The 57,671-nt window shown below is 41.1% G+C and carries 51 protein-coding genes and 1 pseudogene (1 of these 52 running past the window's edge); 32 read left to right on the top strand and 20 right to left on the bottom strand.

The annotated features are described in order from the left end of the window. The 3 genes in view from CQ839_RS00275 to CQ839_RS00265 are tightly spaced (each overlapping or abutting the next) and all read right to left on the bottom strand, a layout consistent with a single transcriptional unit that may run on beyond the window. Positions 1-934: the 5' portion of an NHLP bacteriocin system secretion protein gene (locus tag CQ839_RS00275; RefSeq protein WP_103666289.1), read on the bottom strand. The gene continues 497 nt to the left of window position 1, outside the view; only the first 934 of its 1,431 coding nucleotides appear in the window; its start codon is at positions 932-934; the stop codon falls past the left edge of the window. Beyond that, positions 931-2,049: a cyclic nucleotide-binding protein gene (locus CQ839_RS00270; protein ID WP_103666288.1), complete on the bottom strand. Its 1,119-nt coding sequence runs from the start codon at positions 2,047-2,049 to the stop codon at positions 931-933. Before CQ839_RS00270 ends, CQ839_RS00275 begins: the two co-directional genes overlap by 4 nt. After that, entirely contained in the window at positions 2,046-3,281 is a 1,236-nt protein-coding gene (locus CQ839_RS00265; protein WP_103666287.1) for a DUF7005 family protein, read from the bottom strand. Before CQ839_RS00265 ends, CQ839_RS00270 begins: the two co-directional genes overlap by 4 nt. 234 nt (positions 3,282-3,515) lie before the next feature. On the opposite strand from CQ839_RS00265, the gene CQ839_RS00260 reads away from it, so the two are divergent. Together CQ839_RS00260 and CQ839_RS00255 are read left to right on the top strand one after the other, a co-directional pair. Further along, positions 3,516-5,051 (top strand): TolC family protein, encoded by a 1,536-nt coding sequence (locus CQ839_RS00260; protein ID WP_103666286.1) that lies wholly within the window; start codon positions 3,516-3,518, stop codon positions 5,049-5,051. Between the two features lie 122 nt (positions 5,052-5,173). Further along, positions 5,174-5,929 (top strand): MinD/ParA family protein, encoded by a 756-nt coding sequence (locus CQ839_RS00255; RefSeq protein WP_103666285.1) that lies wholly within the window; start codon positions 5,174-5,176, stop codon positions 5,927-5,929. Here the strand turns inward: CQ839_RS00255 and CQ839_RS00250 are convergent. Genes CQ839_RS00250 through CQ839_RS00240 form a run of 3 tightly spaced genes read right to left on the bottom strand, consistent with a single transcriptional unit; the run spans position 5,926 to position 9,700 of the window. Continuing rightward, the gene (locus CQ839_RS00250; RefSeq protein ID WP_103666284.1) at positions 5,926-7,152 is read right to left on the bottom strand and encodes a cupin domain-containing protein; all 1,227 of its coding nucleotides are present in this window, start codon (positions 7,150-7,152) and stop codon (positions 5,926-5,928) included. The genes CQ839_RS00255 and CQ839_RS00250 overlap by 4 nt on opposite strands. 9 nt (positions 7,153-7,161) lie before the next feature. Further along, a complete protein-coding gene (locus CQ839_RS00245; protein ID WP_103666283.1) occupies positions 7,162-8,610 on the bottom strand; it encodes an MBL fold metallo-hydrolase in 1,449 nt (482 codons plus the stop codon). Continuing rightward, entirely contained in the window at positions 8,600-9,700 is a 1,101-nt protein-coding gene (locus tag CQ839_RS00240; protein WP_219817698.1) for a zinc-binding alcohol dehydrogenase family protein, read from the bottom strand. Before CQ839_RS00240 ends, CQ839_RS00245 begins: the two co-directional genes overlap by 11 nt. A gap of 207 nt (positions 9,701-9,907) precedes the next feature. Between CQ839_RS00240 and CQ839_RS00235 the strand changes: the two genes are divergently transcribed. The 7 genes from CQ839_RS00235 (at position 9,908) to CQ839_RS00205 (ending at position 20,177) form a co-directional block, all read left to right on the top strand. After that, entirely contained in the window at positions 9,908-13,129 is a 3,222-nt protein-coding gene (locus CQ839_RS00235) for a type 2 lanthipeptide synthetase LanM family protein (protein ID WP_103666281.1), read from the top strand. Between the two features lie 262 nt (positions 13,130-13,391). Then, positions 13,392-13,730 (top strand): Nif11-like leader peptide family RiPP precursor, encoded by a 339-nt coding sequence (locus tag CQ839_RS00230; RefSeq protein ID WP_103666280.1) that lies wholly within the window; start codon positions 13,392-13,394, stop codon positions 13,728-13,730. A 100-nt stretch (positions 13,731-13,830) separates the two neighbouring features. Next, positions 13,831-15,288, top strand: a complete 1,458-nt coding sequence (locus CQ839_RS00225) for an MBL fold metallo-hydrolase (protein ID WP_103666279.1) — start codon at positions 13,831-13,833, stop codon at positions 15,286-15,288. Further along, positions 15,285-15,941: a 2OG-Fe(II) oxygenase gene (locus CQ839_RS00220; RefSeq protein ID WP_103666278.1), complete on the top strand. Its 657-nt coding sequence runs from the start codon at positions 15,285-15,287 to the stop codon at positions 15,939-15,941. The genes CQ839_RS00225 and CQ839_RS00220 overlap by 4 nt, the downstream gene beginning before the upstream one ends. Then, entirely contained in the window at positions 15,938-17,713 is a 1,776-nt protein-coding gene (locus CQ839_RS00215; RefSeq protein ID WP_181016036.1) for a 2OG-Fe(II) oxygenase, read from the top strand. Before CQ839_RS00220 ends, CQ839_RS00215 begins: the two co-directional genes overlap by 4 nt. Next, entirely contained in the window at positions 17,700-19,493 is a 1,794-nt protein-coding gene (locus CQ839_RS00210; protein WP_103666276.1) for a hypothetical protein, read from the top strand. The genes CQ839_RS00215 and CQ839_RS00210 overlap by 14 nt, the downstream gene beginning before the upstream one ends. Positions 19,494-19,601: 108 nt before the next feature. Then, entirely contained in the window at positions 19,602-20,177 is a 576-nt protein-coding gene (locus CQ839_RS00205) for an antibiotic biosynthesis monooxygenase (RefSeq protein WP_103666275.1), read from the top strand. A 182-nt stretch (positions 20,178-20,359) separates the two neighbouring features. Here the strand turns inward: CQ839_RS00205 and CQ839_RS00200 are convergent, their stop codons facing one another. From CQ839_RS00200 to CQ839_RS00180, 5 genes are all read right to left on the bottom strand, one after another. Further along, positions 20,360-22,312 carry an amylosucrase gene (locus CQ839_RS00200; RefSeq protein ID WP_103666274.1) on the bottom strand — a complete coding sequence of 651 codons (1,953 nt, stop codon included), beginning with the start codon at positions 22,310-22,312 and terminating at the stop codon, positions 20,360-20,362. 160 nt (positions 22,313-22,472) lie between these two features. Then, complete coding sequence (locus CQ839_RS00195; protein WP_103666273.1) at positions 22,473-23,819, bottom strand: ArsB/NhaD family transporter; 1,347 nt, start codon at positions 23,817-23,819, stop codon at positions 22,473-22,475. A gap of 249 nt (positions 23,820-24,068) precedes the next feature. After that, on the bottom strand, positions 24,069-24,911 hold the full coding sequence (locus CQ839_RS00190) for an HAD-IIB family hydrolase (protein ID WP_103666272.1): 843 nt from the start codon (positions 24,909-24,911) through the stop codon (positions 24,069-24,071). Positions 24,912-24,978: 67 nt separating this feature from the next. Next, positions 24,979-27,117: an HAD-IIB family hydrolase gene (locus tag CQ839_RS00185; RefSeq protein ID WP_103666271.1), complete on the bottom strand. Its 2,139-nt coding sequence runs from the start codon at positions 27,115-27,117 to the stop codon at positions 24,979-24,981. A 322-nt stretch (positions 27,118-27,439) separates the two neighbouring features. Then, entirely contained in the window at positions 27,440-27,763 is a 324-nt protein-coding gene (locus tag CQ839_RS00180; protein WP_103666270.1) for a hypothetical protein, read from the bottom strand. Positions 27,764-27,912: 149 nt separating this feature from the next. Between CQ839_RS00180 and CQ839_RS25930 the strand changes: the two genes are divergently transcribed. Then, on the top strand, positions 27,913-28,203 hold the full coding sequence (locus CQ839_RS25930) for an ISAs1 family transposase (protein ID WP_146048680.1): 291 nt from the start codon (positions 27,913-27,915) through the stop codon (positions 28,201-28,203). A gap of 62 nt (positions 28,204-28,265) precedes the next feature. Here the strand turns inward: CQ839_RS25930 and pgmB are convergent, their stop codons facing one another. Both pgmB and CQ839_RS00170 read right to left on the bottom strand, forming a co-directional pair. Next, positions 28,266-31,172 carry a beta-phosphoglucomutase gene (pgmB, locus tag CQ839_RS00175; protein ID WP_103666269.1) on the bottom strand — a complete coding sequence of 969 codons (2,907 nt, stop codon included), beginning with the start codon at positions 31,170-31,172 and terminating at the stop codon, positions 28,266-28,268. Between the two features lies 1 nt (position 31,173). Beyond that, entirely contained in the window at positions 31,174-33,609 is a 2,436-nt protein-coding gene (locus CQ839_RS00170) for a sucrose synthase (protein WP_103666268.1), read from the bottom strand. A gap of 570 nt (positions 33,610-34,179) precedes the next feature. On the opposite strand from CQ839_RS00170, the gene CQ839_RS00165 reads away from it, so the two are divergent. The 6 genes from CQ839_RS00165 to CQ839_RS00140 all read left to right on the top strand — a co-directional run bounded on the left by CQ839_RS00165 (position 34,180) and on the right by CQ839_RS00140 (position 37,173). Further along, a complete protein-coding gene (locus tag CQ839_RS00165) occupies positions 34,180-34,716 on the top strand; it encodes a Dps family protein (protein ID WP_103666267.1) in 537 nt (178 codons plus the stop codon). Positions 34,717-34,777: 61 nt separating this feature from the next. Continuing rightward, complete coding sequence (locus CQ839_RS00160) at positions 34,778-35,125, top strand: hypothetical protein (protein ID WP_103666266.1); 348 nt, start codon at positions 34,778-34,780, stop codon at positions 35,123-35,125. Positions 35,126-35,135: 10 nt separating this feature from the next. Beyond that, a complete protein-coding gene (locus CQ839_RS00155; protein WP_103666265.1) occupies positions 35,136-35,807 on the top strand; it encodes a glutathione S-transferase in 672 nt (223 codons plus the stop codon). Positions 35,808-35,956: 149 nt separating this feature from the next. Continuing rightward, positions 35,957-36,217, top strand: a complete 261-nt coding sequence (locus CQ839_RS00150; protein WP_103666264.1) for a DUF6335 family protein — start codon at positions 35,957-35,959, stop codon at positions 36,215-36,217. A gap of 201 nt (positions 36,218-36,418) precedes the next feature. Beyond that, complete coding sequence (locus CQ839_RS00145) at positions 36,419-36,904, top strand: hypothetical protein (RefSeq protein WP_103666263.1); 486 nt, start codon at positions 36,419-36,421, stop codon at positions 36,902-36,904. Further along, the gene (locus CQ839_RS00140; RefSeq protein ID WP_103666262.1) at positions 36,904-37,173 is read left to right on the top strand and encodes a hypothetical protein; all 270 of its coding nucleotides are present in this window, start codon (positions 36,904-36,906) and stop codon (positions 37,171-37,173) included. Before CQ839_RS00145 ends, CQ839_RS00140 begins: the two co-directional genes overlap by 1 nt. A gap of 27 nt (positions 37,174-37,200) precedes the next feature. On the opposite strand, the gene CQ839_RS00135 is transcribed toward CQ839_RS00140, so the two are convergent. After that, positions 37,201-38,529: an MFS transporter gene (locus CQ839_RS00135; RefSeq protein ID WP_103666261.1), complete on the bottom strand. Its 1,329-nt coding sequence runs from the start codon at positions 38,527-38,529 to the stop codon at positions 37,201-37,203. A 34-nt stretch (positions 38,530-38,563) separates the two neighbouring features. Between CQ839_RS00135 and CQ839_RS00130 the strand changes: the two genes are divergently transcribed. The 8 genes from CQ839_RS00130 to CQ839_RS00095 all read left to right on the top strand — a co-directional run bounded on the left by CQ839_RS00130 (position 38,564) and on the right by CQ839_RS00095 (position 43,787). Further along, complete coding sequence (locus tag CQ839_RS00130; RefSeq protein ID WP_103666260.1) at positions 38,564-39,265, top strand: DUF1345 domain-containing protein; 702 nt, start codon at positions 38,564-38,566, stop codon at positions 39,263-39,265. Between the two features lie 340 nt (positions 39,266-39,605). Next, the gene (locus tag CQ839_RS00125; protein WP_103666259.1) at positions 39,606-39,788 is read left to right on the top strand and encodes a CsbD family protein; all 183 of its coding nucleotides are present in this window, start codon (positions 39,606-39,608) and stop codon (positions 39,786-39,788) included. A 110-nt stretch (positions 39,789-39,898) separates the two neighbouring features. Next, positions 39,899-40,180 (top strand): 4a-hydroxytetrahydrobiopterin dehydratase, encoded by a 282-nt coding sequence (locus tag CQ839_RS00120; protein WP_103666258.1) that lies wholly within the window; start codon positions 39,899-39,901, stop codon positions 40,178-40,180. 50 nt (positions 40,181-40,230) lie between these two features. Continuing rightward, entirely contained in the window at positions 40,231-40,533 is a 303-nt protein-coding gene (locus CQ839_RS00115) for a hypothetical protein (RefSeq protein WP_103666257.1), read from the top strand. 16 nt (positions 40,534-40,549) lie between these two features. Continuing rightward, positions 40,550-41,095 carry a DUF1269 domain-containing protein gene (locus CQ839_RS00110; protein WP_103666256.1) on the top strand — a complete coding sequence of 182 codons (546 nt, stop codon included), beginning with the start codon at positions 40,550-40,552 and terminating at the stop codon, positions 41,093-41,095. 174 nt (positions 41,096-41,269) lie between these two features. Then, complete coding sequence (locus CQ839_RS00105; RefSeq protein ID WP_103666255.1) at positions 41,270-41,884, top strand: Uma2 family endonuclease; 615 nt, start codon at positions 41,270-41,272, stop codon at positions 41,882-41,884. 19 nt (positions 41,885-41,903) lie between these two features. Beyond that, entirely contained in the window at positions 41,904-42,560 is a 657-nt protein-coding gene (locus CQ839_RS00100; RefSeq protein WP_103666254.1) for a class I SAM-dependent methyltransferase, read from the top strand. A 528-nt stretch (positions 42,561-43,088) separates the two neighbouring features. Continuing rightward, positions 43,089-43,787, top strand: coding sequence for a hypothetical protein (locus CQ839_RS00095; RefSeq protein WP_103666253.1), 699 nt, complete (start codon positions 43,089-43,091; stop codon positions 43,785-43,787). Positions 43,788-44,110: 323 nt separating this feature from the next. Here CQ839_RS00095 and CQ839_RS00090 read toward each other — a convergent pair whose 3' ends face one another. Next, entirely contained in the window at positions 44,111-44,767 is a 657-nt protein-coding gene (locus tag CQ839_RS00090; protein WP_103666252.1) for an HAD family phosphatase, read from the bottom strand. Positions 44,768-45,041: 274 nt separating this feature from the next. On the opposite strand from CQ839_RS00090, the gene CQ839_RS00085 reads away from it, so the two are divergent. From CQ839_RS00085 to CQ839_RS00070, 4 genes are read left to right on the top strand one after another with little or no spacing between them, the layout of a single operon-like run. Further along, positions 45,042-45,863 (top strand): ATP-binding cassette domain-containing protein, encoded by an 822-nt coding sequence (locus tag CQ839_RS00085; RefSeq protein WP_374937721.1) that lies wholly within the window; start codon positions 45,042-45,044, stop codon positions 45,861-45,863. After that, positions 45,820-46,683, top strand: coding sequence for an ABC transporter permease (locus CQ839_RS00080; RefSeq protein ID WP_103666250.1), 864 nt, complete (start codon positions 45,820-45,822; stop codon positions 46,681-46,683). Before CQ839_RS00085 ends, CQ839_RS00080 begins: the two co-directional genes overlap by 44 nt. A gap of 53 nt (positions 46,684-46,736) precedes the next feature. Further along, positions 46,737-47,240, top strand: coding sequence for a MarR family winged helix-turn-helix transcriptional regulator (locus CQ839_RS00075; protein WP_103666249.1), 504 nt, complete (start codon positions 46,737-46,739; stop codon positions 47,238-47,240). Between the two features lie 35 nt (positions 47,241-47,275). Next, entirely contained in the window at positions 47,276-48,604 is a 1,329-nt protein-coding gene (locus tag CQ839_RS00070; RefSeq protein ID WP_103666248.1) for an MFS transporter, read from the top strand. Between the two features lie 94 nt (positions 48,605-48,698). Here CQ839_RS00070 and CQ839_RS00060 read toward each other — a convergent pair whose 3' ends face one another. After that, positions 48,699-49,331 carry an IS630 family transposase gene (locus CQ839_RS00060; RefSeq protein WP_258040572.1) on the bottom strand — a complete coding sequence of 211 codons (633 nt, stop codon included), beginning with the start codon at positions 49,329-49,331 and terminating at the stop codon, positions 48,699-48,701. 15 nt (positions 49,332-49,346) lie between these two features. Continuing rightward, positions 49,347-50,343, bottom strand: a protein-coding gene (locus tag CQ839_RS00055) for an IS1 family transposase (protein WP_103666246.1) whose coding sequence is annotated in 2 segments (ribosomal slippage) — positions 49,347-49,979 and positions 49,981-50,343 — 996 coding nt in all. Because the reading frame shifts where the segments join, the coding sequence is not laid out codon by codon here. A 234-nt stretch (positions 50,344-50,577) separates the two neighbouring features. Here CQ839_RS00055 and CQ839_RS00050 point away from each other — a divergent pair. Next, positions 50,578-51,009, top strand: a complete 432-nt coding sequence (locus CQ839_RS00050) for a hypothetical protein (protein WP_103666245.1) — start codon at positions 50,578-50,580, stop codon at positions 51,007-51,009. A gap of 152 nt (positions 51,010-51,161) precedes the next feature. Here the strand turns inward: CQ839_RS00050 and CQ839_RS00045 are convergent. Then, positions 51,162-51,684: pseudogene (locus CQ839_RS00045) on the bottom strand (transposase); the annotation flags it as partial. A 704-nt stretch (positions 51,685-52,388) separates the two neighbouring features. On the opposite strand from CQ839_RS00045, the gene CQ839_RS00030 reads away from it, so the two are divergent. Beyond that, the gene (locus CQ839_RS00030; protein WP_103666243.1) at positions 52,389-53,081 is read left to right on the top strand and encodes a transposase; all 693 of its coding nucleotides are present in this window, start codon (positions 52,389-52,391) and stop codon (positions 53,079-53,081) included. Here CQ839_RS00030 and CQ839_RS00025 read toward each other — a convergent pair. Further along, a protein-coding gene (locus CQ839_RS00025) for an ISKra4 family transposase (RefSeq protein ID WP_103666242.1) occupies positions 52,998-54,085 on the bottom strand; the annotation gives its coding sequence in 2 pieces (ribosomal slippage) (positions 52,998-53,920 and positions 53,920-54,085; 1,089 coding nt in all). The genes CQ839_RS00030 and CQ839_RS00025 overlap by 84 nt on opposite strands. A gap of 168 nt (positions 54,086-54,253) precedes the next feature. Further along, positions 54,254-55,002 (bottom strand): IS1 family transposase gene (locus tag CQ839_RS00020; protein ID WP_103666241.1). Its coding sequence is split into 2 segments (ribosomal slippage): positions 54,254-54,423 and positions 54,423-55,002, totalling 750 coding nucleotides; the frame shifts between segments, so codons are not numbered across the junction. 491 nt (positions 55,003-55,493) lie between these two features. On the opposite strand from CQ839_RS00020, the gene CQ839_RS00015 reads away from it, so the two are divergent. Both CQ839_RS00015 and CQ839_RS00010 read left to right on the top strand, forming a co-directional pair. Next, complete coding sequence (locus tag CQ839_RS00015) at positions 55,494-56,477, top strand: CHAD domain-containing protein (RefSeq protein ID WP_103666240.1); 984 nt, start codon at positions 55,494-55,496, stop codon at positions 56,475-56,477. Positions 56,478-56,611: 134 nt separating this feature from the next. Continuing rightward, a complete protein-coding gene (locus tag CQ839_RS00010; protein ID WP_103666239.1) occupies positions 56,612-57,271 on the top strand; it encodes an NAD(P)H-dependent oxidoreductase in 660 nt (219 codons plus the stop codon). Positions 57,272-57,671 lie beyond the last annotated feature (400 nt).

Raw genomic sequence — 57,671 nt, 5'->3', positions numbered from 1 at the left:
CCTCATATTCACTCTTGACATTAGAGTTATCCTTAATCTGCTGATCTAGACGCGCGATTCGACTTCTGACCTGCTGAATCTGGTTGGAACGCCCAAAGGAACCATCTTGGACTTGCTGCCTTAATCGAGCTTCTTGACTATCTAAGTCTTTTAATTTTGACTCAAAATCATCAATAGAATTAAGGTTCTGGAGGTATTGTCTTTCGGCATCAGCTTCCTGTGAATCTAATTGCTTAAGCTGCGCTTTTAAATCAGCAATAGTAGAAAGATTTTGCAAGTACTCTTGTCTCGCCTGTAAAGCCTGATCTCCCGTTATAATTCCTCGATCTAATAAATTTTGGCGAGTCTTCAAGCGATCTTCTAGTGCAGGAGATAAGTTATTTAATTGGATCAGTCTTTCTCCTAATGCTTGACGCTGAAGGCGAATTGCAATTACTCCTTTTTCTCTTAATGTCGGGATCAGTGCATTAACTTCAGAAATATTTTTCCTGAGCGAGTTTCTTTGCTGTTGGATCGATTCGACCTGCAAGTCAGACTGACGATTTTGTAATTGGGTTGAGCTTTGATCTTGTCCCTCCAATTCTCTAAGCTGTTGCTTTTCGATTTGCAATTGCTTGATTAAATCTGGCTGAGATAAAGTTGCAACTATTTGACCTTTTTCCACCACGTCGCCAACCTTGATATTAATTGACGAAATTTGACCAGCTCCTACACTTTGCAGGGATACCACTCTTCTGGGGAATACAATAATCCCCTGACCAGAAACTGTAACTGGAATTTTCCCGAAAATGCTCCAAACTAGGGCAACTAAAGTAAGTCCACCCAAAGCTGATAGGGGAATCCAAGATTTAGCATCGGCAACATACATCAACTGATCTAAGCGTTCAGGCGAGGAAAGACGCTCTAATGATTCTTGTCGAAATAGTCTGCTCATACATTACCTCTTAGGGAAAGTCGTTTTAACATCCAATCAAATCTCGCACCTGCCAGCGTTAAATTATCTAAACTGCTATCGTCTAGTTCATCTTCATATAAGACATTAGCTTGTAATGACTGATTGCGATCGTATGACCGACGTTTACCGTAGCCCATACGCTCAATCAGAGCCTCAGTTCTGGAGGTAAGTAAAATGCTCAACATCCGATAAAAGCGAGAGGCAAAGCCTAGGTTTTTTTGTAACTCTAATTGTAAAGCCGCACAGGGAATAGCCAAGAAGACAGATTCTTGTAAGGTTCTGATGGCAACCGCAGAAATTGGATTGAGATTCACAAAGGCTGTTTCACCAGTTATCTCTCCTGTCGTTAGATGAATAATTTCTGCCCCGATCGCATCATCACCTTGACTACCTGATTCTAGAGAAGCAAAAATACGCGACATCTTACGGGGCTTGTCAAAGGCGGAAATAGCACAAACAGAGTTAAGCAAAACAAATAAAAATTCAACGGGACGACCAGCTTGGATAAATACTTGACCTTCAGGAATAACTTCAACCTTTCCATTCTTTAACAACCAATCCACATCCCCATCACTGAGTTCACCAAAAGCTGCTCCACCCGCCATCAATGACTGTACAAATCCTAACTTGCGAGACAAATACTGAGAAATAATTCGCTGGCAACGCTCGGCAGAATGTAAGGCAAGAGCATGGTAAAACCTTGCGCCAAACCCGATATCCTGCCCCATTCTTTCATAGAGAGCCTGATGCGATAATTTTAATACTTTAGATTTTGCAGTCGCTTTCACCGATACCGTAGATTTGGCAACACCAAGAAAGGCTGATTCTCCAAATATCACCCCATCTACTAGTTCTTCTAGCTTTTGGTCAACTGAGTTAACATTTTCTAGGGCTGCAAAGGCTCTGCCCATAATATTTCCACCTTCACTGGCGATCGTGGTGATTCCCCCTCCCTCCAATAAAACAAAAAAGTTAGTATTAACCTGACCCTGCTTAATCAATTGCGTATCAGACTCTATGTCTAGTTGCTGACCAGCGGAAATCATCCAGTCAATGTCACTATTGGTGAGTTCCTTCAATAAAAATTCAGTCATAAAAGATTTTCTCCAGAAATATGACTCTCTGTTCCAGTGAGAATAGGTGTAAATTGTTGAATTGACTGGTATAAAAGCTCAATTGCATTGGGTGAGGCTAACTCCTCTAAGGTAAGGTAGGTAAGCGCAATTAGCAATAAAAGTTGTTGATCATTTTGCTGTAATCCTTGGAGATCTTCATAGTCTAGCTTGTCAGAAGTTAGTCGGGCAAACTTTTCCAGATTCTCTGCGGCAGTTTTGATTAACTTCTGGACAATTTGGTAAGCCGAATCAGATAATGGAGGAGTTCCGCGATAATTTTCTAATCTAGCTCCTTCACGATAAATGGGAAATTTTTCTAGCCCCATAAAAGTCAGAAACCATTGGGCATGGAAAGTCCCTGTAGCTGCTACTATGCCTCGATAGTCAGCTATCAATTCATCAACCAAATTATTTCGCATAGAATTAAGAAGCCTTCTTGTACAGTAGTGAGTACATTCATGTTCTAAACGAATCAGGTGAGATAAATTAAGCCATTCTGTCTCTGTTAGCCCCAAATCTGAGGAGGGTACATTGCTATAAAATCCCTTACTTAATATGATGAATCGATCTTGATATAGAGATTTCTGGGGAATAATTTTTTTAAATTCTGTCTGCCAGTCGGATTCACTAGGTGGGGAAGATTGTTGATTAAGCCATTGATTACTCCATTTAGATCGATGATCATTAATCCGATCCCAGTTGTTATATCCTCCCACAATGCAAGCGCCCATGGAGTCAGGCACAGGTGAGGGTTCATTTTTTTTGGTAAGTGCTTGAATTAAGGTCACAAAATCTTGGCGATCGCCTACCAAAATTACGGGAATTAGTCCCACTAAACTCTCATGCAAAAACAATTGGACTTGATCAGGCTGTCTCAAATTTAGCCCTGTGGCTTCTGGCATATCCTCTGTGATCACCCCACGTTTTGTAGCCGAATGATAGTTCTCGACTTGGCTTATCCCCTGCTTGATTGGGAATTGCAACTGAACAAGCTTTTGCGCTAACACTGGGAATGCACCTGCGATCGAGGCAAGATCGCAATACTGTTGCCAAGTCTCGATATAGGCTTCAGGCACTTTAGCTGCGTGGATTGCCTCAACGAGGCTTTCGTGTTGAAACGTACTCTGACTATAATCGAGCAGTTCTTGTAGATTGGACTCTGTCGCGCCAAAATTTTTTAAGATTGCTAAGCGAAAAAGTTGTGTTTCCAAACAGTCTCCTCAAATCGCATTCCTAGCCGATTATGCTAGCAAAGTTTTTACAAAAAAATAACTGATTTACATTTACCGCAATGATAATTTAATATTGCCATTTAATACTGATATTTAATAATGTAAATACTGTTTGTAGAAAATATTTGTAAACAATATTGCATTTACAATATTTGCAACATTGTAAATGCAATATTGCAAAAGTGGCTAGACAATCGTGAATGAGGATGATAAATGTTGCAACGAATGATCTGGGCAGCTTTTGCTTTAGGGATTTGCACAAATTTATGGGGATCTTCTGCCTATTCTCAGGAAAAAACTGCTCCAAAACCCATAGATTCCAAACAAAATCTGTTACTGGGAAAAGATACTCAGGAAACACTCTTAGACAATCCCATAGATTTAATACGTCCTACTAAACCCAATGAGGTAGAGCCGAAAAACATAGTATCCTTCACGCTTCAAGAAGCTATTGACTTGCGACTTGCCAAAAACCGACAAGTTCAAGCCGCCAAACTGCGTGTCGAACAAGCAAAAGCAGCCCTCCGAGAAGCAGAGGCAACATTGCAACCAACAGCAGCTTTGCAGATCAGCCTTTCCCGTGACTTAAGTGCTTCTAATCAACTAGCAATAGAAACCACTCAAAGATCGGCTTTATTACAAGGTGCAGACCCAAATTCTATAGTATTTCAACAAATAAAAAACTATACAACGACTACACTTTCTCCTACTCTCAGTTTTAACTATGGGTTGTTCCAACCTCAGCGTAGTTCTCTAATCGATAGTGCTAATAAATCATTGCAGTTAAATGAATTAGAAGTTCAACGACTTTCCCAACAAATCCGCCTTGATATTACTAATGCTTATTACGCCATTCAGAGAGCTGATCAGCAAGTTTTGATTGAAGAAGCTTCGGTGCGCCAGTCCGAAATGAGTGTTTATAATGCTGAAGAACTTCTCAAGGGTCAACTTGGCACGCGCTTTGATGTTTTAACATCCCAAGTGCAGTTGGACGATGCCACGCAAAGACTAATCAGGGCAAAAAGTCAGCAACAAGCCGTCAGTCGGAGGTTCGTGAGATTACTCGATTTATCACCAACGGTTATTCCTAAAGCTTCTGAGCCAATTAAACGGGGCAATGCATGGGAGCTTTCGCTCGAAGATAGTATTTTGTTGGGGTTGCAGCAGCGAATTGATCTTACCCAACAGGAAATAAATCGTCAAATCAGCCTTAACAGAGCGGAGTTCGAGGAGGCATCGCTTCAGCCTCAAGTCAATCTTTTTGCAAATCTTAGTGGCTTGTCTTTAAGTACTGAAGATCCTAGAGATCCTAGTAATTTCTCCTATGGAACAGCGGCGGGTTACTCTATAGGCTTGACTTTACAATGGAGGCTTCTTGATGGTGGATCTGCTGCTGCCAAAGCTGATCAACAACGCATAAATGCTGCGATCGCTACCAATCAATTTGCTGACATTAAAGCTCAGGTACGCCTAGAAATAGAAGAAGCCTATTTTAGTTTGAAAGCAAATGAGAAAAATATTGTTATTGCTGAAAAAGCCCTAACTCGTGCTGAAAAAAACCTAGAACTTGCCCGTCTAAGATTTCAAGCTGGAGTAGGACTACAAACTGAGGTCAATATTGCCGAAACCAGCCTCACCCAAGCAAAAGGAAATGTTTTACAGGCTATTATTGGCTATAATCAAGACCTTGCAGCTCTTCAGCGCGCTGTGGGCAACAACAATACAGAACCTCAGAACAAAGCGCTGTAAGAAGTATAGAAAATAGGTTGTTATCAGAAATAAAACCTTTTCATTCGGTCTATTTTGATTAACTTCAAGCCAGAATCGACAAATTTTGTGTATAGTGACTTCAAGAAATTAGTACATGCCTTATGTCTAAAATTATTTCGATCCACTCTTATCGCGGTGGTACTGGCAAATCCAACTCTACGGCAAATCTGGCGGCTTCTCTTGCTTGTGCGGGAAACCGTGTGGGAATTGTTGATACTGATTTGCCATCCCCAGGAATTCATGTTTTATTTGGGTTTGATGAAAGCAAATTAAATAAGACACTAAATGACTTTTTATGGGGACGTTGTCCAGCCAAAGATGCGGCCTATGACGTTACCTCAATCTTGGGTAAAATGGCTACTCCTGAGAGCGCACTTTATCTGATTCCTGCCAGTGTTCGTATTAATGACATTTCCAAGATTTTAAGGGAAGGATATGATGTTGAGCTTTTAAATGATGGTTTTCAAGACCTACTTGAACACCTTAAACTTGATTACCTATTTATTGATACTCATCCAGGACTTAGTGAAGAAACTCTCCTTTCTTTGACTGTTTCTGATTTAGTGATTTTGATTTTGCGTCCTGATCAGCAGGATTTTCAAGGTACGGCGGTGACGATCGATGTAGCTCGTAAGCTTGATGTGCAGAAGCTACTATTGTTGGTGAATAAAGCCTTACCAGAGTTTAATTTTGATGAGCTTCAGAAAAAGATTGCAGATACTTTCCAGGTTCAAGTTGGAGGAGTGCTTCCTGAATCGTCAGATATTATTCGTTTGGCGAGTAGTGGTATCTTTTGTCTGAATTTTCCTGACCATCAAATTTCTAAAGTTTATCGTCATGTTGCTTCATTGATCTAGTGGGAAATTGTTCGCAGTAGCCCCCCCCGAATCAGTCGTTTTACCAATGTCACCTTACCGTCATCAGTTAATGTATTAGGCAATTCAGACACTTTAAATGCATGATCAGCATTAGCGATAAAGGTAAATGTGCTCTCTAGATGTGATTTACCTGAGATCGTGTTTCCAGGAAATTGAATACTGGCACTGTCTAGCCCTGTGCGAATAACGCGACAATGCAAACCCGATCGCTTGATCACCGTAGAGGTTAGATTTACCTCTTCCAGTTTATGAAGTTGGTAAAAATGTCCATCAGGCAAAGGTGTGGTCTGATGAATAAAGCGATCGCGGAGGATCTCTAATCCATCGCCTAAGGCGTGCGGATCGATCGCTACTGTATTCAGGATTTCTTGAAAGGTTTCCTGAAGCATGGTTACGGCTTCTCGATTGTCTAGATAGCCAATCGGGAGCGCCTTGCGTAATTGGGCATTGCGAAGAGCGATCGCCGTGATGGCACTGTTAACCAAATCAATCCATTGAGCAGGGTAAACCCCGATGGTGACATGAAGCGAAAAATCGTCAAAGGTGGTGGCATGGTGAATACATCCCCTTGGCACATAGAGTAGATCCCCTGGATTTAGTTGGATCGATAACTGTGGATTGCCAAGACGGGATTCAGGGATGACGGGTTGAAAGCTACCTAGCAAAGGTACATTGTCTAGGGATGGATCTGTGGATGGGTGAAGATACCACTGCTTGCTTCCTTCAATCTGCAAAACAAATACATCATGGGTATCATAGTGGGGCATCAAGCCTTTAGAGTTGGGAGGAGAAAGGTAGCAGTTTGCAACCACAGAATGATTGAGAAAATACTGCACATTTAAGCAGGCTTGGGCGAGGGGTTGCCAATATTGCTGGAGTCCATTAATTATCAGTGTATGACCTTCATGGTAAGCCTTGTAAAGCTGATTCAGATTGAGACTGCCATCGGGTTTGATGTAACGATCGGGTAGCAGTTCTTGTTGATTTGCCACTACTCGAATATCAGGCGGAGTCAGATGATGCCGAGCCAACAAAATATCCATCTCTTCGACAGATAGTAATGTTCGATAAAAATCGGCTGATCTTCCCGAAATATGAAGCGATTGGGCTTCCCAGTGTTTTTCGAGAAAATCTGCGATCGATATAGGGCTTAGTAATTTGGCGAAATCAAAATTATTATTATTTAAATTATTGTTTAACATAATTCATACTCAAGATATAGAATTTGACTGAGGCTTGCTGCGTAACTTGAAGAAGGTGTTAGCCAAGAGCATCATCCCTGTGTTTGGCAGAGGACTAGAATCTGATTGAGGAAGATTGGCGGACATGGATTCCCTCCGTAGCAAGTCATCCTCATTCTTGGGATATTTTAGAAACAGAGGATCAATTATTTGCTCGGATTTTGCGGGTGAAATTCCCGTGTCATGAGGCAAATAGACCTTATGGAAATGGCGATATTCGCCAGTATTGACTAAATATTCCCACCCGTGCTTTTTTTGTAAAAGGTTATAAAATCCTGAAGCGGTTATATAAAAAAATAAATTGGCTAAAGGGTTATACCCTTCTTCCGCAGTAAGGAGCGATTTTCCAAAATCTATATGCCAAATCTTATTTTGGCGATCGGGAAAGACTACTTCTAATTGATAGATAACTTGCCAATGTTGGTGTTCTACAAATGTAGTACTTAAATGTTCTTGAATGAAATCTACTAAATGCGTAGTAACTTCATGAGAAACTGCTTTCTGTAAAGTCTCTAAGGAATACCCCAAAGGATTAGGATCGTGAAGATCTTTGTGGAAATTGACGGGGGTAAAGGCAATAGTTTCTCGATCATCTACTATCATTCGGGCGTAGGAACAAGCCGATGATTTATGTTGAAAACCCCGATCAGCATCTAGTTCGGCGATATCCCCTGGATCTAGGCTACAAACCTGCGCTTCTGGCAATACAGTCACCATATCTTGGCAAAAACGTTCACGGGTCTGCGGAAAAGCCATCTGATTTTGCCAAGCTCCAGAATTTATGTACTTCCATCCTTGAGCGCCAGGAATGATAATTTGAGGGGCAACTAAGCTGATCAGACGATATAGATGATTGTAAACATCGAAGGGGAAACCTAATCCCTGATTAGTCTGATATTTAGCTTCCGTTCCCACATTCCAAGGGGTCAAAAATATATCAATGTTAGGAAAATATTGTTTAACCTGTTCAATTGTGGCAGGTGCAAAGAAAGTGTCTACAGCATTCCAAAATACGCCACTAGGGTCAGCAAAAACCATCCCAAATTCAGGTACTCGCACCTCCGATCGCGTAGTCATCATGGTTGTATCCCCCATCTTTACCTTCTGAAATTCTTTGAGTGGATAGATATGCTTATATCCAAGATTTTGTAAGCATTCAATCAAGAGTTTGTCTGGGGGGATGAGGACATCTATATGCTTAGGGAGATAGGCAAGAGAACGAATATCAAAGTGATCGGTATGTCTATGGGAGATCACTAAAAAATCGTAGGCGGGAAATAAATCAGGAAAGATTTCTCTTTGAGGACAAGAGGCATTGGTTCCATCACAAAAGGGGTCCCAAAGTAAAGGATCCATCAAGATTTTACAGTCTTGTGTCTCAACCAATAGGGATGCGTGACCTAGGAAATTAATTTTCATAGCTGTAAACCACCTTGCCGAAGCGATCGGGAGAATTATACATACGGTCAAAGAAAGGCGCGACATCTCTGCCCTTGTAAACACTATCCACCACTACAGGCAAATTTCCTTGAGCATAGTCTTCTACTGCTTGAGCTAAATCTGAAGTAAGTCCAATACAATTACCAATAATTGAAAGATTATAAATCATCGCTGTGTATAAAAGATGTTGAGGACTTAAGCCTATATTGGGCGATTGAGTTCCCGTCAGATCTGTAAATTGATCATAAAGCCCACAGGTTATATATTTAGCTTCTGGTTTCATCACTGGCAGCATTTTGGCAATGTGCAAATCAAAAAAAGGATCGATGATGCCATGGAATCCGCCTTTTGTTTCCTCAAGAATGGATTTAGCTGTTTCAGGATCGATCCAAGGCTCAGAGTTTGGTCGGATTTGCACCACTCGATCAACACCAATAGACTGAATTTTGTCCACCAATTTACCAGAACTTGTCAGCGCGTAAACCCGAATTCCCATCTTATGACGATATTTTTGCAGAGCATGGAGTACAAATAAAGATGTATTTGATTTCGCGGCGGTGACTAAAATGTTTTGTTCTGGCTGAATCTGCAATTTGCGGATCATGCTGTAACTGGTTTGTCCACCAATACTAAAGGAAGCTGCCACATGATCAGGCATGATTGAAGGGATTTTCATTAATTTGGCTTGATGGAGAATCCGAAACTCTTTGGAAGCATGGTTAGTGGGGACTCCTGGTGGTAAACCCAACACGCCAGAGTCAGGATAGCAATTATTGCCGATGACGCGATCGCCTGGCTTTAAATCAGTTACATTGCTTCCTACTGAGAGTATTACCCCGACAAATTCTGATCCTATGGCATTAAAGCGATTGGCAGAGCTGCTAGTTGCAGTATTGAGAATGAGTCGTTTGTCTCGATAGTTGCAGGAAAAGGCTTTGACTTGGAATAGAACATGATTACTTAGGGCAGGATCTTTGCTGGCAAAGGTAATATCTTTAGTATGGATAATCCCACAGTTAACCTTAATACCTTCAATTTCAAGATGATCGACAAAACTATCTGCCGACATGATTTTTTCAACTTTGGATCCGCAGATCGAAACTGTTTTCATACTAAAATTTTTTAAAACGCGGCTGTTACATAATGTGAAACTAAGAACCTAAGTTTGTTCTTGCAGCTTCAGCTTGCTAATAAACTTGTCGATAACTATAACATCACCACTATTTTCTCATGACACCGTGTAGTTTATTCTTGATCAATATTTGCTTAGACTTTTATGTTCTTATCTCAACCAGATTACCAGCCATCTTTAGCACTTCAGCAACTGGCATTCAACACCTATTCTTTGACAGAGCGGCTTGCTCTTTCCAATATACCTATCCAAGATTTAAATCAAGACTTAGGTGATATTGCCAGACAAAGATTGCAAACATGGCAGAAAATAGCAGCCAAAAATGATCTCATCAAATTCAGTCATCGGCTCCTATGGTCAGGGCTTAATCAGGATCGGGTTTTAGCGGCGTTAGCAGGTGGTGAACCTACGGAACAATGCAAAGTCCCTATTTCTGATTGGTTAATTTGTTTGCAATCAGTGTTAAATATCGCCAACAATTACTCTCCAAAATCATCGCCAAAAACTCTTCAAAATCAATGTTTCAAGTCTGAATCTCCTATTCCCTTTGAGTCTGTATATGTTCCTTTTCTTGCGGTAGCGGAGAATAATCTCCAATTTTTGAATTGCCTAGCCCCTGAAGCAAAGAATCATCTTCTCAGAAGTCTACTGGAAAATCTAGCAAAAATAGGAACTCCTACTTTAATGGGGGAATTTGAAACATTTAGGGGCAACAATAATAGCTTGCGAGATTTTCTGCTCATGCATATCACCCATAAGCAAAGGCAAAAGTTTCAAAGCTTCTTGGAATTATTATTTGAGGATGGATTATGGGGGCTGTTTCAAAAATATCCAGTGTTGGCAAAACTCCTCTCCCTTGCGGTCATCTTTTGGTGTAAGTCAATCTCAGAATTTCAATCCCGACTCGAACAAGACTGGAAAGAAATTGAAAAGTGTTTCAGTCCTCATCAATCTTTAACTCAAGTAGTAGACTGCCAGTGTAACTTATCAGATTCGCATAACGGAGGGCGATCGGTTTTAATAATTACCTTTGATACAGGACTTAAAATTGTTTATAAACCTCGGAACTTGGCTATAGATTGTGCGTTCAATAAGATTTTGGATTGGTGTAATCAACAACCCTCTCTTTTACATCTACTTCCAATCACGATCTTGAATCGAGAAGATTATGGTTGGATGGAATTCATTCCTAATAGACCTTGTAAAGACAACTCATCTATTGAACGGTTCTATGAGCGTTGTGGGATGCTTTTAGCACTTTTATATCTACTTGAAGGTACAGACTGTCATCAGGAAAATCTGATCGCCAGTGGGGAGTATCCTGTCTTTATAGATGGGGAAACCTTGTTTCATCATCACATTAAAACGAGATCTAAAACAGATCATACTGCTTTAGAGAATGCCTCCCAGATTTTACAGGATTCAGTCTTGAGAACCTTTTTGTTGCCACAATGGGGAATACTTCCAAATGATACTTTGACTGTGGATATTAGTGGACTCGGAGGTGAAACCCAGTCCTATGAAACCCCAGTTTGGAAACATATTAATACCGATGGTATGCGCTTAGAAACAGCTCAAACTAAGGTTGTACAAGAGAACGCACCGACTTTACTCGGTAAAACAATAGATATGTCATCTTACCAATTGGAAGTAACTAAGGGCTTTCAAAAGATGTATCTTGTTTTACTGAATCAGAAGGAATTTCTTTTGAGTAAAGATAGTCATTTACAAGCCTTTGCACAAATTAAAGTTCGATTTGTATTTCGGAACACTCAAACCTACTATGCCATCTTGCAAAATTCCTACAATCCCAAATACATGAAAAATGGAGTCGATCGCAGTATCGCTCTTGAAAGTCTCAGTCGAGCTTTTCTTACTTCTGATGAACGCCCCATTTATTGGTCAATTCTTGAAGCTGAGATCCAATCCTTGGAACAAATGGATATTCCTTTCTTTTCTACGGTTACAAATGATACTCACATTTATTCGCCTAATGGAATTACTGATACAGGGACTTTTAGTCAATCTAGCTTTTTGACAGTTCAAAATAACATTGAATTACTAAGTAAAGAAAAACTACAAACTCAACTTGTGATTATTGAGGGAGCATTACAAGCGCGCTATCGTCAAGAACCTTCTCTTCCTACCACACCCATACTCCTCGAAGCTCAAAATACAGATTATGCCAAGATTAACAGAAACAAAGCCTTGCTTGAAACTGCGATCATTTTAGGGGAAACTTTAATATCTAAGGGAATTACTGGAAGTGATTCTGGACTTGCTTGGTTCGGGCTTACCTATAAACCCACAATTTCACGGTTTCGCTGGCAAGTTCTAGGGGTGGGTTTTTGGGATGGGAACATAGGTATTGCTCTATTTTTTGCATCTCTAGCAAAAATCACTGGAGAATCGCAATGGTATGAATATACGCAGCAAGTTCTGTCTCCATTGCAAGAGACCTTTTCAAGCTTAAATTCTCTCCAACAACGCCGATTTGGTACTGATATCGGCATTGCTAATCTAGGTTCAATGATTTATGGTCTGGAAACAATCAGCAAGCTATTGGGTAGTCAAAACTTTGCATCAACTTCCCAAAAAATATTAGAATGCATTACTCCTGAACTCATTAAAGGCGATATATATTTCACGGTGTTAAACGGATCGGCTGGTGGGATTTTAGGGTTACTAGCTCTCTCTGAATGTTCTCCTTTAGCTTTAGAATTAGCTAGAAAATGTGGGAATCACCTCGTTGGTCAAAAAGGAGATGGTGACAAAACACCTAAACCCATAGGTTTCTCTAGTGGAATGGCAGGAATAGCCTACAGTCTATTGCAGCTTTATAAAGCTACAGGAGATGAAATATACATGGAAACTGCAAAGGCAGCAATTACCTATGAACGTCTTTCTTTTGATCGCCAATCAGGAATTTGGAATGATTTTCGTACCAATCCTCCTAGGAATTCAATGAGTTGGGCAAATGGAGCGACTGGAATTGGATTGGCAAGATTGGGAGGACTTTCTGAGTTAGACACACCAGACATCCGAGAAGAAATTGATCATGTTTTACAAGCCATTAAACAGTACTCAATTTGGGGCGAGGATGATTTAATGTGGGGCAATTGTGGGCGTATTGAAACTCTATTGTTTGCCGCAAATACCTTAAACGACCCAGACCTATTAGCGCTGGCAAAATCATGGGGGCATACCATACAAGAATCCCATCAGTTATTAGTTCAACATGAAAACCTCAGCATTAATCCTTCTCTTTTACATGGGATCTCTGGAATTGGTTATACGATCTTGCGGCTCATCCATCCCGACTTACTTCCTTGTATATTGCTATTGCAATCAGGATCAGCTCTGTAACACTTTATTGACATCAAAATGTTGCAGAGCTAAAATATTTATGCAAATAAACAATGTATTTAATGAGTCTTAGCACACAATAAAATTGATCGTTGCTAACCTCAAAAATACTAGTTTTTTTATTATTAATTTGTTATTAAATAGTCTAAAATATTTAAAAATTATTTTCTATATACAACATTGTTCTTAACAATAGTTTTAGATAGAAACTAGTTATTTGAATTTTTGCCAGTTTAGTCAAAATACACATGGAGATCTAAAGATGAGCGCAACTGCAGTTCAAGAATTTCTTGAAAAAGTACAATCTGATGAGAGCCTTGCCCAAGAGCTAGTCAAGGCTTTAGAAGCAGAAAATGATCGGGAATCTGTCACAGCATTAGCTACTTCCAAAGGTTACGATATTACTTCTGAAGAGCTATGGACTGAAGTGAAAAAGCGTCAGGAAGAATTGAATCAGCGCCAAGATGCAGGGGAACTTTCTGATGAAGAATTAGAAGCTGTTGCTGGTGGTGAGTTTATTGTAGGCTCGATTGTTATCAGCATTCTTACTGGTGCTGCGGCAGGATATCTTGTCAATCAGATTCCACCAATTAAGTGGTAGTTTAGTTCACTAAGTTTTTGATGTTAGTAGTAAGGATAGGTGGTGCTTTGTGTTGTCTATCCTTACTATATGAGTCCAAGATCAGTTCTTACGGTTGTTTATGGCAGACATTATTTCTTTCATGAAAGGTTCTCAATTACAAGCCTTAACTTCTTCTGATCGCTTATGTTACGCTGTTCAACCATTCATTCAAGAAATTCTAAATCAAGTTGTAATCCTCAAAGATTTAGGCGAAGCTATTCTGCGATCGGCAGCCAAGCATGAGAAAATTGTTGCCAAATTATTTGATTTACAGGAAAACGATCCTATTAATTCTTTTAGTCTAAAGGAAAAATTTTTATTCCCCGATCGCAATTATTGGCAGATCCTTAATTTTAGCAACGGGAGATTTCCAGATTTTTTGAACAAGAGGGGGGCGCTCGCTATACAGGATCGAGAATTTGTGCACCAATTACACCATTTTCTCTATCTTTGTGGACAGTCTCGATTTACTTATCAAGAGATTTCAAGCCAGATTAGTGATCAAATGCAGCCGATCCTAGAAGCATTTTTACAGTCGTGGGTACTGCAACAGAAACCATTTTTACCATTAGAATCTCAGATAATCGAGCCTGGAGTCTATCGCTTACAACATGCTGCGCTACTTTATCGCAGCCAAACCACAGGTATTCTGGTTGATCCCCATCTGCATTCTAATTATGGCGTTCCCAATCTAAATGCCGATATCTCACGGGCGATGCTAGAAGGATTAGTCGATGGAATTCTCATCTCCCATAGTCATTATGATCACTGGCATTATCCCACTCTGATGCAATTTTCTCCTGATATTCCGATCGTTGTGCCGAGAGTTCCACGTGGGTCAATTACCTGTGAAGATATGGCAGCACAATTACGAGATATTGGTTTTACAAATGTTTATGATGTTCCTTGGAATAGCGATCCAATCAAGATTGGGGACATTGATGTTCATGTGTTGCCATTTTATGGAGAACAAGTTCTTGTTCCCGAACATCCTCAACCCGTTCATTCAGACCTAAAAAATTGGGGAAATACTTATCTGATCGAAACTGATTCCTATCGGTCGTGGTTTTTGATTGATGCAGGAATAGAGCCAGAGCATTCTATATTGGACGTTGCTGACGAAGTATATGATCGCTTTGGTGCGATCGATTGGGTAGTAAGCAATTTCCAACCACTTTCCTACAATTCCATTGGCGTAGATATTACCTCTTGGGGATTAGATATTGTCTCGAATTTGCTTAGTAACCCGCCAATTTTGGGAGTAACCTCTCAGTCACAAGGTGAATATACAGCCACCTTAGGTCCAAAGGGAGTTGCGGAAGTATGTGCAAAAGTCAAAGCTAAAGCTTGCCTGCCCTATGCGGATAGTTGGGCTGATTTAGGGAATCTTACGGTACATGATCAAATTTTGATCCCACAGGTACAATCCTATTTGCAGCAGTTAGGATGTCAAACTATTGTCCACCCTTGGGCTATAGGTAACGGATTGACCCCAGCTGGTTTGAAGAAAGGATTTGCATTTAACTTACCGCAATGAATAATACTATTGACGTTCTTCAATCTATATCTATCCTTCCGTATAAGTCTCCACGTAAGGAAACTGTTCGATGTTACGCTCGCAGGTTTAATTGTTTCCCCGTAGATGAACTTACGCAGCTTGCCCAGAAAATTCTTGACTCGCCCTATCTGGGAACTAGTCAACTTAGTGATGGGTTTGCTAGTACTCAAGGATTTTCCGTAATATTTAGAAAAGAAGGTATTCCCACAGTTATTGAACATTTTCCTGAATTATCTACCTATCTCAATACTGCTCTTAAATCATTGTGCAATGCTTTCTATCTGAATATTTTAATATTGACTGAAGGTTCTTGTGTTACTGAGCATATAGATTGTAGTATTTGTGAGTATTTTCAAGAATTAGTAAGTCCTCGATTAGTAAGCGTTTTATATGTGCAAGTGCCTGAAGATATGCAAGGTGGACAGTTAGTGCTTTCTTTAGACTCTGAAGAGATAGCGATCATCAAACCACAAGAAAATATGCTGCTACATTTTTTGGGTTCCCTCACCCATCGAGTTCAATCCGTTCAAGCTAGTCAACCGAGAATTAGTATTGTCTGTGAACAATATCATCTCGAAGAAGAATGGTTGGTTCAAGTCCCTCTTTTTGCGATCAAGTCGGGGGCTTTATGATTAAATCCAGCAATTCTCTTGCAGAAATATTATGTCTGATCGAACCTGCGGTTGTTCCTAAATTGATGACAGTCAGTAACTGGAAAACGATTGATCGGATTGCCCAAATATTACCTAATGCGCTTTCGTCTTTTTTTGGTTTTGAATATCGTTTAGGGGATGCCCTTGCCGAAGTTGACTTTCTGCTCTGTGTTGCTGCCGATGAAGCTGGGAAAAAATTACTTGGCGATCGCACCTATCCAATATCCTTACCTGAGTCAGTTACACAAGAACCGATTTGGCAAAGAATCCAAACTTTTGCGAGGGAATGGAATACAAGTAATTCTGCGATCGCTAAGGAGGTGTTTAATATTTGGCTAGAATTTGATACTCCAGATTGTTTTGCCAATGGTCAGATCCCTATCCCTAGTTTTTTTCTGGGGGCAAGTGATATTTACAGATGTGACTCTCTAGAGGATCAGAAAAAGCGCCGTGCTTGGCTCGCAGAAGAAGTTTTACCTTTGTTATTGGGGCAATCCTTGCCGATCGCAAACCAAGAATGGCTTTATCACTGTTTTCAGGAGCTACCTCAAGGCGCTTATGTGTTTCAAATAGGATTAATGTTAGCTCGCAAAGTGGAGACGATACGTTTATGTATTCGCAATATTTCTCCTCTCCAAATTGGTTCCTATTTGTCTGCTATCTCTTGGAAAGGTAATATTGAGCAATTGACTCAGTTTCTGCATTTACTCTCTCCCCTAGTGGATCGGATTGACCTTGATATTGATGTTGATTTTTCTACACAATCAAAGATTGGATTGGAGTGCTATTTTTATCAACAGCCTTCTCTAGAACCGAAATGGGTTCCTTTTTTTGATTTTTTAGAGGAGCGATCGCTTTGTCTGCCAGAAAACCGTGAGGCTATATTTTCCTATCCAGGCTATTTACGGGAAAGAGCTAATCAGGATCAATGGCCAGATGGCTTACAGCGCTTAACCCAGATCTTAGGATCTAAAAATGAAGGCATATTGTTTCGGGGCATTCATCACGTAAAAGTCACCTACGAAAACGATGCTCCCCAAGAAGCAAAGTCCTATCTTTACGTAACCCGTAAGATTTTAAATCATCAAGAAATTAGACAATCTATGCAGAGTCCTAAAAACTTTGTCGAAATAGAGAACTTTCTCACGGAATCTGAGCAAGAAGAGCTATGGCAATTCACTAAAAGTCACAACAAAGGTTTTGTGTTAAGTGATGTCTATAACCAGAAACTGCCTGTCAGCGATCGCCAATATCATCGACATTCTTTGATCCTTGATCAACCCTTTACCCTTGCTCCATTGATCGTAGAAAAAGTGCGTCAAGTTATTCCCCAAGTCTTAGCTGCCCTACAGAGCCAAGAATTCCCAATTGGTCTTATTGAAGCTCAACTTACGGCTCATAACGATGGTGAATACTTCAAACTGCATAATGACAATGGCGTTGAGGCTCTAGCCAGTCGTATATTGACATTTGTTTATTACTTTCATCAGCAACCCAAAGCTTTTACGGGCGGCGAGTTGCGTATTTACGAGGGCAAATTTGAAGGTGAAGAAGGCAAAAAATTTGTGCCAAAAGGCTATCACGTTGTTGTTCCTAAAAATAACTGCATTATCTTTTTCCCAAGTCAGCTTATGCATGAAGTTACTCAAGTTCAATGTCCATCCCAAAGTTTTTTGGATGGTCGCTTTACCGTGAATGGATGGATTCACGATGCATCAAAAACAAAGGAGGTGTCTGATGAAAATCTCTAGTATCCTTGATTCGCTGCCTCAGTCTCTGGAATGGATGGTGTTATTTAACCTTGAAAAAGTGAGACCGCTCGCAGGAGATGAAGTAACTCGTGCGATGTTTTACTTGCCTGAAACCATCGATCTCAATCATTTTAGTCATGTCGTGCTGACTAGCGCTGGGAGGTTAGTGGCAACTACTTCCGAAAATTCTTTAGTTGATCCATACTTAGGAAATATCTGTGAACCACCACCACAGGGGGAAACTTTAGGTGATCAATTTGCCGATCGCTTATCTTTATTTGCGATCGATGAAGCAGATTGTATAGGCTTAGGTGAAATTGAAGGATTCTCTCCAGTGCTACTTCATCTAGTTTTCCAAGATCATGAAGGTCACGCCACGGCAATTTTTGATCACCCTCCTGATCGTCAACACTACGAATTATTACGTGCTGTGGGAGTACGTTTTATTGATGGGAAATCCCAAGATGGTTACTATTTAGCTCAATTCCGTAATCGATTACCGATTCATATTCATGCGGGGATTTTGTCCCATTTTGAGCGCACGGGGAACTGTAATCTATTTTTCTTACAACATGGCAAAATTGATTCACCTTTAGAGCAAGGGCTGTTAGAAGCAGGTTCGCGCCGCATTACTTGGGGCAAGAATCAGGCAATCGCTTGGCTGCTAAAAGTGACAGATGAGGCTTTGCAAAGTCCGTTATCGATGACCTGTGTCCCCCCTACTCCAGAACAACCATTTCCCTATGGAGATCTGGTTCCTTTGGGATTTGTGCTGCGATCGCTTCGGGATACAGAAATGACAGATGCTTATACAAAGCTGTCTGCCTACATAATCAGTCAACAACAAGAATCTCTATGGGCTTTTCATCAGAAACGATTAATCACTGCTACGGACTCGGCTTTAGTCATGCAAGGTCTAACTGGAGATTTATCAGCAACCTATGCAGCCCTAGAATGCTTTAGTGATGGGCAAGGTTACTACCCTCAATTGTGGGCTGAATCATCCCAACCCCATCGAATGGTCAAAGATCCAAGTTGCGCCCATTGGTGTCAAACTGATTTTGCTACAACGGCAATGATTCGGGCGCTCCAGCTATCAAATGGAATAGAACCAAAAGTTCCTATTACCTATTTGACAGATAGAATTGCCGATCGCAGTGGCTTGTATTTTGCGAATCCCTATTTGGTAGATTACTATTTAGCCCTTGCTTTGCAAGAAGATACCCCCGAAAGTCAATTAGCTCGTCAGAAACTCTTAGAAGAAGTCCTAAGCAGTCGCAATAAAGATTTTAGTTTTGGATATTTTGATATTCCTCTTTCTACGGCTTTAGCAATTTTGACAATGGCAGCTTTAGGTTTTAGAGGACGCACGATGAGAGCTTCTCAATTAAGACTTCTAGACTTTTTAGAAGCTTTAGGCAGTTTCCCTGCGTCAGTTCCATTTTACTCTTCGCTTCGTCTTGATACCGATGGACAATCAGAGTTTAAGTTAAAAATGCTGCAACTGAATCTATTTGCTAATCCCAGCCAGCGATCGCAAGTACAGCAAATTGGCGAAGATTACCATAGTATTTCTTTGTATGTGGATAGCCATAAAATGATTTCTACTGCTTTAGCTTGTTCTGCACTCCATACCCCCTGTAATCCAGAAATATATGATATTGATACGCTACCCCCAAGAAATTCTCATCCACGCTATCGTTGTCGGGATCAGATCGGCTACATCACCAAGTTTGCCCTTTGCCCCTATTTGAAGTATGACAACGATTCCTTCATTTAATAGACATAAGTCCGAAATCTCATCTCTGGTAAGTCTTTGATAATCAGCCGTCGTTATTCATGCTAAAAATGTAATTAAAGACATCGTTGAGCATTAGTAGGGCTAGGTATGCTTGGTTTGACGGAAATGATTGATGTTGATCGAGAAGATATTCCTGTTACAGCGATTATCACGCATATTGTCCGAAAAGGTCGCGAACAAGGATATGAAGAATGGTTTCATGGTATTGCTGCTGCCGCCAGTATGTTTCACGGACATCAAGGCGTGAGTGCCATTTGTCCCCAAGATCGGTTTCATCCTGAGTATGTGGTAATTCTTAAGTTTGATCAGTATCGCAACCTCAAAAACTGGCTAGAGTCAGATGTAAGAAAGGAATGGATCGAGCGGTTACAACCTTTGATCGAAAAACCTGAACACATTAAAACCCTTACTGGTCTGGAGACTTGGTTTGCTTTACCTAATCAAAAAAGTCCACCACCCCGTTACAAAATGGCGATCGTGACTTGGTTTGCAGTGTTTTCCGTGATTTCTATTGTTAGCCCTTTACTTGCTCCCATTCTCACCAAACTACCTTCCATTCTTCCTCAACTTATTACCACAGGAATAGTCGTTCTTATTCTCACTTATCTGGTTATGCCTTACCTGACAAAGCTACTCAAAGGATGGCTTTATCCTAAAAGATAAGGCATTGGACAAGTATAGCTATAGCCACTCAGGTCAGGATATAAAACCCAGTAGAGAGTTGCGGCGCGAAGCGCCGCAACTCTCTACTGGGTTTTGTTTTGAGGTAATTTTTGAATAACGTTTGGGTGCGTTACATTGCATTAGCGAACCCTACAAGATCAGCGATCGCACTCGTTTAGGCGTTATATCTCTGTCAACCAGTAAAACTGATAACCTTGCAGAACAATGCTCTCATCAAGTTGAGTGGGCTTTTTACCGCTATATAAATCGATAAACTGACTATAGGCGCTAAAACCCTTATTACTTAATACTGACAAGTCTAAATATTGCAGATTTACATCAAAATTGGCAAGTACTAGCACTTTCTCCGATGGGCGCTGATGATCGAACCGAATAAAACCGAGCAAGTGTTCATTTTCTAGGTGGAGCAATTCACGATTATTAAAATCGGCAAATGCAGAGATTTCTTTGCGAATAGAAATCATTTTTTTCATGGCAGTGAAGATCGCATATTGCTCTGTTCCTTGTTTTTTGCGTAATTCCGCTTTTTCCCAGTCAATTTTGGGACGGTGAACCCAGCGATTATCATTACACTTACTAGGATCTTCACTAAAGCTGTAATCATTCAGTACACCGATCGCATCACCGTTATAAATCAAAGGAATTCCGCCAAAGGATAAAATAATTCCATGCAATAAGAGAATTCTATTAATAGCATCAGAAATTAAGGTTTTGTCTTCCGACTCCAATGCAGATTCTAGACCAACTAGAGAAGCCAATGACCCACAGATGCGACCATCACCTGTAGCTTCATTATGCATGAATTCTAATCCCCTAGCAGAACCGTCAAACTTACCGCTAAAGTAATCAACTAAAAAGCGTCTGTGGGAAGCAGGTTCGTAACCCGCTAAGCGAATATCGTTATCGTCAAAACCGAACCCAATGTCATCATGACAACGTACATAATTTAGCCAAGTCGCTCGTTCCAATTTATTTGGCAAGCTTTTGATACCTTGACTAAGAAGTTTCGTGTTTTTGGTGGCAACTGCATCCCAGAGTAGAGCCATCAAAGTGGCGTTATAGGCAATTTCGCATTCTTTAGCTGCGATCGCATCTTCGCCAAAATACTTAATTACTTCCACGGGAGCAACGATCGCTTCAGCAATAAATAACACTCCTGGAGCAGAAACTTGGCAACAGTCTTTCATTAACTGCAAAATCAGATGTGCCTTGCGCTCATTTTGGCAAGAAGTGCCAATCTTTTTCCACAAAAAGGCTACCGCATCGAGGCGCAACACATCCACGCCCTGATTTGCCCAAAACAGAATAATATCCAGCATTTCAATGAATACAGTGGGATTGCTGTAATTCAAATCCCATTGATAATCATGGAAAACTGTCATCACCCATTTTCCCATTTCAGGATTCCAAGTAAAATTCCCTGGATCAGTTGCAGGAAAAACTTCTGGCATACTCTGCTCAAACATATCAGGGACTTCTCGACCTTCAAAAATATAGTAATAGTCTTGAAAACGACTATCGCCCTTCATGGCTTGCCTTGCCCATTCATGTTCATCGGAAGTATGATTGAGAACAATATCCAGAACCAGCAAAATATCTCGCTTGCGGAAATCTTCGGCAATAAGACGAACATCTTCCAAATCGCCCACACTCTCATCAATTTGGCGAAAATCACTGACCGCATAGCCACCATCGCTTTTACCATCAGGGCATTTCAAAATCGGCATAATATGCACCATATTGATGCCCAATTCTTGAAAATAACTGCTTTTGCTGACTAGATCGCTGAGGTTATCAGCAAATCCATTGGAATAGAGCGCCATTCCCACCCATTTTTGGGACAAAAACCAGTTGTGGTCTTTTTCTCGCTGAATATCCAAACGCTCTAATTCTGGAGAGCGATCGATGTAGCCTTTCGCCATAGTTTCCACGAGGCGCAACATTTGCAATTTAAAATCATCACGATGACCATACAGCGTATAGAAAAGCGAATGGATTGCGTAGAAATTTGCGCCGAGACGGGTATAAAAGTGGCGCAAATCTTGACGGCGAATTTCAGGCTTTAAATCGTCAAGGATAGAATTTAAAAGTGAGTGAGAAATTTGTTCGTACATTAGATTTTCCGAAAATATATTTTATCTAAAACCACAAGATTTCCCCAATTCTGAGGGATAGAGCAAAAATTAAAGAAATTGCGTAGCAATAGTAAATTAAATAACTTAGATCTCCCATTTCACCTTATTAGGAGCATTCATAACTAACCTACTAGTGTTTCTATTTTGCAAAGACTAAGAATCTAAGACTAATAAAAACCAATGCTCCCAAAATTTGTAATGCGGCAATAGGGATACCATATTTAGCAAATTTACTAAAAGAAATCGGTTTTCCATGAATTTCAGAAATCCCTGCGCCAACGATATTTGCAGAGGCTCCTACAATAGTTGCATTACCACCTAAAGTTGCCCCAAACATCATGGCGTAGAAAAGCGGTAAAACCTCAGCGGGAAGTTGTCTGTCAAAGCCTGGAATCAGAATCAAGGGTGGCGCTAGATCGACATTTACAAAATATTCCTTCATCATCGGAACCATTGCTACCACAAGGGGAATATTTGGAATAACACTAGAAATCACAGCCATAGCTATCAAAATAACTATCGTTCCTAGCGCAATATTTGTTCCTAAGGCTGATGCCAATAAATTAGAAGCCTGAGAAATTAAACCTGTTTTTTGTAATCCTCCAATCAAAACGAAAGTTGACATAAAAAACAGCAACGTACTCCAATCGACATCTTTTAAAACCTTGTTAATGGGATCAATACCGTTATGGTGAGAAAGAAATAGCGATAAACCTGCACCCATTAGGGCAACTGCCCCAGGGGAGACTGGTGTTGGCAAGGATTCGCCAATCACGAATAGGACTAAAACAAATACAGAAATTACGCCGCCGATAATTAACGTCCTAGGATGATTGATCACAGGTATCTCAATCTGATCGCTAACTTCTATATTCTTTCGCCAGATTGTGCCAAACAAAAATGGCAAAGTACATACAATGATTGCAATAGAGATAAATCCGCCAAAACTTAATCGGGTAAGGTAGTCAGCAAAACTAAGATTGATACCATTGCCGACAATAAATGTTGCAGGATCACCCACTAGTGTTAAGAGTCCCGCACTATTCGATACCATTACCATTAAAATTATTAATGGCACAAAATTTACGCCTATAATTTTTGCCAAAGGTGGAATCATCGGAGCCAAGAGCATTACGGTTGTGGCATTCGGCAGTACTGCACATACAAGCGACGTAATCCCCACGATCGCTAGTAGTAGCCGACTACCTTTACCTTTAGAAATCAGCACGATCTGCACAGCTAAGTAATCAAATACTTTTGTCGGCTCAAATGCTCGCACCATAACCATTACGCCAAATAGCAAACTGATAGTGGCATAACTTTTACTGATATACCTTGTTGCCTCTTCTAAGCTCAGGATTCTAGCAGCGACTAGTAATAGCGCTCCCAAAAAAGCGGCGATCGTTAAATGGACTCTCTCAGTGACAATTAGAATAATTACTACTACAAAGGTCACTCCTGTAAAAATAGCTTGCCAATTGTCCATGAGTAATAATTTTGATTATTGTTATTTAATTGAATTGAAGTAGAACTTAGCCTTGAGAGCAATGTAATTGAGATTACACCCTCTGACAAGAAGGCATTCTAGCTTAATAAATGCAAAAAACTAAGAAAAGATGTGATTTTTCCGAGTATGAGCAATAACAGTAGGCGACCTAGCTAGAAATAGAATGGATTATGTTGATGTCAGTTTCGGTTAGAACAAAAAGTCCCTGACATTTATTACTTGTACTTGCTATATCCATTGTTTTGTGTCTGGATAATAATGAACAATTCCTTCTAAAATCCCTGCGCTGTAGTTCCCATTCATGCCCAAAAAACCACCCTTGGCTAAATGCAAACAGTTTGTATTCCCATGTTCCTTTGCTTGTATTTGAGACTGTTTAATAATGTCCTCATGGGCATTTGCCACTAAAACAGAATGCACAGGGCTAATCAATAATGGCATATCATTGCCACTGTCACCCGCAAAAAACGTGTTGTTGTAATCAAAACCCAGTTGCTTCATCAAAAATTCCACGGCATGAAATTTAGTTGCCTTGGCTGGCAATATGTCCAATAAGCCGATCGCTTTGGCTTCATCAACGCTATAAATCAAACTTGCAGCAATATTTTGTTCTTCAAGTCGAAGTTTGATGTACTGCTGTAAAGCATCTTTTTCGATATCTAAGGGCAGATAATAACTGAGCTTAAAACGGTTTTGTTGATCTGGCTCTTGCAAAATCAAATGCGAGATTTCGGTTAAATCCACAAACAATGGCTCTAAGTCCACAGCATTTAAACCTTTCCAATCGACCGCAATCTCCTGCGTCCAGCTTTGCCAAGATTTCCAGCGATCGCCATCGCGTTGATAAATCGTGCTACCAACATCACCAATGACCCAATGAGGTGTTGGTAAATCATATTCTTGAATTGCTTCTTGGACTAAAGAGAGATTTCTACCACTCACATATACCAAACATACTTCTGGACGGCTTACCAAACGCTTAAATATTGACCGCGCTTCAGGGGATTCTGGTTGCTTCCCATTTGGTAATAAGGTGCGATCGAGGTCAGTACAAATCAATAATTTTTGCATAAGTTATGGTTGAATGAGCTTAACAATTTTTTGAGAAGGTATTACCTGCTAAAGGTAGGGAATCTCTCTACAAGTTAAAGAAATCATAATGAGCGATCGCTTCTAAAATTCCTCCAGCATGAGCTTTATCCGCAAAATAAACGTGATCGCTATCGTTCAATGCTAATAACTCCTCACGATGACGATTATCGACGACTACACCCAAAGTATTGCCGCGCAGCATATCTTCATCGCCACCCGATCCACCATTTACCAAAACCTGCTCTAACGGAATATTCCATTGTCTAGCAACATATCGCAAAGCCAGCCCTTTGGAAGCTCTTGCAGGTACAAAATCCAGATACTGACCAAAGGAAAGGGTTGCATTCACAGACAATTCCTGTTGACGTAACAGTGTCAAAATCTCCTCCATTGACGGTGCAACGTTGGCATCGTAGTAATAGGAAACTTTAAACCGACTTTGCTGTTCCTTTGGTTGCAGTGTTATCCCTGATAATGGAGCGATAATGCGGTGTAGTACTTTTGGTGTCCATAAACGATCGATATGGTAATTCCAAGCAACATCAGCAGTAAATCGAGGTGGATAGTAAATTTCTGTGCCTAAACTAGTGATGAGAACATCTGGCATGGGAATCCCATTGGTTCTCAAAATCTTGAGAACTGAATCTAAGCGGCGACCTGTGGCGATTCCAAATAAAAACTTCCGATGTTGTTGGCGGATAAGTTGAGTAAATTGCGCCAATGCTTCCGCATCCCCCAACAGGGTATTGTCGATCGCAGTGAAAATCGCACGTTTGCGGTACCGACCTGCCTTTGGTGATAATGTTGGCTTAGGTAAGGGTTCCTGCTGCAATACGAGAGGTTGAAGTTTCTGGATATAAGTGTGAGCATGGGCATCCCATGAATAGAATTTCGCAACATTTTTTAAGCCATTTTCGGAAAATTTCTGCCAAAGGGTAGCATCTTCGAGGATTTGCAATAATGCTTCAGCGATCGCATCTCCATTTAGCGGATCAACTAATAAACCGTTATGGCAATTGCCAATAATATCTACTGGCCCCCCATTTTCGGTAGCAACTAAGGGCAATCCACTCGCCGCTGCTTCCAATAGAGTTAATCCAAAAGGCTCAGTTAAAGCAGGATTCACAAAAACACCTTTGGAACTAGCCGCTAATCGATAGATATCCGCAACTTCACTTGAGATATGATGTTTCGGTAGAGCCACCAGCCCATAGAGATCATAGCAATCCATCACTAACAATAGTTCAGTTAGAACATTTTGCGCCCCTTCATTTAATTCTCGAATATCCTCTCGATTACCCGCCACAATCACTAAATTAGCTAATTCTTGCAAGCGAGGCGATCGCCCGTAGGCTTCTAAAAGTGTCACGATATTTTTGCGTTCATCAGGACGAGATAGAGCCAGAATAATTGGCTTGTCAGGATTATTCAGAAACTTTGTCAAAACCTCCTTGAAGGCGATCGCTTCATCAGTCTCAGTCGGTGGATAAAATTGCTCTAAATCGGTTCCTGGGGGAATAATCGCCATTTTTTCTGGCGTGTAATAGTCATACAACTCATACTGATCTTCGATTTCATTACGAGTGCTAGTAATCACTAAATCAGCATTACTTAACGTATCTTCTTCCGCACTCACCCTCTGGAGCATGTGATAGCGATCTTCGATCTGTTCGAGCGTCATCCCTGAGGCAAGCAATCTTCGCAATTTATCCCGTCCTAAAGAATGACCTGTATGGATTAGTGGTAAACCCGTTAAATGAGAAAGACGCACGCCCACATATCCCGCATCAGCGTAATGACTGTGGATAATGTCAGGTAAACGAGGCTGTTCGAGTAACCAAGCAAATAGGCGATCGGTAAAGCTATCAAGATGACTCCATAATTCTTCTTTGGGAATATAGGCTTCAGGCCCCGCCTCAATCCGAACAATCTGGACATTCTCTGCTAAGGCTTCAGTCACTGCACTATAGTCAGGATCTACAGCATCGTCAATGATCAGCCTTGTAACCAAATCAACGCGCTCTACATTCGACTGTTTGGCGAGAGCTTTAGCTAATTCCACAACATATTTTGTTTGCCCTCCAGTATCTGCGTCTCGACCTAATTCTAGATTATGACCTCTGATCAATCCATGAATGCTGATAAGCAGAATATACAATGGCTTGTTCTCGGTGTTGTTGAACATAATTCGTCAACCTAAATATAAACTACAACAGAATTGGATGATTCTCCAAATAACGGTAAACTATAGCTATAAAAATCTAAAATATTATCTACAAGTTTCTAGTTTAGAATATCTATTCAAAAATATTTGCAAATTCCGAAATAACTTCCCAAATATCTTCCTAATGGACGACTGAATTTCAATTAGAATCTGAACAAACTAAAAATTTAGAACTCACAAAACCTTCAATACCATTTTCATCAACTATCTTAGTTCAATTACCTTCAAATCCTTTGTAGGTAATAATAGTATCTGTTTGTAAAGAGCCAATTTTTGGGGAAGACTAACTAGGGGATTGACGAATATTCAAGTTTGAGCCTTCTAATGTTTTGACACACATCTTACAATTAAACGCTAAATTGCCATCGAAACTTGCTCTTGAATCTTTAGTCTTCACCCATCTTGTCAATCCTCCTGCTAGACTAATTTTTGACAAGTGGTCGATTCTATCAGAGACTTGAAAAAGAACTTCAGTACCAAAAGGAATAAGTTTAATGATCTCAGTACCACGATCATCAGCATGGTAATTTGGCTGTTTAAGAATCTCTGCTCCACCTTCATCGATTCTAATGACTCTGAGAGAGTTTTCACAGATATTCTTCGGCACATTCTCTAGACAAGTTCCTTCACTAGCATTAACTAATGGTGCAACCCTAGAATCTTAAATCTTGAGACTGATGAAACAAACATCAATCAGCGATCGCAATACAGCAAAATACACAATTGATCGCCGCGATCGCCTAGAAATGAGATGGTATTGACTTCAGCACTCTAAGCTACTACATCAGTTCTCTTCCTCCTAGTTCGACAAGGCTTGCCAAAGTAATTAGACAGCATTGGCATATTGAAAATCGCTTACATTGGGTAAAAGATGTCATTTTCAATGAAGATGAGAATAAGCAAAGAGCAGGTAAAACACCAATTAACCTCTCGATTATTAGAACTTGGGTACTTTCTATATTTAGAAATAATGGCTTTGAGTCAATTAAAGGCGCTATTGACTATTTTGCCCATAATTTACCCGCAATGTTATCTTTAATTGCTTAAAGTCTCTCTACCTATTTCTTGAAATAGCCCTGCCGCTACGCGGGTGGTGCAATATTTGGGGCTTATTTGCCTAATTTAGCTTGTATATCGCTCAAGTGGATACCTGTCAAATTTGGAAGAACAATATGAGCAGTCCCATTAAACCGATCGCTATGTTCTTTAGGCGCAAGCCCGATCGCCCACATGCCTGCGGCGATCGCTGCCGCAACTCCCGCAGGCGCATCTTCCACGACAACGCATTTAGTAGGAGGAATGCCGATCTGATTAGCAGCAAAGAGAAATAGATCGGGGGCTGGCTTGGGCTTTTCCACACTATAGCCATCCGCGATCGCATCCACTAGATCGGCTATGCCTAACTTAGCGATTACGGGTCGAGCATTCTTACTGGCGGAGGCGATCGCAATTTTTATTCCCAATTGTCTGAGTTCTTTTAATAGTTCAATTACTCCTGACAAAACATCTTGGGGAGTAGTATCTTCGATTGATTCCACATAGTAGCGATTTTTGCGATCCATCATTTCTTGGAGAGCCGCTTCGGAATAATGGCGATCGCCGACAATCAGCATCAGCGATTCTCTTCTTGCCACCCCACGCAGGGCTTCATTTGCCTTGCGATCGAAGGGGAGCTTTTCTTCGTCAGCTAGTTTCTGCCAAGCCCGATAGTGGAATTCGGCAGTGTCTGTCAAAACTCCATCAAGATCGAAGATGAAACCTTGAATGTCAGGTGCTTGACCAAGTGTGGATGCTAAATCGAAACTATACCAAGTGTTATGCCATTGCAGTTTAAATTTGAGATAAGTCCAAGAGACAGGAAGGTGCGGATTTGCCACAGGTTTATTATCCTTCAGTTGAATACCGCCAAATCCAAAAACTACAGCTTGCCAGACACCACCTGCGGAAGCCGCATGAATGCCATCTGGGGTATTACCGCGATTATCTTCGAGATCGACCATGGCGGCTCGTAAAAAGTGATGATATGCCTCGGATGCGGAACCTACATTAGCGGCAACGATCGCGTGAATGGCGGAAGTAAGGGATGAGCCATAGGTGCTGTCAGTGCGAGGAGCATAGTAGTTCCAATTCTTTTGCAGCGAGTCATGGCGATCGCTGAATTCGTCACGCATCAGGTAGAGGAGCATCAACACATCAGGTTGCTTGAGGACTTGGCTCTCGTTAGTTGCGTCCATGCCAAGAACTGCTTGGATTGAGCGATCGCGAGGTTCGTAGGTGCTTAAATCAATATCTTTAAGTTGAAAGAATCCATCACATTGTTCAATTACTGCTGTTTCTTGATTATAGGAAATATAGATTTGGGTGATCGCTTCTTTCCATTTCAGTGATTGATCTGATGTAAGTTGTAGCTTTTGAAATAAGTCAGTAGCATGATCAGGAAATTCCTGCTGTAACCAATCATGGACTGCTACCGCCTTTTCTAAATGCCACTGCACCATTCTATTGGTAAAAGTATTGTTATTCACCTGCTCGTGGTATTCATCGGCTCCGATTACTCCACAGATTTCATAGCGTTCAAGATTGGCATTCCATTCCAATCGGCTCATCCAAAATATTGCCGTATCGAGAATGATTTCCGCTCCATAATCTCTCAGCCAGATAGCGTCACCCGTAGCTTGCCAATATTGCCAGACAGCATACACAATGTCGGCGCTAATATGAATTTCGCGATCGCGACACCAGATTCTTACGGCTTTGGCATAGGGATCGTTGGGCATAGACCAAAGAGGGGTTACTTCATCACCTGTTGCCGCGCTTTCCCAAGAAAACATCGCGCCTTTATAGCCACTATCAGATGCCTTACGTCTTGCGCCATTGAGGGTACGATAGCGATAGGTTAACAAATTGCGGGCGCTCGCGGGTTGAGTGAAGGTAAAAAATGGCAGAATAAAAATTTCTGTATCCCAAAAAATGTGACCTCGATAGCCTAGTCCTGATAGGGTTTTCGCAGGAATGCTGACGCGATCGTTATGGGGAGATGCGGCGATCAACAGTTGGAATAGGTTATAGCGAACTGCTAACTGTGCCTGGACATTGCCACCAATCTGGATGTCACTATGTTCCCAAATCGAGACCCATGCTTGCCGATGTGATTCTAGGAGAGTTGCATAGGATGGAAGTCCTGCCAATTTATCTTGAGCTGCTTGAACGGGATGCTCTGTTTCCTGCGATGTAAACAGGGTCACGAGCTTCTCAATGTTGATGGTTTGTCCCTTGACGACATTAAAAGTAGCGATCGCTGTGGGATATCCTGGGGTATTTGTCATTTGCAAATTTGCCTCGACATCAATCACGGTAAGCTTTGCCGCCATACCCAGTTCAATTCGCGAACCACGAGTCCGTACCTGTAGCCAAATTCCTTCGCTATCGGATGGGCGATCGCTTTCCTTTTCAATTTTGCCTTGATCTAATTGCTCCCAATGATTAAAACCCTGATTGTCAGAATAGCCATTGATACTGGCTTGCACCTCAATCTTTCCCTTAAAATCAATGGCTGTAATTTGGCAGCACAAGCCCAATACTTGAGGATCGGCAAAGCTAGCAAATCTTTCAAACCGTAAGTCTATGGTATTTCCCTTGGGGCTACGCCAACGTAGCGATCGCGTCAGCAACCCACAACGCAAGTCAAGCTGACGTTCATAACTGATAATTTCGCCGCGATCGAGCCGAAATCGCTCACCATTCACAATCACTTGCAATGAGAGCCAATCAGGACAATTAACTAGTTCCGTATAAACCACAGGCACATCATCATAGACTCCATGCACCAAGGTAGTTGGCACAGCATGGGGATAGCCCTCCTCAAAGCTGCCTCGCGTCCCCAAATACCCATTGCCAATGGTAAATACGGTTTCTCTAGAATGCAATTGTTCGGGATCGAATTGAGATTCGGTCAAAGTCCAATCTGTATAAATCAAATCTGCATAAATCAAATCAGGGGAGCTTGGAGTTTTCATTTTATCGCCGCATATGTTCTGCTAAAATCTGCTCGGCTCTGGGTTTATAGAGCAAATAGAAGAGGGCTTCTAAATAACGTTGCCGTGCTTCACGGTTGTCTGAGTAGATACAGTCCCAAAAGCTGTAAATCTTCGCTAGCAGTAGGAGCTTTTGGGTATGATGTTGCCAGTTATATTGCTCTTGAATGCGTTGAATAGCGAGAGTAGAAAGCTGAGACCAGTATTCGCGATCGCTTTGACATTGACTGAGAAATTGTAAAATCTTTTTGGCTGTTCCATCTAAATCGATGGGGTTGATATGAAAGCCATTGATGCCATCTTGAATAATTTCTAAGGAGCCGCCAAATTCAGTAGCAAAGGTGGGTAACCCAGAAACCATCGCTTCAAGAATGGTGCGCCCAAAAGACTCAAACTTAGCAAAATGTACGAAGACTCCTTGGCGATCGGCGATCGCCCGATAAACTTCTCCGATATCGCTATTGGAAAAACGTACACCTAACCAGCGAATATTCCCATGCAAATTGTATTGATAAATCAGACTATGCAGTTTAGCTAGTTCATTGGCGGCATCGGAGTTGGTGACATCGGCAACTTCTAAGGCATCCGTAACTAAAATTAAGTTGCATTCTTTCTGCAACTCTGGACTACGCCCAAAACACTCTACTAGGCCAGTTAGATTTTTAATCGTAGCGATCGTTGCCACAGCAAGGATTGGGCGTAGATCTGGTTGGGACAGATGACCCAAAATATGCGCGTTTTCCTGATTAAAGAGTAACGATTGAATGCGGGTACGCTGTTCGAGATCGCGATTTTCGATTTGATCATAAGGAAAGAATATTTGCTCATTCACTCCAGGCGGTACGCGATTGAATCTGGGGCTGAACAGGTCAATACCATTAGTGACATGATACAAATTTGGCATCGTAAAGCATTGATAGGAATCATACTGACCTACACTTTCTGGGGTTCCCATAATTTCTTGATAGGATGAGGTGATGATGAAGTCAGCCGCATTCATGCCAATTAGCTCAGCCGTAAATTGGGATGAAAAATGATACTGGGAATCTAAATCCTGCCAATAAAGGTTACTGAATAGATGCTTCGGTTTTTCTAGGGAATGGGCAATTTGGCAATGGATGGCGTTGAGACGATTAGCTAATAGCGCTGCGACCAAATTTCCATCGCTGTAGTGACCAATGATTAAATTTGGTTTGCCGCCTAGTTTGTCAATTAGTTCCCTTTCTGCATCCACCGCAAAACTTTCAAGATAGGGCCAAATCTCAGACTTGGGAATCCAATTATCGGTTATGGCTGGATTGAATTTTTGAAAGGGTACGCGCAGAAACCAAGCATTGTCAGTGCCTTCAATCTTTTCCCAAGTAAGATCGCATTGTGTTCCCATGCAATGCGGAATTAGGCGCGTGAGAACGATCACTTGAGGATGAATATCTAACAAGTCCAGTCCCGCTTGTTGAATATTCATATGCAGTTGTTTCTCGATACTGCGGGCTTGCTCCAGCACATAGGCAGCTTGGCTGCGGGTTTCTGGTAGTCCCAAGGTACTCTCTTGACCTATCCAGCCATGAATAGAGATAGATACTACGCGAAAAATTGCAGGAACTCGTGATACAAAGGCATCCAAAATCGCAGGTTCGGGATCTTCAAGTAAATGATTGAGTAGTTCCATCGTTTCGCGGGCACGCCCAACTGTATTTCCCCACCCTGGTTCAAAGCCAAGGGCTTGGAGATCGAGATGAACTTTTGCATAGGGAAGATCGGCAGCCTCCTCACTTAAAAGCTTGAGCGCGAGCTTTACCTGTTTTGCTAGTTCGATCCCTGACTCAATTTGAGTATTGATCAGTAGCTGCATTCTGTCATGCTCAAGTATATGCAGAGCCATAAACAGCGCCTCTAACCAGTGTGGGAAAGCGCTCATGAGCTTGTTGCATAGGTAGTTGCTAAGAAACGTTAGTCCCTGCCCCATATTTCGCGGATCGCTAATGCGTGGAGAGCCTTGATAGAAAGGTTTAAAGTCAATATTGAGAATATGCGGCTGTTCTCGATCAACTTGGCGATCGCGCAGATTTAGGAGTTCGTGAATGTCCATCTGGGTCTCTTTGGTGAGATCTGCGGTTAGCTTCCACACTTGTTGGCTGCCAATCCAAGCACGAAGAACTAACCAAACACTCTTCTCATTTAAGTTGTTATCTAATTTCTCATCTAAAATTAGTTCGTGGATGTAGTTGATCAACTGCCTTAAAGAAGAACTGTGATAGGTTTGAATGGGCTGTGGTAATTGTTCGCAAAGCTCCGTAAATGATTGGAGAATCTCATTCCGTAGGAAATAGCGTTTTCCAGTGCCGCGTAAATTTGCAACTAGCTGCTGTAGAGTATTTCTCTCGTCGCTATCTAAAATTGCTTGGATTAGTTTATGCATATCCTAATTCCATAATTGGCGATCGCTCTAACTTAGTTTCTCTACTGTAGCTCTCTTTTCGTGGGCGACGGGAAAATATTCATGCAGGTTCGTAAAGCTTTAAGACGTTGTGATACAAGTCATTCAACTCATACAATGCCTATACATTTCCTCAAATTTAGGACTTGCGCAGAATTTGATAGCGCCCTAAAGAGGTTAGTCCTTCAAATATATCTATCTCTTTAGGTCAATATTTGAGGATTACTCATGCAAAGTATACGTTCTAAGACGTTCTGCAACACTATCTCCATCATACATATGTAATCCTATTGGAAATCGAGATGCTAAATACATTTTTGAATTTTGGAGTAAGCCTTATATAAGAAACCATTTAAGAATTACTTTCTGCGGTCAAAAGCTCCAAGAGATCCCCCTCAATCCCCCTTAAAAAGGGGGAGGTATTAAATTCTCCCCCCTTTTTAAGGGGGGCTGGGGGGGATCTAGATCAATTCTTAAATGGTTTCTAAGCTAATACACCAAAGGCTGAGTTTGATTTTCTAAAACTACAAATAATTTAAGGAGACTTAAACCATGAAGGCAATCAATATTGGCTTAACCGACACACAACGCCAAGGCGTAATCGATTTACTCAATCAAGATTTGTCGGACAGCTATTTGCTGCTTGTCAAAACCAAAAAATATCATTGGGATGTAGTTGGGCCACAATTCATGACCTTGCATAAACTATGGCAAGAGCACTATGAAGCGCTTACAATCAATGTTGATGCGATCGCTGAACGAGTCAGGACATTGGGCGGCTATCCAGTCGGAACGATGGAAGGATTTCTGAAAATCTGTTCTCTCAAAGAACATGCTGGCAAGGTTCCCACCGCAACGGGTATGGTGTCACAATTGCTAGAGGATCATGAACAGATTGTGCGAAATTTGCGTGATCATATTGAGCAAAGTAGCAACAAGTTTAAAGATGACGGAACCGCCGACTTTCTCACTGGTTTGATGGAGCAGCATGAACAAACTGCGTGGATGCTACGCTCTTTCATTGAAGGCGAAGCTGTGGAATCCAATGGTACAAAACCAGAGATGAATAAGAAAATGGTAGGAGTATAATCGAGAAGTGGCGCTTTGCGCCACTTCTCGACTTTTTTGATTTACAAAAAAAGGTTAGATAATGTTTAAACGATCTTCTAAGTTATTTGTGGCAATATTGGCGATCGCTACAACATTCTTAATGCTCTATTTACAACCTCTAGGAGCGAATTCTATTCTGTCCGATTCAGTAACTACACCTCAGCCTGAATTGATTGCCACTGCTGCCACTGCTCCTTATCTAGAAACCGCTATTTTGGGAGGCAAACCGATTAGTGTGATGTATATAACTCGTGATGGTGATACGGTTTTAATGCGTTGCTATCCAGGCTATCAGCCGAGTATGAAGGTTCGGGCGATGGGTAGCAACCCTGATGCAAACACTCAAAAAGAAGGAGTTGTAACCTGTCAAACTACTTCAACAAAATGAGAAAAGTTTCATGATTACCGTTCACCATTTAAATAACTCTCGCTCCCAACGGGTGCTTTGGCTACTAGAAGAACTTGGACTGCCATACGAAATCAAGCGCTACGAACGTGATCCCAAAACTATGTTGGCTCCCGCATCTCTACGGAAGATCCATCCACTCGGCAAATCACCTGTGATTACTGATGGCGAACTGACTCTTGCCGAATCTGGAGCCATTATCGAGTATCTAGTCGATCGCTATGGCAACGGACGCTTGAGACCTGCTCTAGACACACCAGAACATCTGCGTTACACCTACTGGTTGCATTACGCCGAAGGTTCTGCTATGCCACCGCTATTACTTAAGCTTATCTTCGATCAAATCGAGAAGAGTCCAATGCTCTTTTTTGTGCGCCCGATTGCTCGGTCAATCACCAATCGCGTCAAAAGCTCGTTTATTGAACCTCAGATTGCACAGCACTTAGATTATATGGAAGCAGAGATTGGAAGAAATACATGGTTTGCTGGGAACGAATTTACCGCAGCCGATATCCAAATCAGTTTTCCACTGGAGGCAGCAGTAGCAAGGGCTGGACTGAACGCAAGTCGCCCAAAACTTATGACATTCTTGAATCGCATCCACAGCCGTCCTGCGTACAAAAAAGCATTAGAGCGTGGTGGTAAATACGATCTTTTGAGTTGAAGTTTGGGATATGCCTATGAACAATTTTTTGAATGAATAAAATCTTGTGGCTGAATTTGCCAGCTTAATCGTAAGCTGTAGGACTTTGAGAGAGCGATTAACAAATGAAGCGATCGCAAATAAATATTTAAATCAACAGGAGAATATATATGCAAGACCAACTATCAAATTTATTATCAGGTGCAGATTCAGCCGACGATGCTGAGAATGATGCCTATCGAGCTGAAGTAAATGGCGATGAAGCCGTTGGCGGTAGTACCGCAGTTCCTAGTCAAAATGACACGGAAGAATTGGCGGAAGCGGTGGGAATTGTGGTAGATGATAATACTCCCATTGATACCGAAGAAATGCTCCTAAAGCGCGATCGCGATCGCTGGGAATTAGATTCTGCATCGGCTGATGATAATTAATTCAGGTTGAACGCAGTTTCGGCTTTATTTAATCCTTGAAATTTATTATAAAACCTTTCATCCAGCGCTTCATCTGTGAAATTAGGTAGTTGTTATTGACTTAACAACAACAGGCAATCTACTCCGATTGAAACTCGGCATCTATAAACTCGCTTCGCGAGAAATCGCAATCTCAAATAATTATATATCTGACAAAACAAAATGAGATTCATTCAAGTTTGGCGATTCATCACCCTGATGCTGGCTGCGTTTAGTCTTAGTTTGTCGATGACACATTTGCTAGAATTACCGCAAAGAATGCAGTTTGACCAACAACTTTGGATCAGAGTGACAGTTATTGAAAATATTTATCGGTTGTTTGGTACAGTCGGTGCATTCTTGGAAATTGCCGCTATTTTGACTGCAAGTATTCTCGTATTTCTAGTTCGTAAGCATGGTTCAACATTCTACTGGACATTGGGGGGAGCAATGCTCTTAGCGATCGCATTTGTGAGTTGGATGATATTTATCGCGCCAATAAATGCGGAATTCGCTAAATGGTTGACCACTCCCATTCCATCAACTTGGATACAGTATCGCGATCAATGGGAATATGCCCATGCAGCTAATGCCTTGCTCAAGATCATCGGACTAAGCTTTCTTGTAATCTCTATACTTGTAGAAATACCAAAAAAGCGAGCGGTTTAATGGAAGATACGTTGTTTAATAAAGTGTTTCGGGACAACGAAGGCAAAATTGTTCTAGCGCAGATGCCAAACTTACCTCTCATCGTTTGGATTGTAGCTAGTTTATTAAAGCTAATTTTTACAACAGGTAAAATCAGTATTGGATTGGAAGTACTAGCTTTTGGCTCTTTGTTTACTTGGGCTTGGGAAGAATTATTTCAAGGCGTTAATTACTTTCGCAGAGCATTAGGGATTTTAGTCCTTGTTAGTTTAATTGCCTCGAAAATTTAGTGAATTAGATGACGATCGCATCGCCATCTAATTTTCACGCACAAATAGTAAAGGAATAACTGCAAATAAACGAAGAATTGCGGAAATGAAAAACACACCAAAAATCCCTTCATAATGGGCATATTGAGCCAAACCACCGCCTAAGGTTGCGCCTAAGGCACTACTGATACCTGCGATCGCAGAGACGATCGCAAAAAAAGTTGCATTATGTTCTAGCGGTGCAATACCAATCTGGATATTATTATTCCCTAAATCAATCGCCGCCCAAGTTCCTCCTAAAAATAGATGGAAGATACTCAGATATAGCCATAATTGTTCTCGCACTTGAGATATACCAGTCAGCAACCAAAATAAAGGTGTGAATGAGATCGCGATACCCACAAATATTAAGAGAGGACGATTGCCAAAGCGATCGCTCAATCTTCCCCATACCAATAGCATCAACATATTTGCACCACTGGAGAGACTACTAAATAGAGTTACCCATGTGATATCAACACCGAGATTCTCTAACATATAGAGATTAAAAAATGGCGTACTGAGATTAACAGCAAATCCCCAAAAAGCAACATAGACTAGAAAAGTGATCAGATTGCGATCTTGAAACGGTGCGATGAGATTATTAAATAGATTTCCTTGATGATGTTCTTCTTCCTTTTTCAGTTCAGATTGACATTCTACTTGAAGAGCAGTTCGATGTTTTTGAGGATTAATATCAATCATAAAGTGTTGGCAGGTCAGGCTTGCCACACCTGCGACAATACCCCCACTCAGTACCAGACCATATCCAGTAATGCTCCCACCTTGCCAATTAGAGATTATAAAACTAGCGATCGGTAAACAGAGTAAACCTGTAACATTACTAATGATGCTACGCGCACTATAGTATCGCCCCCGCAATTTTTTGGGAACTAATGTTGCGAGCCAACTCATCCAAGAAGCACTTCCCATCGCCCCTAAAATATTGGAAGTGATCACCAAAGTTAATGTCAAATAGACTAGTTCACTAGAAAGATTATCATCTGTACCTTTTAGAATAATACCGATGAGTAAAATTAACCAAAGCAGTCGCGACGGCAAAAAAATCCAGATTCCATAGTCATGACGACTATGAGAACGGTTAGATAATAATGCACCTAAAGGCTGCAAGAGATTTGCTAACATTGGCAAAGAAGCTACCATCCCAATTTCAAAGGGACTCGCACCTAAATCTATCAAAAAACTACTAAGTAAAACACCACCTGTGATATTACTAAAAATTGTTGATAAACTGCCATCAATACTTGATGCACGGAGGCTAGTACGAACGGATACCTTTATTTCTTTTTCTTTTTCAGCATATGTTTCGATGATCAAAATAAACCTAGATATTGGATGAATTGGATTGACAATGACCTTACTGAAAAAATCTCAAAAAACTTTGGTCAAAAATGAACTTTCTCATCAATGGAGAGTGCGATCGCGCCTGATTTTATCGATTCTCGTTGCTGTAATTGTTGCAGTTTTATTGCCTCATTGGTTTAGCCTATCCACACGCATTCTCTGTATATGGAATGCAGGAATGATTAGTTTTTTATTAGCAACTTGGATATTAATGATCCAAGCAAAAGCAAAAACAATGCGTCGCAACGCTCAAAGTCAAGATGAAGGACGACTGGTGATTTTGAGCTTAATTACGGCGGCGGCTTGTGCCAGTATATTAGCGATCGCGATTATTTTGAGAGAAGCCAAAGGGCAAGATATAAATATTGTAATTCCTCATGTAATTCTTGCGGTGATTACGATTATTGGTTCATGGTTACTTGTCCACACAATTTTTGCGATGCACTATGCACACGAATATTATCAAGATCATCAAATATATTGTGATACTAAAGCAGGGGGTCTAGATTTTCCTGAAGATATTGAGCCAGACTATTGGGATTTTCTATATTTCTCGTTTGTAATTGGGATGACTAGCCAAGTTTCTGATGTGCAGATTACCTCGCGATCGCTAAGGAGATTATCTTTGTTGCATGGTATTATTTCTTTTTTCTTTAACACTGCTATTGTAGCAATGAGTATTAACATTATTGCTGGCTTAATTCAGTGATTTATTAGCTTTCTATTGTAATGATTTGTAGGGTTTTAGTACAAATTATACAATTTATACAATGTACAAACATAATTTCAAATAATAGGTTTATTCCTTATAGATGTCGCCCAGTATAATTGGGCATAAAGCCCAAGAATTGATTGGTGGAGCTTCTCCACTGCCAATTAATTATTGGGCTTTGATATAGTTAAAAACTAACCTGATATCTTTTGATAAAGGTTTATATCATATTCAATCAATTCAATCAGGAAATCAATCGATCGCCTGTCATAGTAACTCCATAAGCCAGAGTTGTTAATTCATCTCTAGTAAATATTCTCAAATTAAGGAGTAAACCATGAGTTTAGAAAATAGAGCTAAAGCTGTTGCTAAAAATGTTGAAGGCAAAGTTCAAGAAACAGTCGGTGATTTGACTGGAAATAAAAAAGATCAGATGCAGGGCAATGCCAAACAAGTTGAGGCAAATGTGCGTAATGCTGCTGAAGATGTCAAAGATAAAGTCAAAAAAGCTGTTGACTAATTTGTTGAGTAGGGGCAATTCATGAATTGCCCCTACTACGATGAAATGTGGAACTCAAGACATTTCTGCGTAATTCTAAGTTTAAAACCATTACACCCTGATTGTTTTCTATGCCTAAAGCAAAATTGACAGACAACGAGATTACAACTGCGATCGCAAAACTACCTGAGTGGAAAGTGGTTGATGGAAAGTTAAATAGAGCTTTCAAGTTTGATAGCTTTGTTGATGCTTTTACCTTTATGACTAAGGTTGCTTTTGCTGCCGATAAAATGGATCATCATCCTGAATTGTTCAATGTCTACAATCGTGTTGTAATCGATCTGGCTACCCATGATGTAGATGGAATTAGCAATCTAGATATTGAGCTAGCTAAAAAGATTGACGCTCTATAGTATATGAGCTATCTCTATCCATTCGTAAATAATTTAGACTTAAATAGAACATGAAAAATCATACCCAAGATAAATTTAAGCTGGATGGGAAAATTATTGGCACGATCCATAAAGGATCTGAATTCCCTCAGTCTCCCGATCGCCCCGATCCCATTGGGAGACTAAATACCAACATCACCTTTGAAGGAATAGTAATCGAAAATTCCAATAAAGTAGTTTTTAGAATTACTGAGGTGAATGATTACGGAAATAAGCAGATTGAGCAGATCAGAGAGAGAGGAACGCAAGCAATTACCGTAGGTCAGATTTTTTCTGTTGATGAACTAACTGGATGGGATATTAAACCTATTTAAATTGAGAGAATTTGGTATGGCGTTAAAACATAAAAATGCGATTGGGATATTTCCCGATCGCCAAATTCTTGAGTCTGCGATCTCGCAACTTAGAGAGTCTGAATTTCCAATGAATAAAGTTTCGGTAGTTGTTGAGCATCTTAATTCAGAAGACACAACTATAGGAGGTTTAATAGAGCCAGTAGTGCAGTCTGAGAGACAGTTTGCACGCGATCGCACGAGCACTCAAATCGGACATGGCGCTTTAGACGCTGGTGCTTTGGGAAGCGTTGTCGGTGGTGTCGTTGCAGGACTCTCAACCCTAGCATTTCCCGCTGGCGGAGGTGCAGTCTTATTAGTGGGAATGGCAACGGGAGCCTTTTATGGTGCTTTATCAGGTGGATTGCTAGGAGGTGCGATCGGCGCTGGTATTTCCGAAGAACAGTCTAAACATTACAGCGATCTTTTGGCGCAAGGAAATTATTTAGTAGCAATCGAGGGCACTGATACTGAAATTGATCGCGCTGCGTTGATTCTGAAGAATGAAAACATTCAAGATTGGATAACTTTTGATAAGTTCTAACATTAGGTTCTGATGTTGTGCAGATCGAAGTAATTCTTAAATGTTTGCTTAAATACTTGTTTTAGGATTTCTCAAAGAAAACGGAGTGGCAATTCATGAGTTGCCACTCCGTTTCCGTCGTTTGCGTAAATCGTAAATGTGCTATTTTTAAGAAGAGGTTACGGGAAAAAATTGATGATTGCTAATCTTCAAAAGCAGTTCTTCTCACCTGAAGAATATCTGACATGGGAAGCAGAACAACAAGTTCGTCATGAATATATTGATGGTGAAGTTTATGCGATGGCTGGCGGAACTATTGCTCACAACGACATAGCTTTGAATGCTTACAATGCACTCCGAGGGCATTTAAAAGCGATAGGCTGCCGCATTAATGTTGCTGATGTTAAGGTGCAAGTTAGCAATGCAAAAGCCTATTTCTATCCTGATGTGGTAGTCATTTGTAATGAACAAGATCGGCGATCGCGTCAAGTTATTTCCTTTCCAAAACTGATTATAGAAGTTTTATCACCAAGTACAGCAGGTTTCGATCGCGGAGATAAGTTTAAATACTACCGCCGTTTTCCTACTTTGCTAGAGTATGTCTTGATTGATGCTGAGAAAATTAGCATTGATGTTTATCGTCGAGGGAATGCTGGTAAATGGGAATTAACTAGCTATCCAGAGGATTTTGCCGAAACTGCTAATCCTGATTTTTTTGAGTTAACTAGTATTAATTTTCAATGCTCCTTATCGCTAATTTATGAAGATGTAGAATTATCCGCAATACCAGAATTAGAAAGCCTTTTGTAGTATTTTTACCAGCAAACTTATGAAATTTACCGCTTTAAACGATCGCCTGCATAACTATCTTTTGTCTGTTACCTTAAGAGAGCATCCTCTCCTCAAGGAACTACGTCACGAAACTGCGAACCATGCTAGAGGCAATATGCAGATTGCTCCAGAGCAGGGTCAGTTAATGGCTTTATTGATTCAATTGATTGGGGCTAAGAAGACCTTAGAGGTGGGCGTATTTACGGGTTATAGTTCTCTTTCCGTTGCTCTCGCATTACCTGAAGATGGGAAAGTAATTGCCTGTGATGTTAGCGAAGAATATACCAGCATTGCCAGACGCTATTGGCAAAAAGCAGAAGTTGCTCATAAAATCGATTTGCATATCGCGCCTGCGATTCAGACCCTCGATCGCTTACTTGCCGAGGGTCAAGTAAACACCTTTGATTTTGCCTTCATTGATGCGGATAAAGAGAATTATGATGGCTACTACGAGCGATCGCTACAGTTGGTGAGGAAAGGTGGCTTAGTTGCGATCGATAATGTCTTGTGGAACGGACGAGTGATCGATCCAGAGTTTCAAGATACTGATACTTTAGCAATTCGCGCCCTCAATGAGAAGTTACATCAAGATCAACGAATTTCTCTATCGCTATTGCCTGTCTCCGATGGTTTGACTCTTGCTTTAAAGCATTAGATCTCAACAAAATAAGCGATCGCCTTTTGCTGTCATTAAGTGCGATCGCCATATACAGTTTCATGGTTTTCGTATTTCCGATTCTTTCTGCTTCTATTTTTAACGTGATGTGTAACCAAAAGATCGCGTTGATATATGTAACTAAAAGTATCTTTTTGTATCTTTATTGCTCTAAATGAATAGTGCCTAAGAAATTCTAGCTAATCTACCTATTTAGTGCGATCTCCAATATTGTAGGTTGGGTTGAGGTAACGAAACCCAATATTGCCTTTATTTCTTACCTTAATATTTCCTCGCTAATAAAATCGGAGTTCTCACTTCGTCAGAGAGAGATTGCAGTGACTCGACAATGAGGTTATCATTTCTCATAGTTGGGTTGCTTTCCTTAACCTAACTATGAGTGCGCTCGCTGATCTTGTAGGTTGCTGTGTTTGCTGGCTAGACATTATCACAAACGTCTGTGTTATCTGGGGTTTCTGTTGCAATAAGTAACTATTTAACTGGACTTACATTAACGAGAGGCTTAGTATGAACGATTTTGAATATAGAACCGTTTATATAACGCAAAAAGAATACATCAGTAGTCTTGCTGATTTATTGAATCATCCAAATGTACCTTATGTTTTGGAAGGTATATGTGGTTTCGTGATCTATGAATTCTATGATGAAATTTTTAGATTGTATCATACTTTTAATATAGATGTTCAGATGAAGGCTAGCAACGATCCTGAGATTACTCAAAGAGCTAGAGATTTGCGCGTTGAAAGGGAACAATTACTTAATCCTATGTACTCTAGTTCAGAGGCTTTTGATAAGTTTGGATATAAACTTCAATGTATAGATTTGAAGATAAGGATACTGAATGTTCAAAAAAGTTACTGGAAAATTTATGAATTAATGAAACTTGGTAGCAGTAGAATTAACGGAATCGATGTAAAACATCATCCTTTCCCAAACGACATAGAAGTTCGCATAAAACTTTATAGAAAAATCGGCAAAAAGACTAAAAATTTGTACGATAGTTTACTGCTTGAATGGCAAAACTGGATGAAAGAGCATCATGCAACCATAAGCCTTAAAGGAGCAATATTTCAAGAGAAAGAAGTGACTCTTGCTCTTAATTTGGGAGAAATATATGAGGACTATTTGGCGATGTTACTTGTCACTTTACGTCATTTTAGAAAAGAGTTAGCAATTAGGGATTTTAGTATTGATTGGGAAGATTAGACTACCTCGCCTACCTTGTCAATAGTTCTTTAATTTCTTTTTAACCAGTGATTATCTCTTCTATCTATAAAAGTGCGATCGCTGATCTTGTAGGCTGGGTTGAGGTGACGAAACCCAACATTGCCTTTATTTCTTACCTTAATATTTCCTCGCTAATAAAATCGGAGTTCTCACTTCGTCAGAGAGAGATTGCAGTAACTCGACAAAGAGGTTATCATTTCTCATAGTCGGGTTGCGTTCCTTAACCCAACCTACAAGATCTACCAATGTTCCTTATCGCTAATTCACGAATATGAAGCGATCGCACGTTCTACTGATGAGTTCTAAGTCTCCAATAAATCTAGCAATTGACGCATATCATCAAAAACTAACTTAGCACCTGCGGCAATTAACGCCTCATGATGGGAAGAGTGGCGATCGCTTGGCGCGTAACCCAACACCCGCATCCCTGCGGCATGACCCGCTTTTACACCCGTTACCGAATCCTCAATCACCACACAATTCTCTGGCGCATAGCCCATCTGACTAGCAGCATGGAGATAAACATCAGGAAAAGGCTTAGGGCGATCGACATGGTGACAGCTATATAACTTTCCATTGAAATGATCTAACAATCCTGCTAATCCTAAAACTAAGTGGATATGTCGAGGACTACTATTGGAGGCAACACACTTTGGTAGGCTAAGCTCCTTTAATACATCGGCAATTCCCATAGTCGCTTGAAGTTCTTGTTTTAAAGCAGCGATTTCTCTTTCTTTGCATAATTCCAACCATTCAGTAGGAACCGTTCTACCGAAGATTTGCTCAATCATCTCCAGACAAGTTGCAAAGGATAGTCCTACAAATTTTTGAGTGACTTCTTCATGGGTAATCGCAAAACCAGCTTCCGTCAAAGTCTCAGCAAAAACACGATTTACGATGATTTCACTATCAACGAGAACTCCATCACAATCAAAAATTACCAGTTCCAAATTCGACATAAGGTTAATGAGTAGTTACTTTTTGCTATCAATAGCTTAGGGTACAGAGGGAATCTGTGACGATTTTGTTTTGCGATCGCTCCAACGGATCAAACGAACAAAAAATATGTATTTTAGGGTTGCAATTTAGTCAATATTTAGATACTCTAATATTTAGTTTAAATAGTTAGATAGCCTAATTATTTTATTACCTTATTTTTAAGGAGCAGTTTTAACTGTGGCTAGATTGCATGAAAATATTGATCGCTATACCAACCAAGCGCCCGATCAAGTAATTAATCAAAATCAAGACGACGAATTGATCCTAGAGACGCGATCGCTGACGCGAGATTTTGGGCAAATGCGGGCGGTGGACAATGTAAATATTCAGGTCAAAGCAGGAGAAGTGTTTGGCTTGCTAGGCCCCAATGGTGCGGGCAAAAGTACCACGATTAAAATGCTGACGACGCTGTTGCCACCAAGTTCGGGAAGCGCAGCGATCGCAGGTTTAGATCTAACGCATCAACCATCGGAAATTCGTCGGGCGATCGGCTATGTGCCGCAGTCTCTCTCGGCTGATGGCAGTCTCACTGCCTATGAGAATCTGCTGATTTTTTCTAAGCTTTATGACATTCCCCGCAAATATCGCGAATCACGCATTCGAGATGTATTGGAATTTATGGGTTTGACAGAAGCGGCGCATCGGCTGGTGCGTCAATATTCAGGTGGGATGATTCGGCGCTTAGAAGTTGCTCAGTCGATGTTGCATCAACCGCAAGTTCTGTTTCTCGACGAGCCGACGGTGGGCTTAGATCCTCTTGCGCGGAGTTATGTTTGGGCTTTGGTTCAGCAACTGCGCGAGAAGTATGGAACGACGATTATTTTGACCACGCATTTCTTAGAAGAAGCAGATAGTTTGTGCGATCGCGTGGCGATTATGCAAGCTGGTAAGGTCGTAGTGACGGGCATTCCCAGCGAACTCAAGGCAAATCTCGATCAAGAAAATGCCACTCTAGATGATGTATTCATCCATTACACGGGCGATCAAATGACAACAGGAGGAGGAAGTTATCGTGAAACATCTCGAAATCGACGCACGGCTCAACGATTGGGATAGTTTGTCAGGCTCAAGACGTTTGCGAAGAAGAAATCCTTGGCAAGCGATCGCGGAATTTGTCAACAAAACCTTGGTAATTACAGAACTAGAAGTTCGCAAATTGCGCCACGATCCCACGGATTTAATTGTCCGCGCCGTACAGCCTGTATTGTGGTTGTTAATTTTTGGACAAGTGTTTACCAGAATTCGCGGCATTCCCACCAATGGCTTGCCATATCTAGACTTTATGGCGGCAGGAATTCTTGCCCAAAGCGTTCTCTTTGTTTCGATTTTTAGCGGCGGTATGTCCCTAATTTGGGAAAGAGATTTAGGACTAGCCCAAAAATTTCTAGTTAGTCCTACACCCCGCGCTTCCATCGTCTTGGGTAAAGGGATTGCATCGGGAGTGCGCTGTTTATCACAGGTTTTTGTGGTTTATATCCTATCTTTTGTGTTGGGAGTTCAGCTTAACTTTGGTGCGATCGCAATGTTAGGGGTTTTGCTAATCGTGTTTCTAGGAGCAGCTTGCTTCTCGATATTTTCGATTATTGTTGCCTGTGTGGTTAAGTCCCGTGAGGGCTTTAACGGTATGGGTCAACTGATGACCATGCCCTTATTTTTTGCCAGCAATGCCATTTACCCCATTGAGATCATGCCATCTTGGTTGCAAGTCATTTCCCATGTTAATCCTCTTACCTACGAGGTTGATGCCCTGCGCGGTGTGATGCTGCTAAATGGTACAAGTCTTTATGGTTACTGGTTTGACGCAGCGATACTGCTATTAGTCCTAATTGCGCTGACCTTTATTGGCGGTCGCCTGTATCGTAAAGTGGGAATATAAGGCGATAGAATGACTTTGAACATCATCTAAATAAGTCAAGAGTTAATCGTCTCATGGGATCGCCAAAATCTACTCGCCAAAAATCTTCAAAATCAATTGCTCCAGAGATTGACTCTACGATATCAAAGCAATGTGCCGCGAAGGTTATGGAAACAATTCCCTTGGTGATGCGATTTATTCGGGCGGATATGCGCGATCGCAAGGCAACGGAATTATCGGTTCCCCAATTTCGGACTCTTGCCTTTTTAGATCGTAACCCTGGGGCTTCATTGGCAGAACTTTCCGAACATTTAGGTGTAACCTGCGCCACGGCTTCGGCAAATACGGAACGCCTCGTGCAACGCAATTTTGTCCATCGCTGCGATCATCCCAATGAACGTCGTCGCGTTTCCTTGAAATTGACGACGGAAGGAAAAGATCATCTCGATGCTGCTAGAGACTTAACCAGAGCCTACATTGCCGATCTGCTGGACTCACTGAGTGAGGAACAGATCGCCAAAATCGATGACAGTTTAGCGCTTCTATATCAAGTTTTTGAATCAAAATCTACGCCGTAAAGCTTTGGTCTTTACGGATAAGCATACAAATAATCATGAGTCCTCATCCGAAAAGCTCCAAGCAACAATCTCCCGAAATTAACCATACTTCCGATCATGCCGATCCCTTTGCCGCTTTAAAAATTCGCGATTTTCGGCTCTTTGCGATCGGACGCATCCTCATTTTTACTTCCTTCCAAATGCAGACAGTGGCTCTTGGTTGGGAGATTTACGATCGCACAGGTTCGGCTTTAGCTTTAGGTGGTGTCGGTTTAGCCCAAGTTACACCGATGATTTTGTTAACTCTATTGACTGGTCACGTTGCCGATCGCCACGATCGCAAAAACACAATTCTATTTGCCATTTTTCTCTCGACTCTCTGCTCCCTTGGACTTGCGGCAATTTCCTATGGGAAAGGTTCTATTGCTTGGGTCTATGTCCTCCTCGCTTTGATTGGTATTGGTCGCGCCTTTCTCAAACCCGCCAGCGATGCTTTTATCTGGCAGCTAATTCCCATTGAAATGTTTGCCAATGCCGCCACATGGAATAGCAGTAGTTTTCATCTTGCGGCAGTTGTGGGGCCAGCGCTCGGTGGTCTTGCGATCGCGGTTCTCGGAAATGCTACAGGTGTCTATCTATTTGCGGCTCTTGCTGCTTTCCTTTGCTTTGTTGCCGTAACCACTATTCCCAAACGTCCTGTCACGTATGCTTCAGAGCCAATCTCTCTCAAAGCCCTATCCGCAGGTTTCAAATTCGTTTGGCACAATCAAGTTATTCTCGGTTCCATTTCCCTTGATCTATTTGCGGTGTTGCTAGGCGGTGCAGTGGCGCTCTTACCAATTTTTGCTAAAGATATTCTCCACGTTGGCGCTTTAGAACTAGGTTTTCTCCAAGCCGCACCTTCGATTGGTTCATTAATGATGGCAGTAGCGATCGCGTATTTACCACCATTTAAGCGATCGGGATTGGCGATGCTCTGGTCAGTGGTCGGCTTTGGGATTGTCACGATTATATTTGGCTTGTCGCGTTGGTTTTGGCTTTCCTTGTTAATGCTGTTCTTGAGCGGCGCACTTGACATGATCAGCGTCGTCATTCGTCATACCCTCGTCCAGATTCGTACTCCCGAACATTTACGCGGTCGAGTAGCGGCAGTGAATAGTGTCTTTATCAGCGCTTCTAATGAACTCGGTGGATTTGAGTCAGGATTAGCAGCAGCAGCTTTTGGCCCCATTATGGCTGTAGTTAGCGGTGGTATTGGCACGATCGCTGTAGTATTTGCGACCCTCTGGCTATTCCCCAGCCTCAAGCATCTCGGCGCATTGGCAGATTATCGCGAACCAGATTTGGAATTAGTTGAAATCGGAGAAACAGAAAATGTGGCTTAAAGCGATCGATCATATTCAACTTACTTCTACACCTGATTTAGAAACGGCGATGCTTTTTTTCTACGTTCGGGCTTTATAGCAAAGAAAGGGATAGTTAGGACAATTGACAGAAGGCTTGCTGTACGGCATCCCATAAACTTTCATATTGTCCAATAATCATACTGACATGATGTTTTAACCTTGCCAAAAATTTCTCAATCTTATTTAAGTCAGGAGAATAGGGAGGCAGAAATATCACCTCACATCCTGCTTGCGCGATTAATTGGTTAATTCTTTGCTGAGGATGAAAACTAGCATTGTCGATGACCACTATTTGCCCTGGCAATAATTCTGGGACGAGAAATTCCTCTATCCATTTACACACTAAGCCAGTATTACAGTACCCCTTGAATAGCATAGGTGCAATAATCTCGCCATCTCGCCAACCACTAATCATGCTCAATCTCTCGGTACGATGTCCTAATTTGGTAGCGTGAAATCTCTCAGATTTGTGGCAGTATCCATAGGGATAATCAATCGTATTATCGATACCTGCTTCATCAACATATACGAATCTTTCTTTAGCACGAGTGTGTATCAGTTGCTTAAATTCTTGTCGCTGTTGCTCGTCCCTTTCTTGGTAACCGTAAGTTTTTTTACGGGTAAAGTTGAGTTTCCGCATTGCTTTTCCGATAAGCACTCGACTAACTGGTTTGACCCATTTTTTCGACATTTCTTTCTGGGTCAAATGGGCACTGGTCAGTTAAATCGTGAGGGAGTGAAAGCCCCGTAGTGAAAGCAACTCCAGCATGGAAAGCGGTCGATGATATAGCCCGATCGCCATAGCAGGAGTCTTATTCTTCCATAAGCTCACATGAGGTCTCACCCAATTGTGAACTAATCTTTGTACGGTGACCGTTCGTTGCAATCCCTTCGTATTCTTAGCATATAGGTTTTGTCTACGGCGATAAGCGCTACACCTCCTTCTCAAAGCACTGTTATTTGCTTCATTGTGATTGGCATGAACGTCACTCTTATCGCTAATAGCCGTATAGGGATGCTCTGGTTTGAGCCATTCGACACGCCGATTGCCCTGTGAACTTTTAATTTTGATGGCAACTTCTAATCCATGTCGCCATACTTTCCGATGTCCATACTCACGACTTACTTCGGTCGATTTGAGGTAGACACTTGCCATTTGCCATAGTTGTTGGGCATACCGTCTTTCGCCATCGGTAAACCATCGGATGTATTGACTTGCCTTTGACCATTGCCATGCTGTTTTGGTTGCTTTAGTAAATAATTCAGTGGTTTTGAGTCCTACCTTGGCAACAATCCAATAGCGACTCCTACGTTCAATGAATGTCACTGTCCATCCTTTTGGCTCTGAGGGGGGGAAGGTTCTCGCCTACGCGAGTGTAAACCTCATCTCCCTCGACTGTTATATCCCCTCCTGCTGGGGCATCTGGACTCCATTGCTGTGATTGGGTTGCCAATTTTTGCTCCCATCTAATGATGCTGACATGGGATTTTTCTAGTACTCTCCCACTGGCTTTGATTCCCATCCCTTCACTCCTCATCTTCAGCGCTAAGGATACGACACTTGCTGGTGTTCTCAGCCTTGACATTGGCGTTCCTGTCCTTTCACTAAATCTCTTGCCGCATCCTTTACACAAATAGTTCTGGATAGCTTTGCCATCTTGGTGGTGATGTTTGCCGTTTTTGATTGTCTTTTGGCTCTGGCAGTGGGGGCATTCCATACTTTTTTCCTTTCCTCTGCCTCTATTTTCTCATACCACTAATTCAATGACCAGTGCCCTGTAGATGGTGCGTGGTGTATTGAGTTAGTTCATAGCTTTCTTTTCGCACGAACATTTCCTGAAGTGTACATACACATTATCGATTCATCCATGTTTTGACTGTCAGCACTCACCATTATTAGAAGATGAGATCGGCTAGAATATATTACAAAACTACACATTCGCAGGAGTTTTATGGATACTATCGACTTAGAAAAGCTTTTTCAAAGAGGCTACTACGTCACACTAGGCGCTACTTCATCACTACTTGAAGTAATCCAAGACCCCACCAAGCGCGAAGAAAATCTCAAAAGGTTGGGGCGCAGCTTCGATGAAATTACTCAAGAGCTTGCTAAAAAGGGTGTAACCACGGAAGCTGAGGCTCGTAGCTATGTTGATAAATTTATTGCGCAGCAGGTAAATGGTAGTACTAATACCACTAGTTCTGAATCGGCAGGTTTAACCACTGTAACCACAACTGCTAAGACCGTCGATGACAATGCACCTGATGGCACATCTGAGAAATCTGATAAATCAGTTAAAGCAAGTATGCGTGATGAGATTCAGGAACTCACACAACAGCTAGCAAGTTTGCGATCGCAACTAGAGCAATTACGCTCAAACTAAAGAAGAAGAGGCGCTTTAGCGCCTCTTCTTCTCTGGCAAAATGGCATTTAATCAGTGGTATAGCTTGAGGCTTAAAATCGTTAATGGCATATAGCGATTTTGATCTAAAAAAGGTTAAACAGAACCTCGGAGTCAATTGAATAGAATAGGACTTACGCAAGAACCATAGGAATAGAAAGATTTTTAAGTTGGGATTTTAAATAATCAGACAAAAGTCCAGATTTAAGTTGGTAAATAGTGTTACCCAATTGAAAAGCTAAGCGTTTAAGCTGATTCCAAACGAGCATGGCACAGGCGATATGATTACGCTGAGTTCTGGACTTGCGGCACTGGCAAGACTGAATACCCGTCAATTGTTTGAGTTCACGATGAAATTCCTCAATATTCCACCTGATGGAGCAAATAGCATGTACTTCAGGGGTAGGGTAGTTGTTTGCTATAGACTAATCCTTGCAACATATCAGATACATGGTCTAGTTTGCTTTTCCCATCGCCTTTGGGGTCATAAATCCGATAGTCTACTACCCAAAATTCATGCCGTTTGAAATTGACATAGATACAGATGACTATCCCAATCCCTTGCACGACTCCATGCTCATTACCACTGTATTGCCTTTGTGCCATCTCAATCTGCTTGGCATGACGTTTGTCTAACACTGTGTCATCAAACAACATGTACATGTACTTGGCTTCATCCGTAATACCAATTCACAAAAGTGTGACAACACTTCTTTGAGTTAAAAAGCAAACCCTGTAAGGGTTCTAAAAACACAAAATGGCTACGCCACTTTGTGTTTTGGTATAACGATGCTCGGTTCTACGTTTTGCCAGAGTATCCTTGGAGTCAGTTTTTGTCCTCTCATATATCGGTTGATTTGGTCGTGACTGTATCCCTCTATGTGTTTCGCTAAGTTCGTGATCGTATAGTTTATCTGGCTACTCAGCAGATACTGGCAATAGTCTAGGATGCTAAATTTCTTTGCCATTTGGCTTTGCCTAACTCTTCTTCCTTTTTACCTCTTTTCCGACACTGCGTAAGTCCTATAGAAGAGAAAAATTTTTCTCTTCTATTCAATTTTTTGACATCAGTGCATATCTTAAAGAGCTTAGTACAGGACAAAAAGTTGCAAAAGTAAGCGGGAAGGGGTTTTATAAAAGATAACCACATCACAAATCAATACTTCGGACATTTTGAAAAATGAGAACAAAAAAGCTATTCATCGTATAAGGTGCAAGTGTTGAACCAAAGCACCAAATGAATAGCATTACAGACATACAGCAATTTGTTTTCAAACCCGCCACAAATAAAAATATACAATCTATTGCGGGGCTTCGCCCTGCGCCCCTTTTTGTAGCAGGTTTGATCGACAACTGCTGTAATACCGAAAGTAGCAAGCAAAGCACAACGAAAATTCCTGACAATCCTATTTTCGACAATCATGGTGATATGTGGAAAAGTGAACTTCACAAATCTGAGCCGATATAGCGAAATCAACGAGCGCACCTATCGACGGCAGTTTACACGTTCATACAACTTCATAAAAGGGAACGCAGAGATCATCGCAAAAGCGATCGCAGCAACAGCCCGCCAGATCATCGCGATAGACTGCTCATTTGTGCCGAAAAGTGGCAAAGCAACTTATGGAATCGAGTATTTCTACAATGGAAGTGCAAGCCGAGCCGAAAAAGGATTAGAGATATCAGTAATCGCGATTGTCGATGTTGATACGAAACAAGGATATGCGTTATCAGTACAGCAAACACCACCCGCCCAACCAGAATCAAAGAAGACAAGGATAGATTTGTATCTTGAGCAACTAGCAGCGACCAAACCCTACTTACCGAAATTAGCAGTACAACATGTCGTCAGTGATGGGTTTTACAGCAAAATCAAGTGGGTTGATGGTGTCGTTGCACTAGGATTAGATGCAATTGGCAAGCTGCGTTGTGATGCGGATATGCGCGGGTGCATCTCAGTTTTGCAAGCCCTAAATACGCTTAGGATGAGAAGGAGAGAAAAAACCATTAAGATAGGCAGAGCGATGTTTGAGGACTTGAGGAACATTTTTTGAAGCCCATTGTGCTCCAGAAATTTGTCCCCGCCGATCAATCTGCTTAACTAAAGATTCAACAGCACCAGAACCAATTGGAATCGATTGATCATGAAAGTGTCTGTAGCAAGGAATGCGATGCCAATGCTTTTGGATATAAGCCAAGAAATTCTCAATACCTGAACTTGCAGATGATTGTAGGATATCCACTGCCTGAGCTAATTCACCGTTCCATAATAATTGTTTGATCTCATGCTTTAGCTGGTCATTTAAGTCGGTTTTCCAGAGATTTTCGACCAAGTGATACCAATCTAAAGTTTCGCAACGTTGTTGAGCATTGCCAATCTTGCCAAATAGATTCCAAATCCCATCATGCCCATCACCAAGACAGCTAAATATTTCTGGCAAAGGTTGCTGATTTACCCAAGATACCAAATCTTCATTCTGCTGAAAAAATGCTCCTACGACTTCAGTATCAAGGTTTACGGCTTTATAGTCTCTCCACACACTCGGTTCACCTTTTGGTGTACGGATTCTGATTTTCCCACCATCAATAGCCATTGATTCAATCCACTCTGTGGCAATTGGTTCTGGTATCTCAACCTGATGGACTAACCTCTGTTGTTTACTGTGGGATACTTTTACCCCTGTCAATCCTTCAATGTCTTCCTCCGCCCTTGCGTATGAACCGTTTGCACTCAATAGTAAACAACATTTTTCTAGCTGTGGACTCATCTGGCTATAAGCCCTGATTCCGAGTTTCTTTGCCTGTTTCTCGGTTATTGTCAGTTTACCCAAGCAACTTTTTATTTCTCTTCTCCTACCAGATTTTGTTCCCGTGCTTGCTTCGATAAAAAAATTCCGATATCTTTACTAACACAGTTTTGCATTTGTTCCCGCACTGCTATTTCAATGCCTTCTAGGCTTGTTAATTTTTCTGGCTCCCGACTCTCAGTGTCCTTGTATAATATGGCTGCTATAGCTTGCACATGAGCATGAATTTCATTCTTTTCCGATTCAGTCATGGCTTCACCTCTATCTTCTAATCCTTAAAATTATCCATCTTTATTACTCCTTTTTTATCCTAAGTATTTATACTCATTACAAAATTGAGATGCACCCGATATGCGCTATGTGTATACGGGTGAGCAGAAACCCTTTGGGAGAAGGCGCAAGTACGATAATAGGTAGTCCTAAAAAGGAAAGGATGAGAGAAGAGGTAAAGAAGCATTGTAATAATGGATGAAATTCCAAATGGCTCCAATGTGATTTTCTAGCTTCTTAGAAAAGGATAAGGTTTTTCTAACCAGTCTTGATACTCGTTGTCGTAAGGTACAGTTGAATCTCTCAATATAGTTGGTCTTCCCGTTTCTTTACCTACAGCCCTATGACGCTTGCTGGGTAGTACAACAGGATAAGACGAGTAGAAATCAGTGTAAACAACTGCACATTGGCGATAGACGGCAGGCAAAGATTGCCATAACTTCTGAGCTGAATCGCCAGAGCGATCGCCAATATAGCAACCCACAATTTCATGAGTTTCAGCATCAATGGCAAGCCACACCCACTGTTTATTCCCTTTGCTGTCCACAAAAGACCATAGTTCATCCATCTGTACGGTCAAACGACGTTTGGGTTTAGGTTCTACCTCTACCTGTTGAACAATATTTTCGTATTTATCATTGACATAACTTTGTAACCATCGTTCTGACACCTTGAGCACTCTGGCTATTCCAGATAAAGGGATCTTTTCTAGTAGTAGTCGTTCTAGAAGCTCATAATTGTCATGTATACGCTCGGAAACTCTCTGCCACTGAGGATTTACTACAAATTGGCGACCACAATCACGGCATTTATAATTTTGTTTTCCGTGCCGTGTACTACCGTTTTTAACTACTGATATAGATTGGCAGGATGGACAAGATGGTCTCGTTTCGGTCATTACTTTGCTTTTTAACAACTATCTAAAACATTCTCCTACATCCTTTCCTTTTTAGGACTACCATCATTTTTGATGAATATCTTCCTAAATGGAATTATAGAGCCATTCCTCAAAATAACTGAAATGCATAAGTTATTTATTTTTCATTCCTTAAGAGTTTTGCGTAGTAAAACTCTTAACATAAATTCTGTTGCGGATTTGAACGAAAATAGCTGTGGCACACTGCCAACATTCTTTTCCATTTACTTGTTGACTTTTAAGACAGTATCTACGGGAACCTTTAAATTTTGGTTAGGGGCAATCCCCCCGTGGTTGCCCTGCTTCGCTACCTGCAAGAGATTCATTATCTTTGTTCCACGTAACATCAGTTCTATAAGTATAGATAAATGTTTAGGTAGAGAGTAGAAAGTTCAAAGAGTGAAATAATAGGTTCATTGAGAAACAAAATTAATTTTGTTTCTCAGTGAACTAATAATGCAAGGTGAATTTGTATGAAGCACCAGCCATTAGACTTATCAATTAAGCTAAGTGATTACAGTTATCAAATCATTCAACAAAACTTTCAGAAGATTGTCGAACAAGAAAAAGCCATCTTTGAAGACAAAGATCCCGAACCGTTGCATCAGATGCGAGTCGGGATGCGCCGTTTGAGAACAGCTATTCAAGTATTTAGCTCTGCAATCGTCTTACCAAAGGCTGTAAGCAATCCATCTATCGGAAAAATCGCTAAAAGTTTAGGAGCAACCCGCGATTTAGATGTACTTCAACAAGAATTGATAAACCACTATCAGCCTTTGTTAGGTAATACAGAACTACAGAAGTTTGATAAGGTTTTGAAACGTTTGCAGAAAAAACGCGATCGCAGCTTTCTCGATTTACAGAAGACGTTGAATGGCGATCGCTATTACGACTTAAAGCAGGGTATCCAATCTTGGCTAGATCGCCCCAGATATACAATGATCGGCGATTTGGTAGTTCGAGAAGTTTTGCCCGACTTGCTACTTCCATTAATCTGTCAACTTTTTCTCCACCAAGGGTGGCTGGTAGGAACAACTATTCGGTCAGAAAAAGTCACCATGATTTCTATTGAAAATTTTGAGGAGTTGCATCAACACCTAGAGAAATTCGTTAATGATCTCCATAACCTACGGAAACAAATGAAAGGTATTCGCTATCAAGCGGAGTTCTTTTCAGGCTTTTATGAGGCTTCATACCTTGAGAGAATTGAGGAGTTTAAGTCGATCCAAGAAATCTTGGGGCAACTTCATGATCGCGAAGTCTTGCGTCAGTTTTTAGAATCGACATTGAATGCAGATTTGGCAAAGGTGCTACCCACTGTAAACCAGACAATGCAGCAGGAGCAAATCACATTTTGGCAAAGTTGGCAGCCGATCCAGCAGCGTTACCTCTCCTTGGAATTTCGCCAATCATTGCGATCGCTACTCTCAACACCGATAGATATTGCACATGCATAACTAGAGCATCATTGCTATGAAGTTCTTGAGCCTGAGCCGCCGAAAATATTGTAGGCTTTATACACTTTTCAGGAATACCTTTAGTCATGCTGATACAATGACATCGCAAGTAAAAAGTACCCAATGCAAGAGTAATGACTACTGAATCTATAAGTACAACAACTTTACTGGAACGGTTGAATTGGCGCTATGCCACGAAGAAATTTGATGCAACTCAAACTATTCCTGAAGCTACATGGCAAGCACTGAGCGAGTCTCTTGTCCTTACTCCTTCATCCTATGGTTTACAACCTTGGAAGTTTTGGGTGATTACCAACCCTGCAATCAGAGCAGAACTTAAGCCTGTTTCTTGGAATCAAGCTCAGGTAACTGATTGTTCTCATTTTGTCGTTTTTTCGATCAAGAAGAACTTAACCTCTGAACATGTCGATCATTTTGTTGAGAGAACTGCTGAAGTCCGTGGAGTTCCTCTCGAATCCTTGGAAGGCTACCGTAACTTGATGGTTGGCGATGTAATACATGGTGCGCGGAGTTTAACTGTGAACGAGTGGGCAACCCGCCAGACTTATATTGCTTTAGGTAACTTTATGACTTCTGCCGCTCTTTTAGGTATAGACACCTGTCCATTGGAAGGGCTAGATCCTGCTAAGTACGATCAGATTTTGGGACTACCTAGTAAGGGCTATGCCACCGTAGTCGCTTGTGCTGCGGGATATCGCGCCAGCGATGATAAATATGCGGAGTTGGCAAAGGTACGTTTTATTAGTTCTGAAGTAATTGAAACTTTAGCCTAATCTCTCTATTCCAAAAGAATAGACCTGCTAAAGGTTTTCTCTCTGGTTTTTAATTATGCACAGCTAATTATTAATCGTTTTAGCTACAGCTATATCTATAAATATAGTTGTAGCTAAAACCATGAAGATCGCGATCGCTATTTATCGATCCGCAGTTTTGATCAAGTCCTCTATGGCTGAACGCGCTGATTGTGTTTTGGTATAATACCAAAACACAAAGAAGAGGCAACAGATGATATAAGAGAAAAAGGAGAAAGAGGATAAAAAAATGGCAGGGGTATATAGATTAGAAATAAGTGAAAGCGAAGAAGATCTAAAAGAGATGCTAGGGCGGCAGAAAACAGGCTCAGATAAAGAACGAGTGCAAGTATTGTACTTACTGAAAAGCAAGCAAGTTGGT

The organism is Pseudanabaena sp. BC1403 (assembly GCF_002914585.1).
GTDB lineage: Bacteria > Cyanobacteriota > Cyanobacteriia > Pseudanabaenales > Pseudanabaenaceae > Pseudanabaena.
This window is presented reverse-complemented; position numbering and strand designations above follow the sequence as displayed.

Excerpts from the sequence above, each read along its gene's own strand:
- CQ839_RS00160 (WP_103666266.1), top strand. The coding sequence starts at position 34,778 with ATGTTTAAACGATCTTCTAAGTTATTTGTGGCAATATTGGCGATCGCT.
- CQ839_RS00105 (WP_103666255.1), top strand. The coding sequence starts at position 41,270 with ATGATTGCTAATCTTCAAAAGCAGTTCTTCTCACCTGAAGAATATCTG.
- CQ839_RS00140 (WP_103666262.1), top strand. The coding sequence starts at position 36,904 with ATGGAAGATACGTTGTTTAATAAAGTGTTTCGGGACAACGAAGGCAAA.
- CQ839_RS00240 (WP_219817698.1), bottom strand. The coding sequence starts at position 9,700 with ATGTCGGCAGATAGTTTTGTCGATCATCTTGAAATTGAAGGTATTAAG.
- CQ839_RS00270 (WP_103666288.1), bottom strand. The coding sequence starts at position 2,049 with ATGACTGAATTTTTATTGAAGGAACTCACCAATAGTGACATTGACTGG.
- CQ839_RS00210 (WP_103666276.1), top strand. The coding sequence starts at position 17,700 with ATGAAAATCTCTAGTATCCTTGATTCGCTGCCTCAGTCTCTGGAATGG.
- CQ839_RS00260 (WP_103666286.1), top strand. The coding sequence starts at position 3,516 with ATGTTGCAACGAATGATCTGGGCAGCTTTTGCTTTAGGGATTTGCACA.
- CQ839_RS00145 (WP_103666263.1), top strand. The coding sequence starts at position 36,419 with ATGAGATTCATTCAAGTTTGGCGATTCATCACCCTGATGCTGGCTGCG.
- CQ839_RS00220 (WP_103666278.1), top strand. The coding sequence starts at position 15,285 with ATGAATAATACTATTGACGTTCTTCAATCTATATCTATCCTTCCGTAT.
- CQ839_RS00230 (WP_103666280.1), top strand. The coding sequence starts at position 13,392 with ATGAGCGCAACTGCAGTTCAAGAATTTCTTGAAAAAGTACAATCTGAT.
- CQ839_RS00010 (WP_103666239.1), top strand. The coding sequence starts at position 56,612 with ATGACTACTGAATCTATAAGTACAACAACTTTACTGGAACGGTTGAAT.
- CQ839_RS00215 (WP_181016036.1), top strand. The coding sequence starts at position 15,938 with ATGATTAAATCCAGCAATTCTCTTGCAGAAATATTATGTCTGATCGAA.
- CQ839_RS00090 (WP_103666252.1), bottom strand. The coding sequence starts at position 44,767 with ATGTCGAATTTGGAACTGGTAATTTTTGATTGTGATGGAGTTCTCGTT.
- CQ839_RS00075 (WP_103666249.1), top strand. The coding sequence starts at position 46,737 with ATGGGATCGCCAAAATCTACTCGCCAAAAATCTTCAAAATCAATTGCT.
- CQ839_RS00185 (WP_103666271.1), bottom strand. The coding sequence starts at position 27,117 with ATGTTCAACAACACCGAGAACAAGCCATTGTATATTCTGCTTATCAGC.
- CQ839_RS00200 (WP_103666274.1), bottom strand. The coding sequence starts at position 22,312 with ATGTACGAACAAATTTCTCACTCACTTTTAAATTCTATCCTTGACGAT.
- CQ839_RS00170 (WP_103666268.1), bottom strand. The coding sequence starts at position 33,609 with ATGCATAAACTAATCCAAGCAATTTTAGATAGCGACGAGAGAAATACT.
- CQ839_RS00015 (WP_103666240.1), top strand. The coding sequence starts at position 55,494 with ATGAAGCACCAGCCATTAGACTTATCAATTAAGCTAAGTGATTACAGT.
- CQ839_RS00235 (WP_103666281.1), top strand. The coding sequence starts at position 9,908 with ATGTTCTTATCTCAACCAGATTACCAGCCATCTTTAGCACTTCAGCAA.
- CQ839_RS00095 (WP_103666253.1), top strand. The coding sequence starts at position 43,089 with ATGAACGATTTTGAATATAGAACCGTTTATATAACGCAAAAAGAATAC.
- CQ839_RS00115 (WP_103666257.1), top strand. The coding sequence starts at position 40,231 with ATGAAAAATCATACCCAAGATAAATTTAAGCTGGATGGGAAAATTATT.
- CQ839_RS00130 (WP_103666260.1), top strand. The coding sequence starts at position 38,564 with ATGACCTTACTGAAAAAATCTCAAAAAACTTTGGTCAAAAATGAACTT.
- CQ839_RS00100 (WP_103666254.1), top strand. The coding sequence starts at position 41,904 with ATGAAATTTACCGCTTTAAACGATCGCCTGCATAACTATCTTTTGTCT.
- CQ839_RS00070 (WP_103666248.1), top strand. The coding sequence starts at position 47,276 with ATGAGTCCTCATCCGAAAAGCTCCAAGCAACAATCTCCCGAAATTAAC.
- CQ839_RS00165 (WP_103666267.1), top strand. The coding sequence starts at position 34,180 with ATGAAGGCAATCAATATTGGCTTAACCGACACACAACGCCAAGGCGTA.
- CQ839_RS00205 (WP_103666275.1), top strand. The coding sequence starts at position 19,602 with ATGCTTGGTTTGACGGAAATGATTGATGTTGATCGAGAAGATATTCCT.
- CQ839_RS00255 (WP_103666285.1), top strand. The coding sequence starts at position 5,174 with ATGTCTAAAATTATTTCGATCCACTCTTATCGCGGTGGTACTGGCAAA.
- CQ839_RS00195 (WP_103666273.1), bottom strand. The coding sequence starts at position 23,819 with ATGGACAATTGGCAAGCTATTTTTACAGGAGTGACCTTTGTAGTAGTA.
- CQ839_RS00150 (WP_103666264.1), top strand. The coding sequence starts at position 35,957 with ATGCAAGACCAACTATCAAATTTATTATCAGGTGCAGATTCAGCCGAC.
- CQ839_RS00125 (WP_103666259.1), top strand. The coding sequence starts at position 39,606 with ATGAGTTTAGAAAATAGAGCTAAAGCTGTTGCTAAAAATGTTGAAGGC.
- pgmB (WP_103666269.1), bottom strand. The coding sequence starts at position 31,172 with ATGAAAACTCCAAGCTCCCCTGATTTGATTTATGCAGATTTGATTTAT.
- CQ839_RS00110 (WP_103666256.1), top strand. The coding sequence starts at position 40,550 with ATGGCGTTAAAACATAAAAATGCGATTGGGATATTTCCCGATCGCCAA.
- CQ839_RS00120 (WP_103666258.1), top strand. The coding sequence starts at position 39,899 with ATGCCTAAAGCAAAATTGACAGACAACGAGATTACAACTGCGATCGCA.
- CQ839_RS00250 (WP_103666284.1), bottom strand. The coding sequence starts at position 7,152 with ATGTTAAACAATAATTTAAATAATAATAATTTTGATTTCGCCAAATTA.
- CQ839_RS00190 (WP_103666272.1), bottom strand. The coding sequence starts at position 24,911 with ATGCAAAAATTATTGATTTGTACTGACCTCGATCGCACCTTATTACCA.
- CQ839_RS00245 (WP_103666283.1), bottom strand. The coding sequence starts at position 8,610 with ATGAAAATTAATTTCCTAGGTCACGCATCCCTATTGGTTGAGACACAA.
- CQ839_RS00155 (WP_103666265.1), top strand. The coding sequence starts at position 35,136 with ATGATTACCGTTCACCATTTAAATAACTCTCGCTCCCAACGGGTGCTT.
- CQ839_RS00050 (WP_103666245.1), top strand. The coding sequence starts at position 50,578 with ATGGATACTATCGACTTAGAAAAGCTTTTTCAAAGAGGCTACTACGTC.
- CQ839_RS00225 (WP_103666279.1), top strand. The coding sequence starts at position 13,831 with ATGGCAGACATTATTTCTTTCATGAAAGGTTCTCAATTACAAGCCTTA.